At 50.1% G+C, this 57,671-nt stretch carries 32 protein-coding genes and 1 tRNA gene (2 of these 33 cut by a window edge); 13 read left to right on the forward strand and 20 right to left on the reverse strand.

Annotated features, from left to right (window positions below):
- The 13 genes from DW896_RS08265 to DW896_RS08320 all read left to right on the forward strand — a co-directional run.
- On the forward strand, nucleotides 1-331 hold the final stretch of the coding sequence (locus tag DW896_RS08265) for a long-chain fatty acid--CoA ligase (RefSeq protein ID WP_057256311.1). 1,475 nt of this gene lie to the left of the window's left edge; only the last 331 of its 1,806 coding nucleotides appear in the window; its start codon lies beyond the left edge, outside the window; it ends in the stop codon at nucleotides 329-331.
- Between the two features lie 947 nt (nucleotides 332-1,278).
- Nucleotides 1,279-4,368, forward strand: a complete 3,090-nt coding sequence (locus tag DW896_RS08270; protein WP_119993110.1) for a SusC/RagA family TonB-linked outer membrane protein — start codon at nucleotides 1,279-1,281, stop codon at nucleotides 4,366-4,368.
- Nucleotides 4,369-4,383: 15 nt separating this feature from the next.
- Nucleotides 4,384-5,985, forward strand: coding sequence for a SusD/RagB family nutrient-binding outer membrane lipoprotein (locus DW896_RS08275; protein WP_005834583.1), 1,602 nt, complete (start codon nucleotides 4,384-4,386; stop codon nucleotides 5,983-5,985).
- A gap of 128 nt (nucleotides 5,986-6,113) precedes the next feature.
- Entirely contained in the window at nucleotides 6,114-7,199 is a 1,086-nt protein-coding gene (locus tag DW896_RS08280; protein WP_227186670.1) for a M57 family metalloprotease, read from the forward strand.
- Between the two features lie 85 nt (nucleotides 7,200-7,284).
- Nucleotides 7,285-9,735, forward strand: coding sequence for a glycoside hydrolase family 9 protein (locus DW896_RS08285; protein WP_119993135.1), 2,451 nt, complete (start codon nucleotides 7,285-7,287; stop codon nucleotides 9,733-9,735).
- A gap of 11 nt (nucleotides 9,736-9,746) precedes the next feature.
- A complete protein-coding gene (locus tag DW896_RS08290; RefSeq protein WP_008662716.1) occupies nucleotides 9,747-10,973 on the forward strand; it encodes a DUF5009 domain-containing protein in 1,227 nt (408 codons plus the stop codon).
- A gap of 5 nt (nucleotides 10,974-10,978) precedes the next feature.
- A complete protein-coding gene (locus DW896_RS08295) occupies nucleotides 10,979-12,379 on the forward strand; it encodes a family 10 glycosylhydrolase (protein WP_119993112.1) in 1,401 nt (466 codons plus the stop codon).
- Nucleotides 12,376-13,128: a carbohydrate-binding family 9-like protein gene (locus DW896_RS08300; RefSeq protein WP_119993114.1), complete on the forward strand. Its 753-nt coding sequence runs from the start codon at nucleotides 12,376-12,378 to the stop codon at nucleotides 13,126-13,128. Before DW896_RS08295 ends, DW896_RS08300 begins: the two co-directional genes overlap by 4 nt.
- 114 nt (nucleotides 13,129-13,242) lie before the next feature.
- Nucleotides 13,243-14,358, forward strand: coding sequence for a peptide chain release factor 2 (prfB, locus tag DW896_RS08305; protein ID WP_117713767.1), 1,116 nt, complete (start codon nucleotides 13,243-13,245; stop codon nucleotides 14,356-14,358).
- Between the two features lie 80 nt (nucleotides 14,359-14,438).
- A complete protein-coding gene (locus DW896_RS21815) occupies nucleotides 14,439-14,573 on the forward strand; it encodes a hypothetical protein (protein ID WP_005830349.1) in 135 nt (44 codons plus the stop codon).
- Nucleotides 14,574-14,592: 19 nt separating this feature from the next.
- Complete coding sequence (locus tag DW896_RS08310; protein WP_025831621.1) at nucleotides 14,593-15,060, forward strand: CYTH domain-containing protein; 468 nt, start codon at nucleotides 14,593-14,595, stop codon at nucleotides 15,058-15,060.
- A 34-nt stretch (nucleotides 15,061-15,094) separates the two neighbouring features.
- Nucleotides 15,095-16,390 carry a DUF4010 domain-containing protein gene (locus DW896_RS08315; protein ID WP_005830344.1) on the forward strand — a complete coding sequence of 432 codons (1,296 nt, stop codon included), beginning with the start codon at nucleotides 15,095-15,097 and terminating at the stop codon, nucleotides 16,388-16,390.
- Between the two features lie 150 nt (nucleotides 16,391-16,540).
- On the forward strand, nucleotides 16,541-19,072 hold the full coding sequence (locus DW896_RS08320) for a TonB-dependent receptor domain-containing protein (protein WP_119993116.1): 2,532 nt from the start codon (nucleotides 16,541-16,543) through the stop codon (nucleotides 19,070-19,072).
- Between the two features lie 87 nt (nucleotides 19,073-19,159).
- Here DW896_RS08320 and DW896_RS08325 read toward each other — a convergent pair whose 3' ends face one another.
- The 20 genes from DW896_RS08325 to DW896_RS08420 form a co-directional block, all read right to left on the reverse strand.
- Nucleotides 19,160-20,494 (reverse strand): glucoamylase family protein, encoded by a 1,335-nt coding sequence (locus DW896_RS08325; RefSeq protein WP_119993118.1) that lies wholly within the window; start codon nucleotides 20,492-20,494, stop codon nucleotides 19,160-19,162.
- A 44-nt stretch (nucleotides 20,495-20,538) separates the two neighbouring features.
- A complete protein-coding gene (locus DW896_RS08330; RefSeq protein WP_117680920.1) occupies nucleotides 20,539-21,402 on the reverse strand; it encodes an endonuclease/exonuclease/phosphatase family protein in 864 nt (287 codons plus the stop codon).
- A 39-nt stretch (nucleotides 21,403-21,441) separates the two neighbouring features.
- On the reverse strand, nucleotides 21,442-23,772 hold the full coding sequence (gene bglX, locus DW896_RS08335) for a beta-glucosidase BglX (RefSeq protein WP_118067054.1): 2,331 nt from the start codon (nucleotides 23,770-23,772) through the stop codon (nucleotides 21,442-21,444).
- Nucleotides 23,773-24,087: 315 nt separating this feature from the next.
- Complete coding sequence (locus DW896_RS08340; protein ID WP_119993120.1) at nucleotides 24,088-25,608, reverse strand: RagB/SusD family nutrient uptake outer membrane protein; 1,521 nt, start codon at nucleotides 25,606-25,608, stop codon at nucleotides 24,088-24,090.
- A gap of 83 nt (nucleotides 25,609-25,691) precedes the next feature.
- A complete protein-coding gene (locus DW896_RS08345) occupies nucleotides 25,692-28,727 on the reverse strand; it encodes a TonB-dependent receptor (protein WP_119993122.1) in 3,036 nt (1,011 codons plus the stop codon).
- 137 nt (nucleotides 28,728-28,864) lie between these two features.
- Nucleotides 28,865-31,156, reverse strand: a complete 2,292-nt coding sequence (gene bglX, locus DW896_RS08350; protein ID WP_005830329.1) for a beta-glucosidase BglX — start codon at nucleotides 31,154-31,156, stop codon at nucleotides 28,865-28,867.
- Between the two features lie 119 nt (nucleotides 31,157-31,275).
- The gene (locus DW896_RS08355; protein WP_034529406.1) at nucleotides 31,276-32,667 is read right to left on the reverse strand and encodes a glucoamylase family protein; all 1,392 of its coding nucleotides are present in this window, start codon (nucleotides 32,665-32,667) and stop codon (nucleotides 31,276-31,278) included.
- A gap of 17 nt (nucleotides 32,668-32,684) precedes the next feature.
- On the reverse strand, nucleotides 32,685-34,784 hold the full coding sequence (locus tag DW896_RS08360) for a family 43 glycosylhydrolase (protein ID WP_009037724.1): 2,100 nt from the start codon (nucleotides 34,782-34,784) through the stop codon (nucleotides 32,685-32,687).
- Between the two features lie 12 nt (nucleotides 34,785-34,796).
- Nucleotides 34,797-36,347, reverse strand: a complete 1,551-nt coding sequence (locus DW896_RS08365; protein WP_034529274.1) for a RagB/SusD family nutrient uptake outer membrane protein — start codon at nucleotides 36,345-36,347, stop codon at nucleotides 34,797-34,799.
- 18 nt (nucleotides 36,348-36,365) lie between these two features.
- Nucleotides 36,366-39,389, reverse strand: a complete 3,024-nt coding sequence (locus tag DW896_RS08370) for a TonB-dependent receptor (protein ID WP_005830322.1) — start codon at nucleotides 39,387-39,389, stop codon at nucleotides 36,366-36,368.
- Nucleotides 39,390-39,567: 178 nt separating this feature from the next.
- Nucleotides 39,568-42,432, reverse strand: a complete 2,865-nt coding sequence (locus DW896_RS08375) for a hypothetical protein (RefSeq protein WP_005830320.1) — start codon at nucleotides 42,430-42,432, stop codon at nucleotides 39,568-39,570.
- A 168-nt stretch (nucleotides 42,433-42,600) separates the two neighbouring features.
- Nucleotides 42,601-42,682 (reverse strand) — tRNA-Leu (locus DW896_RS08380).
- A 76-nt stretch (nucleotides 42,683-42,758) separates the two neighbouring features.
- Nucleotides 42,759-43,775: a S41 family peptidase gene (locus DW896_RS08385; RefSeq protein ID WP_085939557.1), complete on the reverse strand. Its 1,017-nt coding sequence runs from the start codon at nucleotides 43,773-43,775 to the stop codon at nucleotides 42,759-42,761.
- Between the two features lie 44 nt (nucleotides 43,776-43,819).
- Nucleotides 43,820-44,674, reverse strand: coding sequence for a DUF3316 domain-containing protein (locus tag DW896_RS08390; RefSeq protein WP_005830316.1), 855 nt, complete (start codon nucleotides 44,672-44,674; stop codon nucleotides 43,820-43,822).
- Nucleotides 44,675-44,735: 61 nt separating this feature from the next.
- Nucleotides 44,736-47,417: a DNA gyrase/topoisomerase IV subunit A gene (locus DW896_RS08395; protein WP_119993124.1), complete on the reverse strand. Its 2,682-nt coding sequence runs from the start codon at nucleotides 47,415-47,417 to the stop codon at nucleotides 44,736-44,738.
- A gap of 137 nt (nucleotides 47,418-47,554) precedes the next feature.
- Nucleotides 47,555-47,680, reverse strand: a complete 126-nt coding sequence (locus tag DW896_RS21820; RefSeq protein WP_255342453.1) for a hypothetical protein — start codon at nucleotides 47,678-47,680, stop codon at nucleotides 47,555-47,557.
- 158 nt (nucleotides 47,681-47,838) lie between these two features.
- Nucleotides 47,839-50,679, reverse strand: a complete 2,841-nt coding sequence (locus DW896_RS08405; protein ID WP_016272467.1) for a family 43 glycosylhydrolase — start codon at nucleotides 50,677-50,679, stop codon at nucleotides 47,839-47,841.
- A gap of 49 nt (nucleotides 50,680-50,728) precedes the next feature.
- Nucleotides 50,729-53,119, reverse strand: coding sequence for a TIM-barrel domain-containing protein (locus DW896_RS08410; RefSeq protein WP_009037730.1), 2,391 nt, complete (start codon nucleotides 53,117-53,119; stop codon nucleotides 50,729-50,731).
- A gap of 14 nt (nucleotides 53,120-53,133) precedes the next feature.
- Nucleotides 53,134-54,750, reverse strand: a complete 1,617-nt coding sequence (locus DW896_RS08415) for an alpha-L-fucosidase (RefSeq protein ID WP_119993126.1) — start codon at nucleotides 54,748-54,750, stop codon at nucleotides 53,134-53,136.
- Between the two features lie 57 nt (nucleotides 54,751-54,807).
- Nucleotides 54,808-57,671 carry the 3' portion of a glycoside hydrolase family 2 TIM barrel-domain containing protein gene (locus DW896_RS08420; RefSeq protein WP_057256299.1) on the reverse strand. 244 nt of this gene lie beyond the right edge of the window, so only the last 2,864 of its 3,108 coding nucleotides appear in the window; the start codon falls outside the window, past its right edge; it ends in the stop codon at nucleotides 54,808-54,810.

Below are 57,671 nucleotides of genomic sequence, written 5' to 3' on the forward strand. Positions count from 1 at the left end.
CCAGATTGCTGTCATTGCCGATGAGCGTAAGTTTGTTTCCGCTTTGATAGTTCCCGTTTATGGCTTTGTGAAGGATTATGCCAAGGAGAAAGGCATTGCATACAGCAATATGGATGAGTTACTGCAACATCCCAAGATACAGGCGTTGTTCCGTGCCCGTATCGATACCTTGCAGCAGCAATTTGCCCATTATGAGCAAGTGAAGCGCTTCACGCTCCTGACCGAACCGTTCAGCATGGAGCGTGGCGAGCTGACGAACACGCTGAAGCTGAAACGCTCTGTAGTGGCAAAGAACTACAAGGGGCTGATTGACAAGATGTACGAGGAATAGATTTCCATTTGTTTGTTTTTGAACCGTCCGACTTGGAGTGAATTATTTTCATTCCGGGCCGGACGGTTTGTTTTATGTATGGACTTGCCCTTGGCAGATAGGACTCTCGAGTATGTGCACGTTAGTTAGGCTTAAAAAACAGCCTGGTAGATAAATGGGGATTTATCATTTCAAAACAGCTTCTTCAAAGATAAAGGGGAAGAACCGTCTGTCATCTGTCACGGGATTCAAGCACGTAGTCCGGAACGCTCCCCTTGTTCAGTCCGTCTTTCCCCGTTGCTTTATCCCTCAAACGCTTGGTGTCTGTCCCCGAAACAGCCTTTGTTCATTGTCGGCTCACTCGGGTGAACAAATCAGCTCACTATGGTGAACAACTCCATTCACTATAGTGAACGAGTCAGACCACTATAGTGAGCCGCTCAGAAACTCAAAGCCTCTATAAGACAAAGAAGCGGACACAACAAGAGAAAGAAGGGGACGAGACAAGAGAAAGCAAGGGAACGGGACAGACCGAACACCGGTGAGGGCAAAATTTGCCCTCACCCTTTTTATTTGCCCTCACTCACCCATGTAATGCCGATGAACAGGGCGGTTCGGGAAGTGAGTGAGGGCGGTGAGGGCAACATTAAGAAAATCGTATTAGTTTTTCCTTCTTCTTCCGAACCCGATTAACTTTTATTAGCAAAGAAACTTCTGTTTCTCGATAGGGTTGCGGTTCTCTACCCGGTTTTATATACGAAGCTTAAAAAGAAATCTGCAGAATAAGAGACATTTTAATAAGCTCGAGTATTAACCGTAACATTCTAATAGCCTATGTAGCATACAAAAAGAAACAAATGAGATTGACATTCAACCCTGCTTGTCAATCGGAAAGACAGACCCCATCAGAATCTGTTTATTAACTTAACACACATTTAATCTAATATTTATTTTCCGAAAAACAGCTTATGAAAAAAAGAATTATGCTGACCTTGGTTTGCCTGCTGGCAGCCATCGGTTGGGTAGCAGCCCAAAATTCCCCCATTACCGGTATCGTTATTTCAGCTGAGGACAATGAACCGATTATCGGAGCTTCCGTATTGGTAAAAGGAAGCACTACCGGAGCCGTAACGGATTTAGACGGCAAATTCACTATTACAGATGCGCCCGCAGGTGCGAAAATCCTGCAAGTGTCTTTCGTAGGTATGATAACACAAGAAGTTCCCATCACTCCGGGGACGATAAGAGTCACATTAAAGAATGATGCCAAGCTGCTGGATGAAGTGGTGGTAACGGCATTGGGTATCGCAAAGAAAGAAAAATCACTGACTTACTCTACTCAGGTAGTAAACGGTGATGAATTGGCACGCGTGAAAGACCCCAATATGATGAACGCATTGGCCGGTAAGACGGCAGGTGTGCAGATTAATAAGAGTTCTTCCGGTTTGGGAGGTTCTTCTAAAGTGATTATTCGTGGTAACCGTTCTGTAAGCGGAAGTAACCAGCCGTTGTATGTGATAGACGGTGTACCGTTCGGTTCATCTACCAACGAAAATACCTCAACTACTATCGGCGGAGACAACGACAGTGGTAACTACGACCGTGGCGACGGTATTTCCAATCTGAATCCCGATGATATTGAGAGCATGAACATATTGAAAGGCCCTGCCGCAGCTGCACTTTACGGTAGTTCGGCTGCCAATGGTGTGGTGATTATTACCACTAAGAAGGGCAAGGAAGGACGCGCCAGTATCAGTTTCAATACCAGCACCACTTTCGATATAGCTGCATACGGTATTCCCGAATTCCAGAATCACTATACGGGTGTGTCAACCAGTTGGGGCAGTGATATCAAAGGTAGTCCCGACTATACAGACGATTTCTTCAAAACAGGTGTCACTACTATCAACTCGCTCTCGTTGAGCATGGGTTCGCAAGCTATGCAAACTTACTTTTCCTATGCTAATACTTACGGCAAGGGCGTGGTGGAAGGTAATAGCTTGGTGAAGCATAATTTCAATTTTCGCGAAACTGCCAACTTCCTCAATAACAAACTGACTGTTGATGCCAATATCAATGCGATGTATCAAAGGGGGAACAACCGTACTACTTCGGGAGGTTATTACATGAATCCTTTGGTAGGTCTTTATCACTTCCCGCGTGGTGGTGTTGAAGGTGGAAAGGACTTTAACTACTACAAAGATAATTATCAGATTCTTAATGCCGGTCGTAACATAATGGACCAGAACTGGTATAAATCTCAAGGTACTGATATGGAGCAGAATCCCTATTGGTTGATTAATAAGGTTCCGAATGAGGATACCCGTTATCGTACATTGTTGAATCTGAGTGTGAAGTATAAGTTCAATGACCTGTTCAGTATACAGGCTCGTGGTAGTGCCGACTATGTTGTAGACAAGAACAATACACGTATGTATGCAGGTACCAGCCCGGTGTTGTGTGGTATGAATCCGGCTGGAACAGGAACTAACGGTCGTTACATCTACGGTGAATCAAGTAGCCTTTCTTCTTATGGGGATGTTTTGTTTACTTATCAACAGCAATTCACTAACTTCAGTGTCAATGCTTCGGTAGGTGCCAGCATCAACGATTATACAGGAAACGGTACAGGTTTCGATTCCTATCCGGGTATACTCTCTGTGCCCAACGTATTCACTATGCAGAACTGCTCCTTGAACAAGGGCTCATTGACCGATTGGAAAACCCATACTCAAAGCCAGAGTGTGTTCTTCACCGGTCAGGTAGGCTTCAAAGATCAGATTTATGTGGACGTGACAGCACGTAACGACTGGACTTCAACATTGGCATTTACCAAATACAAAAACAAAGGCTTTTTCTATCCGTCAGTAGGTGTGACATGGTTGCTGAACGAAACATTGAAATTACCTTCTTGGATTGATTTAGGTAAGATTCGCGGTGCATGGTCGAAGGTGGGTAACGGTTTGAATACTTATACTTCAAATCCTCTCAACTCCATTACAAAGAGTGGTAGCATCAATTTCAACAGTACAGCTCCGTTTGCAGAACTGAAACCGGAAATGACTACTTCCATTGAGTTTGGTACTGAGTGGCGCTTTTTCAATAGCCGCTTGGAGTTCGACTTCACTTATTATAAGACTAATACAAAGAATCAACTCTTTACGTTGGATGCTCCGTCAGGTTCACAATACGCCCGATATTACATCAATGCCGGTGATATTCAGAATACCGGTGTCGAAGTTATGTTGAATGGAACTCTTGTCATGACTAAGGATTTCCGCTGGAAAACCGGTGTTAACTTTGCAACCAATAAGAACGAAGCAAAGGCACTGGCTGGTGATGACTTTGGTTATTTTACATTTAGCGGTGGCGAAAGTAACAATGTATGGAGTCGTTTAGAAGTAGGTGGTTCGTTTGGTGACATTTACGGTACTACTTTTGTACGTGACGAAAAAGGCAATATTCAGTATGAACCTGCAAAAGAAGGACAAAAAGATAGTGATAGACTTCCATTGGTGGACAAGACAAATCCGGTGAAACTGGGTAATTCTACTCCTGATTTTAACTTGGGGTGGAGCAATACAATCACGTGGAAGGACTTCTCTCTTTACTTCTTGATTGATGGACGTTTTGGAGGTGAAGTGATGTCTTTGACGGAAGCCGACCTCGATCAGCAGGGAGTAAGCAAGGCAACGGGTGATGCTCGTGACCGTGGTTACGTGATGCTGGAAGGCCGTCAAATTACAGATGTGGAAGGCTTCTATAATCAGGTTGGTGGCCGTGCGGGTGTGACCGAGCATTATATGTACAGTGCTACCAACATACGTTTGCGCGAACTTTCCATTGGCTATAGTCTGCCTCAGGCTTGGTTGGCAAAGACTGGTGTCATTAAGAACGCACAGGTTTCACTTGTAGGCCGCAACCTGTTCTTCTTCAAGAACAATGCTCCATATGATCCTGATGGCATGCTTTCTACCAGCAACCGTCTGCAAGGAGTTGATGTGTTTGGTATGCCTACCAACCGTTCGATTGGGTTCAACTTGAAAGTTAATTTTTAAACAGTAGATATGATTATGAAAAATATATTTAGACTTACAGCTGTAGCGCTGCTGGCAGCTACCTTATTCTCGGCATGTACGGGAGCGTTCGAGGATATGAACACTAATCCGAAGGGAGTGAGCGATGAAGAACTAAAACAAGATAACAACTACATTGGTATGCACTTCATTCCCATGATGCAGTCTATCTATTATAATAAAAATGCAGGTGTCAATGTATGGGAATATCAGCTTATTCAAAATTTGAATGCCGATTTGTGGTCAGGCTATATCAGTACGGCTACTGCATTTGCCGGCAATGTAAGTAATGTGACCTATGCCATGAATGCAGGATGGAATGACAACTGTTGGGATTATGCTTATAGAAACGTAATGGTGGAAAGCTTGAAAATCACCAACAAGTGCAAAGACGATATGGAGACGTATGCCCATTTCGAGGCTATCAATACCATCTGCCGCGTAATAGCTATGTCGCGTCTTGCCGACCAATACGGATGTATTATCTATTCTCACTATGGCGAATCGGCTACTGGTGGTGAGTATGATTCAGGACAGGATGCTTATAAAAAATTCTTTGAAGAATTGAAAGAAGCTGCAGACGTGCTGCGTACTGCTAAAGAAAAGGATGTGGCTTCGTTTATGATGTTTGATTATGCCTATGGAGGTAACTTGAACAAATGGGCGCAGTTGTGTAACACCATTCGTTTGCGTTTGGCCATGCGTATTGTGAAGTATGATGCTGCTTGGGCAAAAAGTGAGGCGGAAGCTGCCATGAACGATAGTAATGGATTGATTGAAACCAATGATGCTAATTTCGGCATTGCAGGAAACGGTTATGTCAATCCGCTTTACGGTATTGCATTCAACTATGGAGATGGTGTTTTAGGCGCTAATATTCCTTCTATCTTGTCTGGTATGGGCGATGCGCGTCTTGATAAGTATGCTACACAGAACAGCAAGAGTGAATATTTTGGTATTCGTCTTGGTATTAAAGGACTGGAAGAAGAAGGGTTTTCGGATGCCTATAAGGCGATTGTAAGTCGACCCAACTTGACAGAAACCTCTCCTGCTATTTTGGCAACTGCTGCCGAAACCATTTTGTTGGAAGCCGAAGCTGCTTTGCGTGGTTGGGATGTAAATGGTAAGGGCACCGCTCAGAGCTTGTATGAAAAGGGTATACGGACATCGTTCGAACAATGGGGAGCCGCTGTGGGCGATTATTTAAGCAGTACGACTACTGCTGCAGCGTATGTAGACCCCGTTATTCCCGCTGCCAGCATTGAAGGCCAGAGCAAGGTGACTGCTAAATGGGACGAGTCTTTGAGTAACGAGGAAAAATTTGCTAAGATTGCCACACAACGCTGGATTGCTATTTATCCTGAAGGTATGAATGGCTGGGCTGAGATACGTCGCACTGGTTATCCCAAATTATTCCCGGTAATGGTGAACTACAGTCAAGGTGAGATTGATACAGATCTTGGCCCACGCCGTTTACCCTTCACCATCAATGAAAAAGGCAATAATCCTACCGGTTATGCCAAAGCCGTCGAAATGTTGGGCGGACCGGACAATGGCGGTACTCGCATCTTCTGGGATGTAGATAAACCGAACTTCTAATCCGCATTATTATCATAGAGATTAAGTGATGAGGACTTTTTGAAGCATGTTTTTTTAAGGGGAAGTATGAAAAACATATTTCATATTTCCCTTTATGTATTTTTTGTTTAATATAATAATTGATTATTATGAATTCAAAATATCTCGTGAATGGCTTGTTTATATTATGCTATTCTATGTTTTTAATGTTTATGAGCGCTTGTTATAATGAGTTGGAAACTGTTGACTTTGAAGAACAAGAAGAACAGCAAAGCGTTTCAATAGAAGATGGTATGTGTATAATCCAATCACTTGGATTCGATACTTTAGATGTGGTAGAGTTGAAGTCAGGTTATCTTATTCAAGGTGATATATACCTTGAAAAAAGTAAACTTGTCACTTATAGTCAACCACAAACAAGGCAGGCTTATCATACTACCGGTTTAATTGGTCACCCCAAACAAAGAGCAATTACCGTTGGTGTTGATAGCTCGATACCTGCATCAGGTGTGGATGATTGGCGAGATGAAATACAGGAAGCCATCAATCTGTGGAATCCTCTTAGTAACCTTAAAATGACTTATACTACAGCTGCCAATCCGGATATACTCATCCGTAGTGATGCTAGCACTCCTTTACCGAACAATACTATTGCGGCAGGCTCTTGGCCTATGAATGGAAAACCAGGTTCCTCTATTTGGATAAATTTGGATTATGATTATAACAAAACCATTCCAAGACTTCAGAAGATATATAATATGGTACATGAGTTGGGACATTGCTTCGGACTAAGGCATACAAATTGGAAATCATTGGGTGAATCTGTGGCCAATGGTATTACTGGAACTTTTGATTCAGATCCCTATTCTGTGATGAATGGAGGAACTGCCGAATATCAATGGTCTGGGTTTAGTGAGGGAGATAAATCAGCGATAAGTTATTTGTATCCTCGATTTTTTGAAGGAGATTTTGTTAATTACCCAACAGAGGTAAAGCGCTTTGGAGTTGACGTGTATATGGTACGTGTTGTCGGCAATCACCCTATTCTGAAATATGAATGGGGGACTACAGGCATGTTTTTGCTTGCTTCCGAAGGAGATGCTGCTAAAGTTATTTTTGGTAGTCCTGTAACTTCTGAACTTAGGGCATATGTTACTACTGTATATGGAGAAACTTATTGTATTAGTAGAGAGTATGCCACTCAAACAACTATTCAAAGACTTGTTGAAAATTGAGATTAGGCATAGTTCCTCATATATTTGTACTAATTTTCTTCTCCTTTATGCTTTAATCACCTTATAACTTAATAATTATAATATGATGAAGAATGTAATAAAACTTATCTTTTTGCTTTTTGATTTAGTTATCGGTTGCTGCGTTTTGCTTCATGCCCAGGTAGATGAAAAGTTGAAAGCCGACATCGTCAGCACGGGCTACGTGCACAGTCCGTTACCGCTCGACGAGACAAAGGCTTTCGAAACATTCGGCTTGAAAAAGAAAGTGTTGGAAACCGTGATGCTGTGTGATATGGAGGATTTCTCCAAATGGTCGCATAAGGGCATCGGTAAGATTGGTTTGACTGACGAACGGAGCAAGTCCGGCAAGCACAGTCTGCGTCTGGAAGCTCCCGCCCATCCGGAGAAGATTCTTGGCTGGGGTTTGGGACGCGGCACTTGCATGGCCTCTTATGATATAGGAGGTGTGAACTGGGAAGGTTACAACCGCCTGAAGTTCTATATCTATCCCACGTGCGAAGGAGCACGCAGCATCTACCTCAACCTTTATGTGGAGAATGACGGAGAAATAAAAGTACCCGACATTTACGGTCGGGAAGGCTACCACGAAATCAATCTGAAAAATAACCAATGGAACGAATGCTTCGTCGAGATGTCCGGACTGGCGCGCGACAAGGTAACCAAGATTTCATTTGCCATCGAAGTGTTCGGCAAAGAACGTACTATGGGCGACTTCCTTCGCTTCGATGTAGATGCCGTGGAACTTCAGAAGGTGGAGAACCCGGAAACCGTGAAAGGCTGGATGCCTGCACAGAATCGCATCATCTTCTCTACTACCGGTTATAGTATAGAGAGCCCCAAAAGCGCCATTGTCAATGTGGAAAAGCACGGCGGACAGTTCCAGTTGAAGGATGCCGCTACGCAGGCCATTGTTTATACCGGTCCCGTTCGTAAGGAAAAGACCGGCCTGGGAGAGTTCGAGACAATAGACTTCTCGGACTTCAAGACACAAGGCCGTTACGTCATTCAGGTAGGGGATGTCACCACCTTGCCTTTCTATATCCATCAGGATGTGTGGGATGATTCTGCCTGGCGTATGGTGAACTTCCTGTTCTGCGAGCGTTGCGGTTATCCCGTTCCCGGAAAGCACGGGGCTTGTCATAATGACCTGCATGCCACTTACAACGGACATATCATTCCTATAAACGGAGGATGGCACGATGCCGCCGATATGTCCCAACAGACCTTACAGACGGGAGAGATAGCCTATTCCTTGCTCTTGATGGCCGAACGTGCCAAAGAAAAAGGCAATATAGACTTGTACAACCGCCTGATGGAAGAGGCTTTGTGGGGAATGGACTATGTGATGAAGACCCGTCTGGGCGATGGCTACCGTGCACAGACATGGGGCACCAACCTATGGACCGACGGTAAGGTGGGCACCGACGATGATGCCGGTCGCCGCGAACTGCTTGTCCATAACGGAGCTTTGGAGAATTTCCTGCTTGCAGGAATTGAAGCGTATGCCTCCATGAGGATTGAAAATGACGAGTCGCTTAAGGGTAATCTGAAGAAGATTGCAAAGGAAGACTTCGGCTATGCCATGAAGCGCTTCAACGAACTTGGCTTTGCCGAGCTGATAAAGAAGGGTGGGGGACATGCCGCCATGGCATCCGAGAGCCAGTATCACGCCAACATCTCATGGGCGGCCAGCATGCTCTATAAGCTGACCGGCGAACAGCAGTATGCCGATGAGGCTGTAAAAGCCATCCGCTACACCTTGCAGTGCCAGCGCACCGAACCGTTGAAAGACAAAGACAAGACCTGCGGCTTCTTCTATCGCGATTTGGCAAAGAAGTCCATTGTACACTATACTCATCAGTCTCGCGATTATGCCTACATGGAAGCCCTTGCCGCCCTCTGCGAAACGCAGCCCCGTCATGCCGAGTATGAGCAGTGGATTCGTGCCATGAAACTCTATGGCGGTTATCTGAAGAACATCATGAAGTATGTATATCCTTATGGAATGGTGCCCAGCGGCATCTATCACAAGGATGAAGTGAAGGACTCCGTCAACTTCTACGCCGTCCAGGTAGGCATTCGCAGTGGTGCTGCGAAGGATTTCAAAGAACAGCTCGAGAACGGTATCCGTCTGGATAAGGAGCATTACTTGCGTATATTCCCCGTCTGGTTCTCGTTCAAAGGAAATATTGCCGTACATTTGTCTACCGGAAAAGCCGCAGCCATTTGCGCCAGAGTGTTGAAGGACAAGGAACTGAAAGACATTGCCGAACAGCAGCTCTTCTGGGTTGTAGGCAGGAATCCTTTCGGACAGTCCATGATTTATGGGGAGGGCAGCAACTATCCGCAGCTCTATACGGCACTGCCCGGAGAAACGGTAGGAGAGATACCCGTAGGTATGCAGTCTTATTTCAATGAAGATGCTCCCTACTGGTCGCAGTTCAATACGGCTACTTATAAGGAAGTCTGGGGCTCTTCGGCTGCCAGATGGCTGATGTTGGTTTCCGAATTCTAAAGCAAGATGATATGAGTGACAAGACTGTTTATTCACGGCGCAATCCGGCCATTGACATGCTGAGGGCGTTGACCATGTTCACCATGATTTTCGTCAATGACTTCTGGAAAGTGCATGACGTACCCCATTGGCTGGAACATGCCGTTTATGGTGAAGACTTTATGGGACTGGCGGATATTGTATTCCCCTGCTTCTTGTTTGCAGTGGGAATGTCCATACCATACGCCATCGAACGCAGATATGCCAAAGGCTTTTCGGCAGAATCCACCTTAGGACATATCCTTTCCCGCACCTTTGCTTTGCTGGTGATGGGGGCATTCATCACAAACTCGGAGTTCCGGCTTTCACCGGAAGCTCCCTATCCGATAGGGGTATACTGGTTCTTGATGGCCATAGGCTTTATCGGCGTGTGGAACCAATATCCGAAACCGGCTTCCGGTACTCAGAAGAACCTTTTCCGTGCTTTCAAGATAATCGGCGTATTGGTTCTTCTCTACCTTGCCTTTACCTTCCGCAATCCGCAGGAAGGTGTATTCGGGGCTTATTGGGGAATATTGGGATCCATCGGCTGGACTTATCTGGTATGTGCCGTGATTTATTTCTTCAGCCGTGACCGGTTGAAGTATCTGCTGCCCATCTGGGGAGTCTTCATTCTGATATGTCTGTTGGGCACGCCTTTGCGCGAAAGCTTTGGCGGCGAGGCCATTCTTACCTTTCCCGAACGTAACTTCTATCAAGGTATGCTGGGCATCCTGCACATCGGCAACGGAGCTTTGCCCGCATTTACAATGGGAGGTATCATCCTTTCCATTCTCAGTGCCCGCTATGCCGACAAGGGTGACGGTTGGAAACTTCGCAACGGGCTGACGGCTGCTGTCCTGCTTCTGTTGGCCGGGATAGGGGCGCATCATTTTTGGATTGTAGCCAAGATAGGCGGCACTCCTCCCTGGGTGTTCTATGTAACTGCCATTTCCGTGGCACTCTATACGGTGCTTGGCTGCTTGGTCAGTCATCAGGTCACGGGCTGGTTCAATCTGATACGCCCTGCCGGAACGGCTACGCTGACTACCTATCTGGTGCCTTATGTCTTTTATGGATTCGCCGATGTGACCGGTGTTATCCTGCCGGACTGGTTTACGCATGGATTCATGGGACTGGTCAATTGCCTCTGCTTTGCCTTTGTGGTAATCGGCGTTACCTGGGTGATGGAAAAACTGCACGTTAAACTTAAAATTTAGATAGAATGAAAAAGAACTTTTTACCTGCATTCTTATTGCTGTTCCTGGCGCTGGGCCTGTTTTCGTGCCAGCAGGGAACTAAAGAGACAAACAAAGAATATCCCATGTTCTGGACGTGGCTGGACTATCGTCCCGGTATGAACTTCGACTCCATTTGCCAAGTGATGAACGACATCGGCATGGACGGAATCATGCTGAATGCACCGACTCCCGACGATTACCGGGTAGCCATACCGATTGCCCATAAACACGGAATCGAAGTGTATGCCTGGCTATGGACCATGAATCTGGAACACGACCGTGACAAAATATTGAAAGAACATCCCGAATGGTTCAGTGTGAACCGTAACGGCAAGAGCCTGGCAGACACTACCGCCTACGTAGGCTATTACAAATTCCTTTGCCCGGCACTGCCCGAAGTCCGTGAGTTCATCAAGGAGAAAATCAAGACCTATTGCGAAGTGGAAGGTTTGAACGGCATTGCCATCGACTACCACCGTTTTGTGGATGTGGTGCTTCCTACTACCTTGTGGCCTCGCTACGGCATTGTGCAGGACCGTGAATACGCTGCATGGGATTACGGCTATCATCCGGAAATGCTCAAGAAGTTCAAGGAGCAGCATGGTTATGACCCTCGCGAACAGGAAGACCCTTCGCTTGATGTGAAGTGGCGTCAGTTCCGTTGCGACCAGATAACCGAAGTGGCCAATATGATTGCCGAAGTGGTACACTCCTACGGCAAGACAATGGCTGCCTCTCCGTTCCCTACTCCGAAGATGTCCTCGCGCATGGTACGTCAGGACTGGGGCAAATGGAATCTTGACATTGTATTCCCGATGGTTTACCATACTTTCTATACGGGCGATGCCAGCTTCATTTCCGACTGTACGGTGGAGAATGCACGCGACAAGAACGACATGACGACGCTGTATTGTGGCATGACCGCCACGGACGGGCCGATGATGTTTGAGTGCATGGATGCCGCCTTGAACAACGGCGCCCAGGGAATTGCCGTGTTTACGATGCTCGGTCTGCGTTCTCCGGAGGTGAAGAAGCAGTTCAAGGCTTATACGGACAGTGTCAGAGCCGTGCGTGCCGCCAACGGTGGAGTGATAAAGGCAACCTATCCTAAGGTGGCCGAACCGGATCCGTTCAAACACGAAGGCATTATGAAACTGATGCAGGAACGCATGCAGCAAATCATAGCCACGGCTGCCGGTAAGGAAGAGCCGGCTCCGCTGGCATTGGGCGAGTACAAGGAGGTGGATTCCTACGACGCAACGCGCTGTTATCAGGTGGTAGACAATAATAGCAAGACTACTTTTGACGTGACGTTCTATCTTTACGGCGATGTCGTTTCCGGATGGGATGTGACAGTGGCAGACAAGGATTCTTCTAAGAAATGAAAGGACGTTTTATGATAGTGAGAGATTACGGGAGCAAACTCTTTCTGCTCTTTGTGTTTTCGATGGTAGGCATGGTTTATTGCAATGCTCAGAGTGGAAAGAGTTTGCCCGTAAGGAAAGTAATGTGTACGGCTTCACCGGAAGGTGGGGCTGTGCCGTCCTTGCTGGACGGGAACGGGATAGAGTTTCAGCCCCTTGATGTGGTCAACTGGAAAGATTACCCCTATAAGCCGGAAGTGAGTTTCCGCATAGCCCATACGGGGCGCGAAATCCTGCTCCACTACAAAGTGAAGGAAGCCAGTGTGCGTGCAGTGGCTTCCGGAGACAATGGCCGGGTATGGGAGGATGCTTGTGTGGAATTCTTCGTATCTCCCGAAGGTGATGACCGCTATTACAATTTCGAATGTAACTGCGTCGGCAGACTACTGATTCAGGGAGGTGCAGTCAATGAGCGCCGTCCCACGGCGAGTCAGGAGGTGCTGGGCATGGTGAAACGTTGGAGTTCGTTGGGCGGCGAACCTTTCGAGGAACGTTTGGGCGAGTGCAGCTGGGAACTGGTCATGGTTATTCCCGTTTCTGCTTTCTTCCAGCATTCCGTCGGTTCTCTGGATGGGAAAACAATGAGAGGGAATTTCTACAAGTGTGGTGACAAGCTCCAGACTCCCCATTTCCTTTCTTGGAGTCCTATCCGGCTGGAACACCCCATGTTTCACTGTCCGGCCTTTTTCGGCACCTTGTTTTTTGAATAAATCTTTAGGGTGTTCTGGTGAAATCATTTGCTGTTAGTATTACTTATTGGATTGACAATTGCGGAATTATGTGTTTTTTTATACCTTTGCACTTCCTAAATTGTAAATGCATATATGATTACCGCAGAACAACTGAAAGATATCAAAGAACGTACCGAGGCGTTGAACCGCTATCTGGACATTGAAGGAAAGAAGATACAAGTGGAAGAAGAGCAGCTCCGCACCCAGGCTCCCGGTTTCTGGGACGACCAGAAGGCTGCCGAGGCTCAGATGAAGAAAGTGAAAGGCTTGCAGCAATGGATTTCCGGCTACAATGAGGTAAAGACCTTGGCCGATGAGGTACAACTGGCTTTCGACTTTTACAAAGACGAACTGGTGACTGAAGAGGAAGTGGACGATGCCTATGTCAAGGCAATCACTGCTGTCGAGGCTCTCGAACTCAAGAATATGCTTCGAGAGGAAGCCGACCAGATGGACTGTGTGCTGAAAATCAACTCAGGTGCCGGTGGTACGGAGAGCCAGGACTGGGCAAGCATGCTGATGCGTATGTATCTGCGCTATGCCGAGACTCACGGCTATAAGGCCACCATCGCCAACCTTCAGGAAGGAGATGAGGCAGGTATCAAGACTTGTACCATCGAGATTTCCGGCGATTATGCCTACGGCTACCTAAAAGGTGAGAACGGTGTACACCGCTTGGTGCGTGTTTCGCCCTACAATGCCCAAGGCAAGCGCATGACTTCTTTTGCATCCGTGTTTGTCACTCCCTTGGTAGATGATACCATCGAGGTGAACATCGAACCTGCCCGCATGTCATGGGATACCTTCCGAAGTGGTGGTGCCGGTGGACAGAACGTCAATAAGGTAGAGTCCGGTGTCCGTCTGCGCTATCAGTATAAGGACCCATATACGGGCGAAGAGGAAGAAATCCTGATTGAAAATACCGAGACGCGAGACCAGCCCAAGAACCGCGAGAACGCTCTCCGTCTTCTCCGTTCCATGCTTTACGACAAGGAACTCCAGCACCGCATGGCCGAGCAGGCAAAGGTGGAAGCCGGTAAGAAGAAAATCGAATGGGGTAGCCAGATTCGTAGCTACGTCTTCGACGACCGCCGCGTGAAGGACCACCGTACCAACTTCCAGACCAGTGATGTGAATGGCGTGATGGATGGAAAGATAGACGGCTTTATCAAAGCTTACCTGATGGAGTTTGCAGGAAGCGGCGAATAAATTTTCTCCCTTTCATTTGCATTCTTCCCGAATTTCTTCTTACTTTGTTCATCGTTGAACTTTAAACTATAAAACACACCATGGGAAAAAGTAAAAAGAAAGCAATGCATAGCCAGAAGGAAGAGCAACAAGCCAAGAAAGTGATGATGACGATGGGAGTAATAGCCATTGTATTGGTCATCGCCATGTTTGTGGCTTACTCTTACTGGGGCTGATAAAATCACTGGAAACGACATGCCGCAGGAGATAGAACGGAAATTCCTCGTGACGGGAGAATACAAGCCACAAGCGTATGCACACAGCCGTATCGTACAAGGATACATCAGCAGTGCACGTGGACGGACAGTACGGGTGCGCATCCGCGATGAACGGGGATTTCTCACCATCAAGGGTGCATCCAATGAATCGGGAACGAGCCGCTACGAGTGGGAAAAGGAAATTCCGCTGTGCGAAGCGCGGGAATTGCTGAAACTGTGCGAACCGGGTGTCATCGACAAGACCCGTTACCTGGTGCGCAGCGGACAGCACGTCTTTGAGGTGGATGAATTCTATGGCGAGAACGAAGGGCTGACTGTGGCTGAGGTGGAACTCTCCTCGGAAGACGAGCCTTTCGTGAAACCTGCATTCATCGGACGGGAGGTGACGGGAGACGTCCGCTACTATAACTCGCAACTGATGAAACACCCTTTCACCACGTGGTAGCAAACCAATTGTATGCCGTACTTGTTTAATCGTCATGGAGAAACTTTACGACTACCTGCCAAGAGAACTGGTCACCTTCCTTTTGGTCACCGTATTCTCTTTACTCATCGGGCTTTCACAGCGTAAAATCAGCTTGAAGCGCGAAGGGGAAACTACGCTTTTCGGTACCGACCGCACCTTCACTTTTATAGGCATTCTGGGCTATCTGCTCTATATCCTCGACCCTACGGGCTATCGTCTGTTCATGGGAGGAGGAGCCATTCTGGGACTGCTGCTCGGACTGAACTATTATGTGAAGCAGTCACAGTACCATGTGTTCGGAGTAACCACCATCATTATTGCACTCATCACCTACTGCATTGCTCCCATTGTGGCCACGCAGCCGTCGTGGTTCTACGTCATGGTCATAGTGACCGTCCTGCTCTTCACCGAGCTGAAACACACCTTCACGGAACTGGCCCAGCGCATGAAGAACGACGAGATGATTACGCTTGCCAAGTTCCTTGCCATCAGCGGCATTATCCTGCCGATGCTGCCCAATGAGAATCTTATTCCCGGCATCAACCTGACGCCATACAGTATTTGGCTGGCCACGGTGGTTGTATCGGGCATTTCCTACCTTTCTTATCTGTTGAAGCGTTACGTTTTCCATGAGTCGGGCATTCTGGTTTCGGGCATCGTGGGAGGCTTGTACAGCAGCACGGCTACCATTTCCGTACTGGCGCGAAAGAGCCGTAAGGCTTCTGTGCAGGATGCTCCCGAATATGTGGCAGCCATGTTGTTGGCGGTCAGCATGATGTTCCTCCGTTTCTTGATATTGATAGGTATTTTCAGCCGGGAGACGCTACTGGCCATTTATCCCTACCTGCTGATAATGTCGGTGGTAACGGCAGCCGTGGCATGGTATCTGCATTCCAAGCGGAAACGGGTGGACGACGGCACGCAGACCACGGAGGACGAGGACAGCAGTAATCCGTTGGAGTTCAAGGTAGCGCTGATTTTTGCCATGCTGTTTGTGGTGTTCACTATCTTGACCCACTATACGCTGGTGTATGCCGGCACGGGTGGACTGAACTTGCTCTCTTTCATTTCGGGGTTCAGTGACATTACTCCTTTCATCCTGAACCTGCTTCAAGGAACGGGCAGTGTGGCGGTGCTGGTGATTACGGCTTGCAGCATGCAGGCTATTGTCAGCAATATAGCGGTAAACATGTGCTACGCGTTATTCTTTGCCGGTGGAAAAAGCCCTTTGCGGCCGTGGATATTGGGGGGATTCGGCTCTGTTATTGCCGCAAATATCTGTCTGTTACTTTTCTTCTATTTTCTCTAAATTGCTTTCTTTTTGCTTTTTTAACTCCGAAAGTCTCGTAAATGCATGAAAAAGGGGCTATTTTTGCCGAATTCATTGTGACAAAACTCGAACGGGAAACGTCTAATACCAAGACAATAAACATGAATAGTCACTAAATATAAAAACGCAATGAGAACAAAATGGACTGTGCTGCTATGGATGCTGATGATTTCGGGACTGCTTGCAGCGCAAAACACGGCAAACACTTCTTTCCAGGTTAAAGGAATTTTGCTCGACTCACTCACCCAGGAGGGTGAACCTTATGCTACCATTAAAATCGTGAAGAAAGAGGCCCCTGCAAAGGCGCTGAAAATGCTGGTAACGGACATGAAAGGCCAGTTCCAGGAGAAAGTACCCGGTACGGGCAACTTCGTGATGACCATCACTTCCGTGGGACGTACTCCCATCGTGAAGGACTTTTCTGTGAAGGCAGGGGAGAAGCTGGTGGACTTCGGCACGCTGTATATCGTAGATGCCTCCAATGAGCTGGGGCAGGTGGAAATAGTGGCACAGAAGCCTCTGGTGAAGGCAGATATCGACAAGATAGAGTACAATGTGCAGGATGACCCTGACGCCCAGTCGAACTCCGTGCTGGAAATGCTTCGCAAGGTACCGTTGGTAACGGTGGATGGCGAGGACAATATTCAGGTGAACGGGAGTAGCAGCTTTAAGGTATATGTCAACGGAAAGCCCAACAACATGATGAGCAACAACCCGACGGAAGTGCTGAAAAGTATGCCTGCAAACAGTATCAAGCATATTGAAGTGATAACCAATCCCGGCCCCAAGTATGACGCCGAGGGTGTGGGCGGTATTCTGAACATCGTCACCGTGGGCAGCGGACTCGAAGGCTATACGGCTACGTTCAGTGCCAACGTCAGCAACCGCGGTGCAGGCGGCGGGGCATTCGGTACCATAAAGAGCGGAAAGCTGACCGTCAGCGCCCGCTACAATTACAATTACAACGACCAGCCCCGCAACTACAGCAGTGGTAGCCAGCATGTGACACCGGAAGCTGTTACGGAGAATTCTTCCAATCTGGACTATGATGGCAGCAACAAGGGACACGGTTCTTTCCAGTCGGGCAGCATGGAGGCCAGCTACGAAATAGATACATTACGCCTGGTCACCATGTCTTTCGGACTTTGGGGCGGCGGGAACAAGAGTAACGGCTCTACGGACTACATCGCTACTTTTCCGGAGAACATAAACGCTGCTCCCATTTACAGCTACTCTGCCTTCAACCGCAGCAAGTCTTCCTGGTATTCCATCGACGGAGGTATCGACTACCAGCGTCTGTTCAAGGTCAAGGACCGCATGCTGACGTTCTCCTACAAGATAAACACCCGTCCGCAAACGTCGGATTCCTATACGGAATATGAAATAGACAATGGCTATAACCCCGATTGGGCAGACTATCTGAACCGTTTGAAGAACCAGCATAACGACGGTGAGCAGAATACCACGGAGCATACGTTCCAGGCCGACTATACCACGCCTATCGGCAAGCTGCATACATTGGAGGCAGGTGCCAAGTACATTCTGCGCAACAACTCCTCCGAAGACGACCGTTTTGATGCGGACGATACCGGAAAGTATGAATACAACAAGGACCAGAGCTCACGCTACAAGCATTTGAACGATATTATCGCCGCCTATCTGGGATATGGACTGAAGGTGAAGAGACTTTCGGGCCGTTTGGGATTACGCTACGAGCATACCATCCAAGATGTGAAGTATCTGGTGGGCCGCGGTGAGGATTTCACAAAGAACTTTGACGACGTAGTGCCTTCCGCTTCCATCGGCTACAAGCTGACGGATATGTCCAATCTGCGTTTAGGATACAACATGCGTATCTATCGTCCGGGAATCTGGTCTCTGAATCCTTATCTGAATGATACGGACCCCTCCTACATCAGCCAGGGTAATCCGGAGCTGGACAGCGAGAAGAGCCATGCTTTCAACTTGAGTTACAGTAACTTCACACAGAAGTTCAACATCAATATCTCGGCCCGTTACTCGTTTACCAACAACAGTATTGAGAATGTGACAAGGCTCATGCCCGATACGGAGATTGAGGGATTGAAGAATCCCACGGGCAAGGATGTGCTTTATTCTACCTATGCCAACATCGGCAAGACCCGTTATGCCAGTGTGAACGGCTACGTCAACTGGAATGCCACTCCACGTACACGTATCTACATGAACATGAGCGGCAATTACTCTTATCTGGAGGGCAGTGAAGGCATGCGTAACGATGGCTGGAGCCTCTTTGCCTACGGCGGTGCACAGCAGACGCTGCCCCATGACTGGCGCATCAGTCTGAATGTCTTCGGACAGACGCCGTGGATTATGCTGCAAGGTAAGGGCAGCAGCTTCTTTGATTATGGCTTGAGCGTCAACAAGTCCTTCCTGGACAAGCGCCTCACCTTGTCTGCCTTTGCCAGCAACTTCTTCAAGAAGTATATGGACCAAAGCTCCACCACCGAAGGCAGCGGTTTTATACGGGAAAGCAATTATAAGTACAGCCGCCAACGCTTCGGCATAAGCGTCAGCTACCGTATCGGTGAGTTGAAGGCAAGCGTGAAAAAGGCTGCGCGCACTATCAGCAATGATGATGTGAAGAGCGGTGGCAGTGGTTCCGGTGGCGGCGGTGAATAGGTTGTAAATACATCCCCTTCTGAAACTTGTACCTCGCTATTCATCAGAGAATACAAGTTTCAGAAGGGGATTTTTTATGATAGTAAGTTACTTGCTGACTGTTGAGAACCCCAACTCCTTCAACCCTTTCTGCACATCCGGATGACTCATGAAGAGCTTCCACAGCAGTCCCGACCGATAATTCTCGAGCATGACGGCTATCGGGCCCTGGTCAATGGCGAGGTAGCGCTGCGGATACCAGTTGTCCGTTTCGCTGAAAGCATCGTAGAAGCCATAGGGGCCGAAGACCTTATCTCCCATCTCGTAGAGGTGACGCATCACTTGCAACGACTGTTCCGGGGTATAGACGATGGATGACAAGGCGGCAGTTGGAGAGATGACTCCCTGGTCGTCGCGTTCGTTGGGAGCGTGGGCGGCATATCCGTTGACGGAGTAGCTGGCTGTCAGTCCCCAGCAGTCGGGCCCGAAACCTTTGTAGTGCTTGGGGTTGCGGACACAGTAGGCACGGTTCACAAGCGTCAGGTTACGCATCTCGTCGAAGTAGTTGGCGCAGTATTCATCCTTCAGCCCGATGGGGTCGAGGCCGAGAAACGAGTATTGTGCCCAGAAGAGCGGTCCGGCTTCTGTGCCTTGATAGCGCAGATGCAACTCGATATTCTCCACTTTATGAGGGTCTACAATGGCCCCGTTCTGCGCCCAGCCCTCGTGATAGACTGCTGCAGGCACGCCGTGGGTAGGCGAGGCGGCGGCAAGGATATACATGATGAGGCATTCGTTGTAACCGTGTACGGGAAAGTTCATTTCCCAACCGTATTCCGGACTCCAGTGCCAATAGAGCACGTTCTGGCCGTTCTGGCGGTAGAAGTTCCAGTCCACTTCGCGCCACAGCTTGTCGATGCGGGCGGCGAGGGCTTGCTCGGCGGGCGAACCGTCGATGTAGTACTGGTGGACGGAGAGCAGCGCCTGCATGATGAAGGCTGTTTCTACCAGGTCGCCGCCATTGTCTTTCTGCCCGAAGGGTTTCACCTTGCCCGTATCGCCATACCACCAGTGCGGGTAGGCACCGTGGAAACGGTCGGCGGTTTCGAGGAAGGAGACGATTTTCTCCATTCGTTCCAGCCCTTCCTGGCGGGTGACATAGCCGCGGTCTATACCGGCAAGTATGGCCATGATGCCGAAGCCGCTTCCGCCGGACGTGATTACGTTCTGGTCGTTCTCCGGATAGACACCGTCCATGTGGATGCGTTCGCGTGCCAGTCCGCTGTTGGGCTCGGCACCTTCCCAGAAGTAGTTGAAGGTACGGCGCTGTACGGTGTCCATCAGGGCATCGTCGCTCAGCCGGTCTTCTTTGGCGGCGGGGCTTTTGCATTGCGTGAAACCGAGCAACAGCAGGAACAATAATAAACAGTATTGTATTCTCATTGTACCAATGCTTACTTGTTTTTTTATCATTTACTTATCTATATTCATTGCACGGTCAATTCAACAAGTATAGGACAGTGGTCGGAAAGGTAGCTGTTCTCCGGTTTGTCTTGGATAACGCGGTAGCGGTCTATCTTTGCGCCTTTGGTCACGAAGACATAGTCCAGCAGTACGCGTTCCTCCACCGGCAGGCGGCCGAAGTCATGGAAAGACCAGGACGGGCCGTAGGTGACGGCAGCTGTCTTTGCAGCATTTTCCATTCCTCCCTTTTCCAGCGTTTGCAGAGGTTCTTCACCGGGCGTACAGTTAAAGTCACCGGTGATGATGGCGGGCATGTCCGGTGCTATCTCCTTGATTTTGTCGAGAATGAGTTGCACGCCCTCTTTGCGGGCTGTCTTTCCGTCGTTGTCCAGATGGGTGTTGAAATATACAAACTTTTGTCCGTTGTTCTTTTCCTGCAGTATCGCCCAGGTGGTGACACGGTTGTAGGAAGCGTCCCAGCCCTTGATGCCGATAGTTTCGGGTTGCTCGCTGAGGGAGAAATTGCCGTATTCCACCAGTGTAAACCGGTTGGTCCGGAAGAATATCGGGCAGTATTCGCCTGCTTCCTTGCCGTCGTCGCGCCCCACACCGAGTGCTGTGTATTGCGGCAGCCCGCGTTTTAGGTCTTCCATTTGGTTGTGAAGCACTTCCTGCATGCCCAGCAAGTCGGGGCTGTAGTAGGCTATCATACGGCAGGCGTCACCCTTGCGGTAATTCCAGTTGTTTACACTGTCCGAAGGAATATCCAGGCGGACATTGAACGTCATCACTTCCAGCGGCTGTCCGTTCTGTGCGGAGGGCTGGCTCTTGCAGCTGCCAAGGAGCAGAATGCTGCAAAAACAAAGGAGTAAAGTAGTATATCTCATGTTTTCTTGTTTTTAGAGTGCAATATTAAATATTTTATTTTATTTCAGTGTCAGTCGGGCTGTCTTTTCTGCCTGGCTGCTGCCACCTATCATCACATCGAAATCTCCCGGCTCGGCCACGTGGTTGAGGTCGTAGTCGTAGAAGCGGAGCAGCTCAGGGGTAATCTTGAAGGATACGGTCTTGCTTTCGCCCGCTTTCAGGAACACCTTTTCAAAGCCTTTCAGCTCGCGTACGGGGCGGGTAATGCTGCCTACGAGGTCGCGGATATAGAGCTGCACGACTTCTGCGCCGTCACGCTTACCGGTATTGGTCACGGTGACTACGGCAGTGGTGGAGCCATTTTGTCCCATGACCGGGGTACTGAGGGCGATGTCGCTGTACTGGAAAGTGGTGTATGAGAGTCCGTATCCGAAGGGATACAGCGGTTCATTGTCCACATCCAGATAGTTGCTGCGGAACTTCTCGAACCAATTGCCGGCAGCCAGCGGGCGACCGGTATTCTTGTGGTTATAGAATAAAGGTATCTGCCCCACGTTCTTCGGGAAAGTCATGGTCAGCTTACCGCTTGGGTTCACGTCGCCGAACAGTACGTCGCCGATGGCGTATGCCGCTTCACTGCCACCGAACCATACGTTCAAGATAGCGGGCACATGTTCCTGCTCCCAGGTGAGCGTCAGCGGCCGGCCGGTGAAGAGGGTTAGTACAACGGGCTTTCCGGTCTTCAGCAAGGCTTCCAGCAGGGTGCGTTGCACGTCGGGGATATCGAGGTCGGTACGGCTGGAGCTTTCACCGCTCATTTCGGAAGACTCGCCCAGGGCGGCTACAATCACGTCGGCACCGGAGGCCACCTTCAAAGCTTCGTCCAGCAGTTCCTTATCCGTACGGTTGTCCCGGCTCAGCGATCGGCCGAATAGGGTGGCGCGTTCCTCGTAGGCTACATCACCGATGAGGTTGCTGCCTTTGGCGTAGGTGATGTTCACCCGGCCGGCTGTCATTTCTTTCAATCCTTCGTACAGAGAGGGATAGTCGTCCAGGCGTGCGGCAACACTCCAGGTACCGGGCATGTTGCTGCGGGTATTGCCCAGGGGGCCGATGACGGCGACGGTGCCTTGCTTCTCCAAAGGAAGGACGGGACGAGAAGACTTCTTGCCTTGTCCCTCAAAAGGTTCGTTTTTCAGCAGCACAAAGCTTTCGGCGGCAATCCGGCGTGCGGCGTCGCGGTGCTCGCGCGTGAAGATGTCGCGTGCGGGACGGCTGAGGTCGCAGTATTTGTAAGGGTCATCGAACAGCCCTAACTTGTATTTCGCTTCAAGGATGCGGCGGCAGGCTGCATCCAGCGTCTTCATGGTTATTTTGCCTTCGGTGAGCGACTTTTTCAACGTGCCCACGAAACCTTCGCTCACCATATCCATGTCCACACCGGCGTTGAGCGCACGGGCGGAAACGGTCTGCAGGTCACCGATGCCGTGCTCCACCATTTCGGAGATACCGGTAAAGTCGGTCACCACAAAACCGTTGAAGCCCCATTGTTTGCGCAGCACGTCTGTCATCAGCCAGCGGTTGGCGGTGGCGGGCACACCGTCCACTTCGTTGAAAGAGGCCATTACACTGCCCACTCCGGCATGGACGGCTGCTTCATAGGGGTACATGTATTCGTTGAACATGCGGTTGCGGCTCATGTCTACGGTGTTGTAGTCGCGTCCGGCTTCTCCGGCACCGTACAGTGCGAAGTGCTTGACGCATGCCATGATTTCGTCGTTCCGTTTCAGTTGGTCGTTCAGGTCTTTTCCCTGATACCCCAACACCATGGCGCGGGCGATGGCACCTCCGAGGAACGGGTCTTCGCCCGAACCCTCGGATACACGTCCCCAGCGTGGGTCACGGCTGATGTCTACCATCGGACTGAATGTCCATGAGATACCGTCGGCACTGGCTTCGATGGCGGCGATGCGGGCAGACTGCCCGATGGCTGCCATGTCCCACGTGCAGGAGAGGCCGAGGGGGATGGGGAAGATGGTCTCATAGCCATGTATCACATCCATGCCGAACAGCAGGGGGATGCCCAGGCGGGAGTTCTCTACGGCCAGTTTCTGTACGTCGCGTATCTTGGCCACTCCTTTCAGATTGAAAAGCCCTCCCACGAGCCCCTGCTCAATCTTCTTGGCCACGTCGCTGCTCTTTGCCTGACCGGTGGTGATTTCTCCGGTCACGGGCAGGTTGAGCTGGCCGATTTTCTCTTCCACAGTCATCCGGCGCATCAGTGCGTCGATGAAGCGGTCCATGTCCTGCGGAGACTTCTGCGCCTGCACGGTGACGCCTATTAAAGCGGTCGCGAGCAGCAGACTTGTTCTCTTGAAAATTTTCTTCATATTCATATTGAATTAATTGTTTGTAAGTATGTTCCTTTCATTGTTTTTAGATTGCCGTCACTCTATTGCAGTGGCGCTATGACTTCTTTGCAACGGTGCTGCAATTTCTCTGCAGTGATACTGCAAACGATTTGCAGCGCTACTGCAACTGCTTTGCAGCGACACTGCAACTGTTGTGCAGTGCTACTGCAACACTTTTGCAGTGCCACTGCAAAAAGTTTGCAGCTCTTTGCAGTAGCAATGCTTTGATTGAAAGCAAGTTATGAAATAGACCTTTTGCCATTGATTGGGTCGGCTGTTTCCTTTGGCCGGGTATCAATAGTCGGGGTTCTGTACCAGTACTCCGTTCGATTTGTCTATCTCTGTCTGGGGCAGAGGCAGTAGTGCATTCTTGTCCTGGTAATTCTTTCCGGCAGCTTGCAGCACTTCTTTGGCAATGCCCCAGCGCACGAGGTCGTAGAAGCGGTCGGGTTCCAATGCCAGCTCTACGCGGCGTTCGTGGCGAATGGCGTCACGCAGCACGGACTGGCTGGCAGATTCTACCTTCGGAAGCACGTTTGCCAGTGTGCCGCGGGCATGGGCGCGTACTTGTTCCAGATACCCGGCGGCTTCGCCCGTCAGCCCTTTCTCGTTGGCGGCTTCGGCAGCCATCAGCAGCACGTCCGGATAGCGGATGAGGCGGATGTTTACCCAGAAACCCATACGGCTGTACTTGCGGCGCAGTGTCGGGTCCGTGTAGGCCTTCTTGTTGAAGTAGGCACCCATGGCGGTGGATACGGGTGACTCGCCATAAGGCTGGTTGGTATTCTCCGGTGTGATGGGCTCGTCCGTGCTGCGGCGGAAGTAGAGCAATGTGGCGTTCCGGCGCGGGTCGCCCGGCTCAAAGGCTTCTCCCATCAGTTTGGTGACCATGTGCCAGCCCCATCCCAGGTCCCACTCGCCGGCTCCGCGCACCCCTTGCACCTGGCAGAACTGGCTGCCGATGCTGGCATCCTCTTTCATGGCATCGGTGGCTTCGCATTGCAGTTCGAAGATGCTCTCGCCGCAGTTTTCCCCTTCTACGGTGAAGACTTTGTCGACCGGTGTATTCAGGTTGTAGATGCCCGACTTTATCACTTCGGTGGAGGCTGTGTACATATTGTCCCAATCGTTCCGCATCATATAGGTGCGTGCGTGCAGGGAGCGTGCGGCGCCCCAGGTCAGCCGTCCCGTATAGTCGCTGTCCCACCGCAGGGGCAGGCATTCTTCGGCTTCGGTCAGGTCTTTGTCAATCTGTTCGTATATCTTTTCCGCCGTGGTCTTGGGCACGTTGGCATCGGAGGCTTCCACTACCTTGATGGTGACCAGCGGCACTTCGCCAAAGGCGCGTACCAGGTTGAAGTAGCACCAGGCACGGAAGAAGAGCGCTTCGCCGCGGTTGCGGATGGCTTCGGTGTCGTCCTTGTGTCCGCTCTTCTCAATGTCGTCCAGGATTTCGTTGCACTGGTAGATGATTTTGTAGTTCTGTCCCCAATAGGCACTCAGAGGGCCGTTGGAGGCAGTGTATTCGAAGTCGTCCCACATGGCGGCCTCGTTGCTGCCGTCGCCGGCATCACTGCCTTTCTCGGAGTCCTCGCTGCGCACCATGTGCACCATAAAAGCAGGAATACCGGCAGTGATATCGTACGAGCGCATCAGGTAGTAGACGTTGAATATCTTTCCGCCTACAAGGGCGTTAGGAGAGTCATCTTCCGTGAACTGCCCCAGCGGGTCGCGGTCCAGGAAGTCGTTGCAGGATGTCAGTGAGAGGGCTGTTGCACCCACCAGCAATGTAAATATGTATTTTATCAGTTTCATAAATTTATATTTTTCATTCCCCGTTTCCTTTGAAGGGGGCGGGGGAGGTTTGAAGTTACTCTTTCTTATTTAGGGGAGGGCTTTTAGAACGTCAGATTAAATCCGAACGTATAAATCGCCGGCATCGGATAACTGCCGTCGTCCACCCCGAAAGCGATGGCCGAGCCGCCCAGTTCCGGGGTATATCCGGTGTTGTGCTTCCAGGTCTTCAGGTTCTGTATGTTCACGTAGAGCTTCAGTGCCTGCATGCCTATCTTCGAAATCAGCGCCTTGTCGAAGTTGTACGCCAGCGACACGTTGCGGATGCGGAAGAAGGAGCCGTCCTCTATGTAATACTCGGAGTTCAGATTGTTGATGGTATGCTTGGTGTTCAGCAGTGGCTGGGTGTTGCTGGTCCCTTCGCCGTGCCAGCGGTCCATGCGTTGCTCCATGAAGTTGAACTGGCTCCAGTTGTAGTTGTCCCACGTGCGGTAAATCTGATTGCCGCCCTGCCCCATCATGTCAACGGCAAGCTCCCAGTTCTTGTAACCCAGTCCGAGCGTGAAGCCGTAGGTGATGTCGGGGGTGGGGTTACCAATCATCGTACGGTCTGCCGTGGTGATTTCTCCGTCACCGTTCACGTCGCGGAATTTCAGGTCGCCCGGGGTGACGGTTGCCAGTGTGTTCTTGGGAGAGTGCTCAATCTCCTCCTGGGTCTGGTAGACGCCTTCCACCTTGTAGCCGTAGAAGTAGCCGATGGGGTATCCTGCCATTGTGTAGCTCTGCTGCTTGTCTCCGGCTATGATGGAGTAGCCTTCCTGCACGAGGCTCAGTACCTTGTTCTTGATGGTGGCAAGGTTCATACCGATGTTGTAGTTCCAGTCGCCTATCCGGTCGCGCCAGCTCAAGGCAAGCTCCACGCCCGAATTCTCGATGGAGCCGAGGTTGCCGATGCCCGGTACGGTGCCCGAGATGCCCGGCACTTCGGCGAGCAGGTCTTTGGTCTTCTTCTTGTAGTACACCCCTTCAAAGTGCAGGCGGTTGCGGAGGAAGTTGGCTTCTGCACCGGCTTCCCAGGCTTCCACCTTCTCCCAGCGCAGGTTGGGGTTGGGCAGGTAGGCAAGCTGGTAGCCCGGGTAGATGGCGGACGGGGTGCCGAACACGGCGGAGTAGGCATTCGTCAGCAACGGTTCGGCGGGATAGGCGCGGTCCAGGTTCTGGTTGCCCAGTGTGCCCCACGAGCCTTTCAGTTTCAGCATGTCCAGCCAGGTGATGTCCTTCATCCATGCTTCCTCGCTCATCAGCCAGCCCAGGCCGACGGAGTAGAAGTTCTGCCACTGGTTGCCGGTGTAGGAGAAGGCGGAAGAACCGTCGCGGCGGTAGGAGCCGTTGAACAGGTACTTGCCCTTGTAGTTGTAGAGCACGCGTGCCAGCACGGACACGGTGGAGCGCTCCCACTGCGTACTGCCGTTGGTGGCGGTGGCTGCGTCGCCGATACTTACGTACCATTTGTCGGGATTGTCCGGAATGACCAGGCCTACCCCTTGGGTACGGGCGCCGTTCAGATTCTCGAGCTTGTTGTAGTAGGTGGTGAAACCGGCTGTGGCCGTCACGCTGTGGTCTCCCCAGGAGTTGGTGTAGGTCAGCAGATAGTCGCTCTGTACCTTCATTTCCGTTTCTTTGGCTTGGGACACTCCGGTCTTGCCGTTGCCCAGCGTGGCTATGTCTCCCTCGACGCTTGCGTCATATACCTGGATAACCGGGGTGTATGTCCGTATGCTGTTCGAGGCATAGTCCAGGGAGAACATGGCCTTGAACTGGAAGTGTTTCAGGAAATCCCATTGCCCGTACACGTTGCCCGAGCCACGGTAGTTCTCGGCTTTCGTGGTATTCGCCTTCAGGTCTACGTCCACCATCGGGTTGTTCATCTGTGCCTTCTGGAATCCGGGCAGTGAGGTGTAGAGGCCGTACTCGGAGTTGAATACATGCGCCACCGGAGCTGCGCGCAGGGCAGTGGCAACGCTCTTCGTGTCGGCGGGCAGCATGCGTGCCCCGTTGAATTGGAAACCTACCTTGAGGTTGTCCGTCACTTTATAGTCGTTGCTGATGTTCAGCGTGATTTTGCTGTACTTCTCGTGCTTGATGTTGCCTTGCTCGTAAGCATAGCCCGCACCGAGATAGAAGCTGTTCTTGTCCGAGGCACCCGTGATGCTGATGTTGTTGTTGGTGATGAACCCAGTCTGGAAGATTTCATCCTGCCAGTTGGTGTTTCCCGTCCAGTCCGAGAAGTTGTATTCCGGGTTGCCCTCGTTCCTCAACTGTTCGTTGTACAGCAGTTTGAAGCCTTCGGCATCCGTCAGTGCAATTTTGTCGGTGATGGACTTGAAACCGAACGAGCCGTTGATATTGACGCGTGTCTGTCCCTCTTTCGCCTTCTTGGTGGTGATGATAATCACGCCGTTGGCACCGCGCACACCGAAGATGGCGAGCGACGACGGGTCTTTCAGTATCTCCATGGATTCGATGTCCTGCGGATTCAGGAAGTTGATGTTGTCGTTGAACAGTCCGTCCACCACATAGAGTGGCTTGTAGCCGTTGATGGAGTTTGTTCCGCGTACACGGATTTCCGGGTCGGAGCCTGCCTTGCCGGAGTTTATCACCTGCACGCCGGCAATCTTTCCTTGCAGTGCGGATACGGGGTTGACCACCGGCTTGTTGGCGATTTCGTCGCCTTTAATGTTGGTGATGGAGCCCGTAAGGTCTCGCTTCTTGGCGCTGCCATAACCGATGACAACGGTTTCGGCCAGCATCTGCGAGTCGTCTTTCATCTGGACGTTGATTACCGACTGGCTGCCTACCTTGACAGCTTGCTTCACCATGCCTACATAGGAAAAATCCAATGTGTTCTCCGGGGTGGCCTGGATGGAGTACCGGCCGTCTATGTCGGTAATCACGCCATTGGAGGTTCCCTGCACCAATACGGTGGCACCAATCAGCGGGTCACCCAGGGCATCGGTCACGGTACCGGTTACTGTTTTCTCCTGCGCCGATGCAGCGACACTTGCCAGCAGGCACACCGTCAGAAATAGGTTTCTCAGTCTTCCGGTTTTCTTCTTGGGAAGGTTTAGGTTCTTCTTCATTACATTGATTTTTTAGTGGATAAATCATTCAGTTTCTCCTCTGAACAATCAAAATGCAAAAAAGATTTGGTGACGGTGTTAAAAAAGGGCAGCCCGGTTTTCGCGGACTGCCCTCTTACCTAAAAGCAAAACTATACCTATTTCAACTCAAAACTCGTAGTCTTTACATCGCGGCTGTTGGGTCCAATCATTACATGGAACTCGCCGGGTTCGTATACATACTGTATGTCGTAGTTGTAGAACTTCAGCAATTCGGGGGTAATGGTGAAGGTCACCTGCTTGCTTTCGCCTTTTTTCAGGTGGATGCGCTCGAAGCCTTTCAGCTCTTTCACGGGGCGGGTAATGCTGCCCACCAAGTCGCGGATATAGAGCTGTACGATTTCATCTGCATCGTAGTTACCCGTATTGGTTACGGTTACGGAAGCGGTCAGCTTGCCGTCCGCATTCAGTTGCTTGGAGCTGAGCGTGATGTCACTGTACTGGAAGGTGGTGTAGCTCAAGCCATAGCCGAAAGGATACAGCGGGTCGTTGCTCACATCCAGGTAGTTGCTGCGGAACTTCTCGAACCATTTGCCTTCTTTCAGAGGACGGCCGGTATTCTTGTGGTTGTATGCCATAGGCAACTGGCCCACATTCTGCGGGAAAGTGGTGGTCAGCTTACCGCTGGGGCAAACGTCTCCGAACACTACGTCGGCAATGGCGTCTGCAGCTTCACTACCTCCGAACCATACATTCAGGATGGCAGGAACATTTTCATTCTCCCAAGTCAGCACTACGGGACGTCCGGAGAACAATACCAATACTACGGGTTTGCCCGTTTTCAGCAATGCTTCCAGCAGGTGGCGCTGTGCGTCCGGCATTTCCAGTTCGGAACGGCTACTGCTCTCACCACTCATCTCGGAGGACTCGCCGAGGGCGGCTACAATGACATCGGCTTGTGCGGCTACTTTCAGGGCTTCGTCCAGCAGTTCTTGGTCATTGCCACGGGGCAGTTCACGGCCGAACATCGTGGCGCGTGTCTGGTAGTCGGCATCGTACATCAGGTTGCTGCCTTGTGCATAGAGAATGTTGGCCTTGGAGCCGACAGAATTCTTGAAACCTTCCAGCAGGGTGCTGTATTTGTCTGCTGTGGCTGCCACACTCCAAGTGCCCGGCATGTTGGCACGGGTGTTGGCAAGCGGGCCAATCAAGGCGATATTGCCTTTGCGTTGCAAGGGCAGCAGATTGTCCTGGTTCTTCAGCAGTACGAATGTCTCTGTGGCAATCTGGCGGGCGATGGAACGGTGTTCGGGAGTGAACACTTCTTTTTCGGCACGCTTCACGTCGCAGTATTTATACGGATTGGCAAACAGTCCCAGCTTGTATTTGGCTTCTAGGATGCGTCGGCAGGCTTTGTCAATGTCGGCCTCAGTCACTTTGCCTTCTTTCAGGGATTTTTCCAGTGTGCCGATAAATCCGTCGGCTACCATGTCCATGTCTGTTCCGGCGGTCAAGGCACGTGCGGATACTTCCTGCAGGTCGCCGATTCCGTGGTCTATCATTTCGGAGATGGCTGTATAGTCTGTCACCACGAAGCCGTCGAAGCCCCATTGGTTGCGCAGTACGTCGGTCAGCAGCCAGTGGTTGGCAGTGGCGGGTACTCCGTCAATTTCATTGAAGGAGGTCATTGCGCTACCCACACCGGCTTCTACGGCAGCCTTGTAGGGAGGGAAGTATTCGTTGAACATACGGTTGCGGCTCATATCCACCGTGTTGTAGTCGCGGCCGGCTTCTCCGGCACCATACAGTGCGAAGTGCTTTACGCAAGCCATTATCTCGTTGTTGGCACTCATATCCTTGCCCTGATAACCGCGAATCATGGCTTGTGCAATGGCTGAACCCAGGAAGGGGTCTTCACCGTTGCCTTCTGATACACGTCCCCAACGGGCATCGCGGCAGATGTCCACCATCGGGCTGAACGTCCAGCAGATACCGTCTGCACTCGACTCAATGGCGGCGATACGGGCCGATTTCTCTATAGCCTCCATGTCCCAACTGCACGAGAGTGCCAAGGGGATGGGGAATACCGTTTCGTAACCGTGAATCACGTCCATACCGAACAGCAAGGGGATGCCCAGGCGGCTGTTCTCTACGGCAAGTTTCTGCACTTCGCGGATGTTCTTCACGCCTTTCAGGTTGAACAGACCTCCGACTTCACCGTTGCGGATTTTACCGGCAACGTCGCTGCTCTTGGCTTGTCCGGTGACGATGTTTCCCGTTACCGGCAGGTTGAGCTGACCGATTTTCTCGTGCAGCGTCATTTTGCCCATCAGCTCCGTAATGAATTTATCCATCTCCTGCGGATTGCCTTGGGATGTGTTTTCTTTGGGCGTTGCCGTCACGGTGAGGGCAGAGAAAGCCAAGGCTGCTAATAATGTGTATTTCTTCATATGATATAATTTTGATTATCCCCTCCGGCCCCCTGAAGGGGGAGGGGAATAGTGATATAGAAATTCAACTTAAGCTTAGCTGCTCCATCATGTCGCATACTAACTTCAATCGTAAATCCCTAAGCCTTAAATCCCAGCTTCTGCAATCCTTCCTGAACCTCGGGACAGCTCATGAAGAGTTTCCACAACAAGCCGGAACGATAGTTCTCAATCATCGGGGCAATGGTGCATTGGTCGATGGCAAGATAGCGGGGTACCGTCCAGTCACTTCCCTCGGAGAAGGCATCGTAGAATCCGTACTTGCCCCAAATCCAGTCGCCTTTGGAATAGAAATACTTCAGTGCACGCATGGATTCCTCCGGTGTGTAGGGAAAACTGGACAAGGCTGCTGTCGGTGTGATGACACCATGGTCGTTGTCGCCCGGGCAGTGGGCTGCATAGCCTTTGGTAGAGTAGCTGGCGGTCAGTCCCCAGCAGTCCTCGCCGTAACCTTTGTATTGTTTGGGATTCTCCACGCAGTAGCGGTAGTTGGAGAGGGCATGGTTGCGCACCACGTTCCAGTAGTTGGCATAGCGGTCGCTCAGGTTGCGCGGGTCCAGACCGATGTGCGAGTATTGTGCCCAGAACAAGGGACCGCCCAGTTTCTCGGCTCCGTTGTGTTTCAATTCCAAAGGCAGGCCGTAGGGGGCAGAGTCGGACTTGATGCCGCCGCCGCGTGCCCAGCCGTTGTGGTAGGCTGAAGCCGGAACGGGATAAGTGGGGGAGGAGGCTGCGAGCACATACACAATCAATGCTTCGTTGTAGCCTTCCAGCGGGAAGTTCATTTCCCAGTTGTATTCGGGAGACCAGTGCCAGTAGATGACATCCTTGCCATTCTGATACCAGCTGAACTCCATCTCTTTCCACAATTGGTCAATCTTCTCTACCAGCGCCTTTTCCTGCTCGTTGCCGTCGCGGAAGTATTGGCGTACGCAAAGCAAGCTTTGCATCAGGAAGCAGCTTTCCACCAAGTCTCCGCCGTTATCTTTTTGTCCGAAAGGTTTCACCTTGCCGGTAGGGCCGTACAACCAATGGGGCCATACGCCGTGGAAGCGGTCGGCGCGTTTCAGGTAATCGGCAATCTTGGTCAGGCGCTTCACGCCTTCTTCCCTGGGGATGAAGCCGCGTTCGATGCCTACCAGCAGTCCGGCTATACCAAATCCGCTGCCGCCGGTGGTGACAACATTCTGGTCCTTTTCGGGATAATCCCCATCCAGGTGGATGCGTTCGCGTGCCAGTCCGGAGGTCGGTTCCGCACCGTCCCACATGTAGTTCAAATGTACCTTCTGGATGTAATCAAGCATTTCGTCATCCGAAGCGAATGATTCGGGACGTACTTCCTCTGTGTCGGGCTTTTCCTCTTTTCCGTTCTCTTTCCCGTTTTCCTTCAAGTCGGAAGAGCAGGATGCACAGCCCGCCAATGTGGAAATCAGGAACAAAGCCAGCACATGTATCATTATTGGTTTTTTCATATCTTTATTTCTTGTGTTTAATTTTTTGTCATCTTGCACAATGGCGAACGGCCGTTTTCGTTCAGCGCCTCGATAGTGAAGTAATAGTCCGTGTCCGCATCCAGTCCGCGGAAGTCATATTCCGTCTGTCCCAGTACCGTGATGGCATTGTACATCTTGCCTTCGGCGGTGCCGTAGTAGATGTTGTAGCCATAGGCGCTTGCTTCGGGTTGCCAGGAGATAAGGGCATTCCGGCGGTCTTTCCTGTCACGTTTCACAGTCAGTCCTTTCACGGCTTGCGGGACATCGCCGTCACCGTTCCCGAAGACGCGGAAGCCGGACAAGGCGACATTTCCCGTAGGCATGTGCACATTCTCGTATTTCAGATAACGGGCACGCAACGGCTCGTTGAGCTCGATGTAGTCGTGCGGACAATCCTTGTCACTGTCGCTCTTGTCTATGACCAATGTCCATTCTTTTCCGTCTTCGGAAGCAAAAATACGGTATTGGTGATAAATATCCATGGCACGGTTGTATTGAACCGCTTTATGGTCGTAGAAGTTCAACTGCACGGCACGTACATTCTTTGTACTGCCCAGGTCTATCCCGGCCCATTCGCCGGGGTTGCCGGAACGGGCTGCCCAGTAGGTGCGCATACTTTCGTCCGTCAGGTTGGAAGCTGCATGGATGCTATCCGTAGATGATACCTCCACCGGTTTGCCGTAGGACAGAAGCATCCATCCCGTGAAACGCTCTGCAGGGTTCTTTACGTCCATCGGTTCTGCCCAGTTGGGATAATCGCCGAAGGCAGTAGACGAATACATGACACCATCCTTGTCGAAAGCCACCGGATAAAGACCGATGCGGCGTTCGAACTTGTACTTCAGGGAGAGCATGCAGGTGGCCACGTGCCAGTAATTGCCTTTCACGTCGCAGAACGTGCCTCCATGACCGGCACCTTGCACATAACCGCCCGGCTTGTAGCACATCGGGTTATGCTTCTGGTAGACAAACGGGCCCAGCGGGGAATCCGAAACATATACGCCATCGGCATAGACTTTGAATTCAGTGCCCGGAGCACCATATTGGAAATAATATTTGCCATTGTGTTTGGTCATGTAAGCGCCCTCTGTGAATGGGCGGAGCGTCACCTCGTCATCGTTGTTCATTCCGAAACGTTCCCAGCCGTGTTCTTCCGGGCGGAGCATCATCACGTCGTGAATCTTGCTGATGGGATAGAAATCATTCCGGTCCAGTTCCACCGCCTTTAGCGGATATTCATTGCTGGAGCCATAATACATATACAGTCTGCCGTCATCGTCCAGAAACATGCAGGGGTCCCATGTGGGAAGCACATTCTTTTCGATGGCACGTTTGAAACGTCCCGTTTTGGGGTGTGTGCTGTACCACACGGCAAGGCCTTCGTAGGTGGAGCCGGTATAGAACAGCGTGTCACCGCTTACATAGGCTGCCGGCGCGCACTGGTCGTCGTCCGTAGGCTTGCGTTGGAAGCCGGCAGGAACGAAATCCCAATCCACCAGGTTCCTGGAATAGTGAAAACCGCCCTGGTTGGTGGAGAACAGAAAGTATTCTCCCTTGTATTCCACCGCCATCGGGTCGGCAGAGGAACGGAACGAACCGTTGGGACGCACATTGTTGTTGAAAGGCTCGAAGTTATAACTGATGTTCATCGGATTGCAGAAGGTGCGCGACAGAGGCGCCTGCGGGTCATACCACCGGGTCGCCTGGGCGGGACGGCGGATTGCGGTTGCCTTGTGTACCTCTTCTTCCATCACTACCTCAATATCGGTTTCATCCAGTGCCAGGATTCTGTTCACTATCTTTTTCCCGGGATAGTAGACATACAGGTGCACGTCGTTCTTCGCTCCTTTGATGGCAAAGCTGCCGTCGTGGGCAGTGGTATTGTGCATGGGACTTGCGAAGAACATGACTGTGGCGCCTGCGAGTGGCTGGCGGTTGGTGTCCAGTACGTGTCCTTTTACGATACGGTCTTGGGTTACAGTGATGTAATAGTCACTGACTTGCCCCTTCACCACTTTGATGGAATCGTCAGGGGTTGCCTTTGCCGCCAGAGCGGCAAAGGCTATTCCACAACTGATTAGGAATCTTTTTACCATATTGGAGCGGATTTATTCGGCAATTCCGTCAATGGGTTCCAGCTTCAGGTCGGGAAGGTCGTCCAACTGGTTGGCCGGTATGGGCCAATAAGTCTTTTCTGCTGTCCATCCTTTGGGACCGAGTACGGTGGCGGCATCGCCGGTACGCACCAAGTCCACATAACGGGCACACCATTCGCCGCAAAGCTCCATCCGGCGTTCGTCCATCACGTCTTTCAGGGTAACACCGGTTTTGGTGCTCATGCCTGCACGCCGGCGCACTTCGTTGTAGCCTGCGTCTCCATCCTTGCCCAGTCTGACTTTGGCTTCGGAGTTCATCAGCAGCACTTCGGCATAGCGGATGATACGCACATTGTTGTTGGCTCCGTAGGTCGTACGTGGAAGAGTCATCTGATTGTAGGGAAGGTAACCTTTGCCGTTCCAACAGTCGGTCTTGGTGGCCGATGTGGGACCTACCTGCCAACCCTCGCGTGTCTTGCTCAGGGCTTTCAGGAAAGAAGTCTCGGCACGCACACCTTCGCCACGGGCTTCGGCCCATGCCACGAACTCGGGTTCGTAGCCGATGAAGTTCCAGCCGCCTATGGACTTGGCTCCTTCGGCCTGCTTGTAGCTGATGGTGCCATCTGCGTTCACTACTTCAACATACTTCTCTGCCATGTTCGGACCCTGGAAGTTGAACCACTGGTCTACGCCCAGATAATCGCCCGAACCATTGCCGTAGTCCGTCACCTGGCATTCGAACAAAGACTCGTCACACAACTTTCCGGGAATCTTGAACAGTTGGTAGAAGTCATCGTAGAGACGGAATCCGCCATTCTTGATGATGTCGTCGGTCAGAGTCTCCACTTGGGCATAGTCTCCTTTCAGCAGATAGACGCGGGCGGCAAGTGCTTGGGCGGTGAAGGCTGTCACGGCTCCCTTGTGCTCCATCTGGTTGGGACGCATGCGGGGCAGTTTTCCGATGGCATAGTTCAAATCTTCCAGCATATAATTATATACGGCGTCTACGGTAGAACGGCGGAAATCGGTCTGCAGGTTGTCACGGTAGATGACGGTGGGGCCGAAGTTGGTCACCAGGCAGTAGTAGGCCCATGCGCGGATGGTACGCACTTCGCCGCAATAGGATTCGTAGGTCTTGTAGTCTTCGCTTCCTGCTGCAAGGTGTTCGGCATAGCTGTCGAGGCTTTGCAGGGCGGCATTGGTGATGCGGATGATGTCGTAGAAGTTCATCCATACCTGGTTCAGCGCCCAGAAGGAGTTGTTATAGTTGAACTTGCGTCCGAAGGTCACGGCATCGCCCTGGTCGTCGGTACGGCCCGACCACACGTCACCGTCGCGGGTGAACATCAATAGTGCGTTGCACCAGTGCATGCCCTGTGTGCGTACTTTGGAGTAGGCACCCACTACGGGTTGGTACATATTGTTCTTGTTGGTAAAGTCTACGCCTTGTTCGGGAACTTTGTTCTCCGGATCGATTTCTATGAAATCGGTGCAAGCGGTGGCTCCTCCCAGCACCATCATGGCGGGAAGTATATATGCGAATGTTTTCTTTAAGAATTTCATTGTTTTACGTTTTAGGGTTTAGAAATCTATTTGCACTCCGAAAGTATAGGTTGAAGTCAGAGGGTATACTTCGGTATCCCAACCTTCGGCATCCGACACTTCAGGTGTGAAGCTGTTGGCCTTGAAGGTAGTGAAGGGGCGGTCGGCCGTCAATGAGAGGCGGAGTCCCGGCATCACGTAGCTGCCTATCTTCAAGTTCTTGAACGAGTAGCCCAGCGTGATGTTCTGGATGCGGAAGTAATCGGAGCTTTCTACGAAATAGGAAGCGTTGTTACTGTCTGATTTGTTCCAGGTTTTGAGAAGAGCCTTGGCCGACGGATGTTCGTTGGTAGAGCCTGCACCCGTCCAGCGGTTCTCATACTGTGCGCGGTCAAAGTTATAGTAGTCGGCTGCATAGCGCAGGGCACGCTTACGGTTCCACAGTTCGCCGCCTGCTTGTCCGTAGGTAGTGAGGCTGAAGTCGAAGTTCTTATAAGAGAATCCGGCATTGAAGCCATAAGTAAAGCTGGGCACGTATGAGCCCAACACCTGCTTGTCGTTTCCGTCTATCACATGGTCGCCGTTCACGTCCTCGTAGATGAAGTCGCCGGGTTCCAGTCCGTTGGCCACGGCGATGGGGTCGGCAGCACATTGTTCAGGAGTCTGGTAGATGCCGATGACCTTGTAGCCATAGAATGAGTTCATCGTCTCGCCCACCATATTCACGGTCTTTCCGCCTTTGATGATTTTCATGTTTCCTTTTAGGCTTTTCACTTCGTTATGCAGATAAGAGAGATTGACGCCGATGTTGTAATTGAAGTCCTGGCCAATCTTGTCGTTCCAGTTCAAGGAGAGGTCGATACCGGTATTCAGAATCTGTCCGTTGTTGCCGGCCAGCAGCTCGCCACTCATCGGGAGCTTGGGTGAAATCACGGCGTTGTCAGTCAGACGGTAGTACCAGTCGATGTCGGCGTTCAAGCGGTTCTTCAGTGTACTGAAGTTGACGCCCACGTTGGTTTCGTTCACTACTTCCCAACCCAGCCAGCTGAAGTTGGTGGTGTTGATGAATCCGTCGATGGCGGTATTGGGACCGAATACGGACTGTACGTTCTGTATGCTTGCGAAGCCTGCACTGGCAGCAATCTTGTCGTTACCCAGCTTACCCCAGCTGGCACGCAGCTTCATGTAGTCGAAGATATTCTGGTTCTTCATAAACGGTTCTTGGGAGATGACCCATGCGGCACCGATGGAGGGGAAGTAGCCCCATTTGTCGTTGTACTTGGACGAGCCGTCGGCACGGAAGGTGAACATCAACATGTACTTGTCGTTGTAGTTGTAATTCAGTCGGGTGAAATAGGAGAGACCGCGGTATTTCCAGCCGTCGTCTTTCACCGTAGCGCCTTCCTTGTTGCCCAGTGCGATGTATTTCCACACGTCCTCACCTTCGGGCACGTTGGTGGCGGTACCTTCGAGCAGGCGGTATTGCTCTTGACGCATGGATGCACCCAGCATACCGGTAAAGGAGTGTTTGCCCCACTTGTCAGTATAAGTGGCCACGTTGTCCCATATATATTTGTAGTAGTTAGTGTTCTTTTTAGTGAGTTCGGTAACCTCTTTCTTCTGGTTGGTGCCTACATAGTAGGTAGGAGTGAACTCAGAACCGCGAATCATTGAGTAGTCGTAGCTGTAGCTACTGCGTATATTCAGCTTGTCGGGGATGAGGTTGAGCTGTGCATAGAAGTTGGTCAGCACTTGGTAGGTCTCGTTCCGGTTGTCGTAATAGTTGGCAGTGGCTACCGGATTGTTGAAGTTGTTGGTCAGGCCCACCTGCTCGGGCGATGTGTACTTCTTAGGGAACACGGCATCGTCGCGGCGGTCATCATACACCGGGATGATAGACGGTGTGTTGTATGCCTGTTGCCATGCGGCATTCTTGGGAAGCTGCTGCTGCGAGTTGCTGAATACGCCGTTGAAGCCTACTTTCAGCCATTTGCGGGCTTCGTAGTCAAGGGCGGCACGGAAGTTCAAGCGGCGGTAGTAGTTTTCCACGTCCATGATACCGTCTTGTGCCAGATAGCTCATGCCGGCAGAGTAGGTCGCTTTTTCCGTACCACCGGAGATATTCAAGCTGTGATTGGTCATCATGGCTGTGCGCAACAGTTCGTCATACCAGTTGGTATCGGCATTGAATTGCAGGTTTTCCATATTGCCTCCGAATTCGGCTACTGACTTTTCGAAAATCGACCGGTAAGCTTCCGGGTTGGCTTCCAACATCATGGTGGCATACTCGTGAGAGTTACACATCTCCAGCAGGTTGGTGGCTTTCTGAATACCTACATAACCGTTATAGGTAATCTTGGCATCCTGGTTGCGGCTTCCTTTCTTGGTGGTGATGATTACAACACCGTTGGCGGCGCGTACACCGTAGATGGCAGATGCGGATGCGTCTTTCAAGATGGTCATGTCCTGAATGTCGGAATTGTTCAGGAAGTTGATGTTGTCGTAGAACATTCCGTCCACTACATAGAGAGGAGAAGTGTCACCGAAGGAACCCATACCACGGATGGTCACTTTAGGACCTTCGCCCGGCGTTCCCGAATTGATGATGTTAACACCCGGTACCTTTCCCTGCAATGCTGCCATCGGGGAGGAGGTAGGAACATTGATAAGTTCTTTCTCTTTGACAACGTCAATCGGGGCCGTCAGGTCTTTCGCCTTGGCCGAACCGTAACCGATAACAACAACTTCTTCCAGTAGTTGTGCATCTTCACGTAGCTTTACATTAATGACGGATTGTCCCGCAGCGCTTATTTCCTGCGGCAACATGCCCAAATAGTTGAATACGAGAGTTGCGTCTTCGGGGACGCCGTTCAGTACATAGTTACCGTCGAGGTCGGTAGCTGCTCCAATAGTAGAGCCTTTTACTACAACCGTGGCTCCAATAATCGGTTCGTTGTTCTGATCAACAACAGTTCCTTTAACTGTCTTTGTTCCTTGTGCCAAAACTGTCAGTGGCAATGAGAACAAAATCATGAATAGAAGAAATAAAGTTTGCCTTCTCATAAACTAAATTTAAGAGTTAATAATTCTGCCGGCAAAGGAAGTAATTACGGTAAGTAAGGCAAAAAAAAACACTACCACGATAATACGTTTAGGGTAAAAATGGGTACCGTTTTACTACGTTTTCGTGTTACTTGTTTCTAATAATCAGTTTGTTATGATTGAATGATTTGTAGCCGCTTTATTTCAAGTCGATGAGAAAATCCACTAATCCCGTTCCGTCGGGGATATCCAGTTTCTTGCGCAAACGGTAGCGTGCTGCCTCTACTCCCCGGATAGTGAGGTTGGTCATTTGCGCAATGTCTTTCGTAGAAAGATTCAGGCGCAGCAGCGCACAAAAACGGAGGTCGGTAGCGGTAAGACTGGGATAACGTTCGCGCAAATTACGGAAGAATTTCTCATGAATCAGGTCGAAATTGTTCTGGAATACATCCCAAAATTCCTGTGTCTCGATGTTTTCGTTGATGAGCTTCAGCAGAGATTCGAGGTTCTTGCGTCCATATTGCCCTTTCACCAGGGACTCTTGTACGACAGTACGAAGTTTCTCCAGGACCTCGTTCTTGGCAAATACACCCAGTGCCATGCTGGCAAGGTCTTTACTCTTTGCCGACAACTCGGCTTCCAGCAATTGCTGTTGCTGCAGAGTTATCAGATGCTCCTGCTCGCGCATCTTGATGTTCTGCTGCACCTGCTCTGCCTCATACTCCTTCCGTTTCTTTTCCATGGCACGGTTGGCGCGCCACTTGGAGAAAAAGTAGACAAGCGCTGTGAGAACTATGAGATAGAGCGCAAAGGCATAATAGGAGAGGTAGAAAGGGCGGGCTATGGCAAAATGATATTCCACCTCACCGATTTTCTGTCCCAAATCATTATAGGCTTCTGCCTGGAATGTGTATTCTCCGTAATCCAGGCTACCGTAGCGGATTTCGGGCTCTTTCAGGTCCGATGTCAGCGCCATGCCTTGTCCTCCTTGCAGGACATAATGGAAATGTACGGACAATTTATTGTAATGCGGCAGGCTTACTGAGAACAGCAAATCCCGGTAATTGCTTTCCAGTTCGACATTTCCAGACAGAGGCAGGCGTTTCTCCTTTTTATCGGAAGAGGAAGCAGTGACCGAGCTCAGTGAGAGGGCGGACTCCAGAGTAGGACTGAGGCTGTCTGTGTTTTTGCTGTAACTGGCGATTCCGTTGTTCAGATTAAAATAGACAACGTCATTGTCGACGAACACATTGTTGTAGTTCTCTATGCATGGAGAATCAAACAGTTCGATGAGGATGCGCTGCTTCACGATGTACTCTCCTTCTGCGTACTCTACCAGTACGTACTCATGTGAACCGGACAGCCAGAAGCGGTCGTTCGTGACGGATACCACAGAATGAGCATTCCTGATATAGGGCAGAATGGCATTCAGCTTTTGGAAGGGGATAATCTGCCGGGTGATGTCGTCATAGGTATAGAAGCCGTTGGGACTGGAAAAGACGATACGTCCTCGCATTTTCATTACTTGGATAGGGCCGATGATATATTCCGAGCCTAAATGGGAGATGTGCCGTACGCTTTTTACAGCCGACAAGTCATCGCTCAAGACTATTTTATAGACTCCCTGATACATGTGTGAAGCCCAGATGACACCGCTTTGGTCCACCTCCAAGTGCATGACCGGTGCAATGAAGCCGTCTATGACATGCGAAAAGGTCCATTGCCCGTTCTTCTTTTTATAGATACGCAAATTGGCGTAGGATGATTCCAACAGTATCTCTTCGCCATAGAGGGTGCACTTTATCAGACACGTACTGCTGTTGGTATTGCTTATGACGGAAACATTCCCTTTTTCGCCTATTAATAAGGTATGGGCATTGTTGCCTGCAAAGAGTTGCCCGTCAATGTCCTTCACATACCAGTTCTGTCCTTCAGTATGGGGAAGCAGGCGCAGATTCTCGGTAACCTGGTGGTATTCGTACAAGCCCTGGTTGGTGGCCAGATAGAAACAGTCGCCCCGGTGGGCTATGTCGTACACCATGCCCAGTTTGGTTTCATGGTTGGCAGGAGTCAGCAGCATGACGGGTGAGTTGTGGTGGATGTATGCGATGCCGTCGTCCAATGCTGCCCATACGTTGTTGTCTTTGTCACAGAACAAGCCCAGGACTGTGTTGTTGTCCAGACGGTTATCCAGATTGAAGTGCCAGAGGCAATGTCCTTTGCGGTCGATGGCGTATATGCCATTCAAGACTGTACCTATCATGAATATGGAATCATTGGTCATGACGGCGCGGTTCACCCGCTGTTTCTTCAGCTCTGCATCAATGTCTGTTTTCCAGGGGGTGATGTCACCGTTGTAGCGGAACAATCCGTTATTCTCTGTGACCATCAGGAAGCTGTCGTCCCCGTCGGGCAGTAATGCCACTACATTGTCATCGTTCACTTGGCTGCGGGGGAAGAGATGAAGGAAATCCTTGCCGTCGAATTCATAGAAGTCCTCATCAATCATCTGTGTGTAGATATGTCCGTTTTGGGTGTAGAAGTAGAGCGGCTGTTGCTGTCTGTTGCGGAAAGCGTGTACCATCTTCCCGTCGTAGGAGAACCAGGCGCTGAACGACTGGAAGTAGATGCGACCGTCCAGCTCTACAATGTTCCATATCTCGTTGTTCTCCATGGGGAAATTTTTCAGGAATTTGCTCAAAGAATGGTACCGGAGAGTGCCTGCCTCCGAATACTTGAAATAGCCGAATTCCTCGAATGCCCCCACATAGATACGGTCTTCTTTCACATACACCGAACGGACAATATGGTTCCCCGGCACTTTGTGGAGAGTCCAGCGATAACCGTCATATACCAGGAGCCCCTGGCTGTTGCCGAAATACATTTCGCCGTTGCTGCCTTGCGCACATGCCCAGTTCTGATAACCGGCTTCATAGTCTTTGGCAAGATAGTTGGTGACGGCGGGCATGAAGGAAGAAGCCCTGGCCTGGATGAAGAGGATGAACAATAGAAGGCACACTACCCAATACTTGAAAAGCATCGGTCTTATCGTATTTTGTTTCATTTTTTCAGGTTAATCGAAGTGTTTCTTGGAAGCAAAGATACAATAAGTATTCTAAATATTGTGTTTTGATGAGATAAAAAAGGTACTTGAAGCGGTTAGGGAGGATGCTTCTTAATGAATATCCTCCCCTCTTAGTTGTTTGTCTTTTGAAATTTATTATAGGGATTGTGCGGATGATAGGACTCGAACCTACACGCCTCACGGCACCAGATCCTAAGTCTGGCGCGGCTGCCAATTACGCCACATCCGCGGAATAATTCCGATTAGCGGGAGCAAAGATAGAAAGAATTTTCGTTTTGGCAAATTGTTTTGTAGATAAAGTCGTTTTAGAAAGTCACTTTCAGTATTTTTCTTGCTTCCTCAATGATGGTGTCCAAGTCATTGTTCTCATCTTCTTTGCTCATATCCACTTTCTTGTCCGGGTCGATGCCGAACTCGATATGCTGTTTTTGGGCATCGAGGTGCGGGCTGGCAGAAAAGCGTACCCCCCATCCGTTGGGCAGTTCCGAAGAGAATGGCAGGCCCGACCCGCCGCCGGTTTTGTCACCAACCAGGGTGACATTGGGAAAACAGCGCATGGAGTTGACAAAATCATTGGTTGCACTATAGGAATGACGGTTGGTCAGGACAATTACCTTTTTTTGCCAGCGGATACTGTTGGAAGGTTCCACATAAATGGGAGTCGGATCTGAAAAATCGCTATGGCCTTTGCCGGTCTTGTGCTGAATATATCCCGTCAGTACTTTTTCATTCGTGAAGCGTTGTGCCATTCGGGTGGCGTTTGTCAGGTTGCCGCCACCATTGTTGCGCACGTCGATAATCAGGCCGTTACAAGCGGAAAGGTATAACAGAATCTCATCCAGGTTGCCGTTTCCGATGCCGCTGGAGAAATCACCGTAATAGATATATCCTATGTTGTCCTCCAATATGGTATATTTGGCGCCTCCAGCAATGCGGTAGTCTCTTCCCAGGTACTTTTCAATGATACTTTCGTTGAAGTTACGAGGATAATCCAGATACCAGTCCCAGTAGCGCGCCATGTTGGAAGAAGAGTACAAGTTGACATGTCCGTCTTTTAACTCGGCAAGCATGTTACCTAATATTTCAAATAGACCGTCGTTGCTCATTCCCGGGGTAATGAGTGGCTGGTACTTGTCATGGATGGCATCCCAGTCTATTTGCTTGTAGTCCAGGAAGCAGTACTGTTCGTCTATTATTTCCCACAAGGCTTCGAAATTGCCTTGTGGGGTATTGTCGAACTCTTCCTCACGAATACATCCGTTCAATAGGGGCAATAACGTGAGTAGGATACTCCAAATTATTAAAATATATCTTCTTTTCATGCACATTATCCTTATCATCTTATCGTTTATCACCTTGTCACTTTTTACTTTCTCTTGTTAGGAAACAGATAGAGTTCCTTTACGAACCCCACCATGAATACATGCGAGTAAGTATGTGTCTTTATTTCATTTACTTTGGACTGTTGTGCGTCCCATATGTAAGCGAAACGCATCCGGGCACGTCCCACCGGAAAGTCTGCGGTCAGCATTTGTCTCAGAGAGGGCTGGTTGTGCAGGGAGGTGAAGTTCACTACTCCGTCCCAATGTCCTAACGTAAATATCTCGTAGTAGGACTGTCCATAGTTGGGCATGAACATGATACCTGCCAAGGGAAGATTTACCTGATAGCGTAGTGTGATGGGACGGTTCTTGATGCGCAAGTCCCAAATAGCCATTCCCGATGCGGCAAGGTTGATATAGGCACGTGCTTGGGCGGGGTTGTTTCCGTTGCGCAGATTATAGACAAAGCCACCGTTGAAGTCGCCGACTCCTCCGGCAAGCAGTTTGAAATTGCCCGTGATTGGAAAATTATAATGCAGGCCGTAGTTCCAGTTGGCCAGTCCGGAGAATGTATTGTTATTGTCTACTTTGTTGTGTGTATATCCCAAGTCTGCCTGGAAGAAAGTTTGCAGAGACACGTTGCCGTCCATCAACCGTGTCATCCGCATGCTTTCGCGGGAGATACGGAAATCGATTCCCTTATACTCCTGAGGTGAAAGATAAGTGTCGAACACGTTGGTGAAGCCGACACCATACATGGTGGCACGGGTGATAATACGGTTACGGTTGGTGGAGTCAGCCCGTAGCTTCCGGTCGATGCTGCATTGTGCTTCTTGTGCTTTCAGTCCGACACTTCCCAAGAGCAGTCCGCATAGGATTATTATCTTGTATATGTACATATTAAATTATCAATTACAAATTAGTAATCGTTAGCCACTAATACTTCATTTCCGTCCTTCATCAAAAGAGTTTCATCTGTCCTGTCATCTCGTCCAGTATGTCCCCTTCGCTTTTACCGTGGTCGGGGTCCAGAATTTCCGGTTCTTCATCCGTTTCCTGCTCTTCGGTTTTCTGCGAGGGTTCAGGTTGGCGGGTAGGCTCTAATTCGTTGATGGTTTCTATAGTATAGGTGGTCAGGCGCTTACCTTTTGCTTTGAAGCCTTTCACGGCGATGAATTCGTCGGCTTCCACCACCATCGGCTCTCGGAAATTGTCGTGGCCGCCAAACACCACCTCTAAACGCGGGTAGCACTCGTCTGTCAGCAGAATGAGGCTGCTGTTCTTGTTTTCTCCCAAGTAGTTTTGCTTGCGGGCGGTTGCCTCGAAGCAGAAACGCTTGATGTAAGGATAGTTCTGCTGGTCGGCATCGTAGAGTACGGCGGTCCATACTTTGTTCGGATCGTATTTCTCCAATACGCGTATGCCATCGTCATAGTGATTGTTCAAGTCGAAGTTGGTGGCATAGAACTCTCCGCTGTTCTGTACGACAAGGATGGTGTCTTCGCTCTGGAATTCTCCGAGATATTCTCCGCGCCCGTCGTAGTTGAGACGTAGCACATCACGGTCGAACCAGACTTTCCGTCCACCCAGCGTGGAGCCTCCACGTTGTTTCAAGGCTATCTTGTGTACGGGGAGTTTCGTGAGTATATTTCCCATGGCCTGCCGTCCCTTGATATTGATGTTGCTGAAATCCTCCTCGAAGATAATACGGCGTACACGGGGATTGGGTTTCAGGGTTACCTTGATGATTTCAGCTTCTCCATTGGGATTGGCGGTGAAGTAGGTGATACGGGAGTCGGGAGTACCTTGCGTCACATCGTATTCGCGGTCACGCACCACGGAAGTGACGGCAAAACGCTTGATATAGCTTGTCCCCTCCTTGCCGTCACGGTAGCAGACATTGTAGATGGTACGTTTGTCGTTCTTCTTAAAAATGTTGGCATAAAGTATATTCTTGCCCACGAACTTCTTGTCGGCCACCGGTGTGATGATATATTTTCCATCGCGGAAGAAGATAATCACGTCATCTATGGGCGAGCAGTTGCCTATGAATTCGTCTTTCTTCAATCCAGTTCCGATGAACCCCTCTTCGCGGTTGATGTACAGCTTTTCGTTGGCTTCGATGACTTTGGTTGCTTCGATGGTGTCGAAGTTACGCAGTTCCGTGCGGCGGGGGAAGGCTTTGCCGTACTTGTCCTTCAACATACGGAACCAGTCGACGGTATATTCCACGATGTTTGCCAGATGGCAGTCTATCTCCTCTATGTCCTTTAGCATGCGTGCTATCAGTTCCTCTGCCTTGTCGGAGTTGAATTTGAGGATACGTGCCATCTTTATCTCCATCAGCCGGAGGATGTCTTCCTTGGTCACTTCGCGGATAAAAGTCGGGTAGTAGGGAGTCAGGCGCTCATCGATATGTTCGCAGGCGGCATCCATGTTTTTGGCTTGTTCAAACTCCTTATCCTTGTAAATACGTTCTTCAATGAATATCTTTTCGAGTGAAGCGAAATGCAGGCTTTCCAGTATCTCTCCCTTACGGATTTCCAGTTCCTGGCGTAGCAGTGCCAATGTGTTGTCGACTGATTTGCGCAATACATCACTCACGGTGAGGAAGTGGGGCTTTTGGTCGTCGATGACACAGCAGTTGGGAGAGATGCTCACTTCACAGTCGGTGAAGGCATAGAGGGCATCGATGGTCTTGTCGGATGATACACCCGGGGCTAGATGCACTAATATTTCCACACTGCCGGATGTTAGGTCCTCTACCTTACGTATCTTGATTTTTCCTTTTTCGCTGGCCTTTACGATGGAGTCGCATACACTGGCCACCGTTTTCCCGTAAGGAATTTCCTTAATGGCAAGTGTCTTGTTGTCTATCTTTTCTATTTTGGAGCGCACGCGTATCGCACCGCCACGTTCACCGTCGTTGTATTTGGATACATCGATACTGCCTCCCGTCTGGAAGTCGGGGTACAGCTTGAATTCTTCGTTGTGCAGATAGCTGATGGAAGCATCGCACAGCTCATTGAAGTTATGTGGTAATATTTTGGATGACAGGCCTACGGCAATACCTTCCACACCTTGTGCAAGCAGCAGTGGGAATTTTACCGGTAGTGTAACCGGTTCTTTGTTTCGCCCGTCATAAGAGAGTTTCCATTCGGTGGTCTTGGGGTTGAATACCACGTCCAGTGCAAACTTGGAGAGACGTGCTTCGATATAACGGGGGGCAGCGGCGCTGTCACCCGTCAGAATGTTACCCCAGTTTCCCTGGCAATCCACGAGCAAGTCCTTTTGTCCCAGCTGTACCAGAGCATCGCCGATAGAAGCATCACCGTGCGGATGGAACTGCATGGTATGTCCTACGATGTTCGCCACCTTGTTGTAGCGCCCGTCTTCCATGCGGCGCATGGAGTGGAGGATACGCCGCTGTACGGGTTTCAGACCATCCATGATATGGGGTACGGCACGTTCCAATATAACGTATGAGGCGTAGTCCAGAAACCAATTCTGGTACATGCCGCTCAGTTGGTGCTTTATATTGGCATCCTTTGCGTCCGCAGGTTTGTAATCCGAGTGTTCTTCGCTCCCGGCCGGGAGTTCCTTGTCCAAATCATCTTTCGGTGCTTCAAAATCTTCGCTCATATTTGTTCGGGAATTGTCTATTCTATGATATTACTGATTTTTCAGTCGCAGGCAAAAATACAATTTTTGTTCGATAAATGAGAATTTGCGCGGAACTATTGTGCCAAATCCTTCCCATTTTTTAAAACTTCTGCCCGTTAATGGAACCAATCTGTCTCTTTCCCGTTAGCGGAATTATATTGAGGACGTGCTTCCGCCTCTTTGCGGACAGCGATGTTGCTTTTGTCTTTCTTGCCGACAAGTTGGCAAGGTTTTGCCACCACATTGGCAAAGCTTTGCCAAAGGCATGGCAAAACTTTGCCAATATGGTGGCAAAACGCTGGCAAAGTAACTTGCTAGCTTGTTGTGTGTTGGCTCGAATTGTGCAGCGATATCATCACAAGGGTGAAGAGATACTGGGCAGATTCTGCCGACGGATTCATTATTTTGTGAATTTCCATTCGTCAAATAAGAACTTTCCGTTCCCGAATACGAAGTAAATGTCGTGTTTGCCTTTTATCTGTTTGTCCAACGGCTTTGTCAATGTTTGCCACGTATCGGTATCAAAGGTCAAGGTGGATAGGAGCGGACCGTCTGGACTGTCCATGTGTATTTCGATGGAGCCTTTCCCTTTTATCTTCATCTGTATGGCTTGAGGTGATTGCGGGAATTCCGCACCGCGGACACAGATGGCCTGTCCGCTCTTGTTTCCTACGGCAGACATGTTGCCTGTCTGTCCGGTCGGTTCAAAGGCAACGCCGCGTGTGGCGGCTGTGGTCTCGGCCTGTTGCTGCGCAAACGGGTCGAGAGGCTTGATTTGTGAAACGCCCTTGGCTGTGGCTGTGCCCATGTGGATAGTGAGGTCCTTTTCGTCCACCTCTATTTCTTCCACGCAGATACTGCGGACACCCACTTTGAGGTCGCGGCTGTCCTGCAAGCCCAGTGAGTGGTAGAAGAGATAGTACTTCCCTTGAAATTTTACCAGATGTGTATGGTTGTTGCTGTCGGACATGCCATAGTCGCCGGGATTTTTGAAGTAGTTGTCCCGATAGGTCCAGCTGTCTGTCTCAAGTGGCGTGCGACTCGTCATGTAGCTCATGCAGCACCGGCTCGGCTTGTCTATATCCTTGTGGGGCCATGCATCCCGGTTCTTCCAGTTGGTGTTGTAGGTGTAAATCCAAGTGCCGTTCAGATAGTTCAGTTCGTTTGCTTCAAAGTGGTATGGCGCTTTTATTTCAACTATTTCGCTGTCCAGCGTCTTCATGTCATTTGCCAGCCGCACGATGCGTGCGTCTCCGGGAATGTAGTCGTCGCTGTCGCCCCCGCCAAAGGAGAGCCAGCCGATGCCCTTGTCGTCGATGACTACTCCCGGATCGAAGGGAGCTTTACACTTGCCGAGTCCTGGAGTATTACCGTCTACCACACATTTGCCCAATGGGTCTGTCCAGGGCCCCACGGGGGAAGTGGCAGTCAGCATACCTACACCGGAACCGCTGTTGGAGTAGTACAGATAGAAGTGGGTTTTGCCGTCGGCCTCCTTGCGCGAAGCGATGGAAGGTGCCCACGAAGCCATTCCCCAGGGAGCCAGAGCCTTTACATTGATTACTCCGTGATAAGTCCAGTTCACCATGTCGTCAGAAGAGACCATCGTCAGCGAATGGATGTGCTGATAGGTGTTTTTCCCGTTACGGCCCACTACATCATATTGCTGGTGGTCGTTAGTGCCGTACACATAAATGCGGCCGTCGTGCACCACTGCTGTGGGGTCGGCCATGTATTGGAAGTCGAGAAGGGGATTGGCATTGCCGGTAGAGAACTTGGGCGAGAATTCAAAAGATTCTTCCAAAGCGCTGTCTGTAGAAACCGGAATGTTTTCAGAAGAGGCAATGCTGTCTGCCCGGAAGGGGGCTAAGGGGATGCCTTCCGTTGAAAAAAGGTTGCCTTGAGCAGCGTCACTGAAGCAGTAGCGAATGGAAACCGGGCTTTCGATTCCTTTTACCGGGACAATCAGCTTTCCCCCGTCTATCCTGGCCCGGGCCTCTTGCCATTCCTGGCCGGCTGCGGCCATCATCAGCCCCTCTATCCTTTTCCCGTGTACGGCCAGTCCGTTCTTTATGTCTTTGAAAGAGATTGTCACATGGTTGCCTTTGCGGCAGGCGCTTTCAAAGACCGGGCTTTTATAGGGGCCTGCATATATATGGTATGTATCGTCCAGTGCAAGATTGGCGAGACGTTTGCCTACGCTTCTTTTGTCACGTGGATGGATGTCCTGCACATTGTCCACCAAATCTGACACGGTAATCATCTTGACCTTGTCCAGCATTTCGGGCAACATGGCCTGCTGCTCGCGTAGCAGTGCCGGTCCGTTGTCTTTGGAGTGGTATTGGAAGGGGGCTATCTGGACCAGATAGAATGGGAATTCCTTGTTAAATCCGGTACGCCACGAGCCTATCAGCCGCTGCATCACCCGGGCGTAGGAGCTGGCACGGCCTTGGTTGGCTTCTCCCTGATACCAGATGCATCCGGCAATGCCGTAGGGCATCACGGGATAAATCATGCTGTTGTACAACGTGCCTGTTTCAGCCGGAAACCAAGGATTGGATTCATACGGATAGTCGCACAAGACCGGGTCGCTCATTACGCATTCGCGGGGCGTCCATGTCTCGGCGGTGGTTCCGCCCCATGCGGCTACGATGATTCCTACCGGCACGTCCAGCTCTTCCTGGATGTTGCGGCCGAAGAAGTAGGCCAGGGCACTCGTGCTGCGCATCGTTTCGGGCGTGCACTGTGTCCATTGCGAGAAACAGTTTTCTTGAGGGAACGGGGCGGCTATTCTGGCCACGTGAAAAATTCGGAGATTGGGACAATGGGCATTTGCCGTTTCCTCGTCTCCGTTCTTTATGCCGTGGTTGGCGCTCCATTCCATATTGGATTGTCCGCTGCACAGCCAAACTTCGCCTAGCATGACATCGGTCAAGGTTACTTCTGACGAGCCGCTGAAACGAATCTCATAAGGTCCGCCGGCTTCGCCGGAAGGTACACGGGCTGACCATTTCCCCGTATTATTGACTTGGGTTTTGATTATTTCTCCTTTCATCCATTCGGGGGCGATGGAAATTGTTTCTCCCGGAATACCCCATCCCCAGAAAGTAAGTTCTGAGTTACGTTGTAGCACCATATGGTTGGAAAATATGGCAGGGAGTTGTATCGCTGCTTGCAATTTCAGGATGCCGAGCAGCATAAATAAACTTAAAAGGGTAAGATAATGATGATATTTTTTCATACGAGTATTTATTTCCATAATGCAAATTAATAGCTGTTTTTAGAAACCATTACATTTTAACCGTTACTTTTTTCCCATTATAAGCCACTGCCTTTTTTGCGCCATCAGCAGTTACTATGTTGAATTTCCGTTCTTTCAACATACCGGAAAACTCTCCTTTCCGATTTTCAATAGTGAGCATGCGAGTACGGTCATTCCATTTCATCGTAATGGTGCTGTACATTCCTTTTTCATAATTGTAGTTGTCATTCTCGTCTTCGTAAAGTGTGAATTCGCCGTTACAACCGGGATACACTTTTATCTCCAAGTTGTCCCATGATTTTTCGGTGCTATACTGCACTTCGGGACCTATTGGCAGGATGGAACCTGCTTTCACATAAAGTGGTAAAATGTCAATAGGGGTATCTTTCACGATATATTGTCCGCCGGAGTGTTTCTGATTGGTCCAAAAATCATACCATTCCGTATTTTTAGGCAGATATATTCGCATAGACTTAACGGTACTGAAATCTTCTACACGGATGGTGTCCGAAACTGTTTGGGTATACATGGGTTGGGTTACAGGGCATACCAATAGGGATTTGCCAAACATATACTGATTGTGGATGTTCCACACGTTGCGATCGTGGGCAAAATCCATTGCCAAGGCACGCATGAAGCTGGACTGATTGGCAGTTACCTCCCAGGCAGTTGTGTAGATGTATGGTAACAAACTGTAGCGTAACCGAATGTATTTCTCAATCGCATCGTATATTGGCTCGCCTTTTTTGCCGAATTGATAGATTTCTCTGGGAGCACCTTCCCCATGTGATCGCATCATGGGACAGAATGTACCGAACTGTATCCAACGGGCATAAAGCTCGCGATAATCCGGGTCATCCAGCATCAAGGGATATTGCCATAGGAAGAATCCGCCGATATCGCTGTTCCAATGGGGAATGCCGCATAGTGAGAAGTTTAATCCCGCAGGTATTTGCTTCTCCAAAACTTCCCATGATGCTGTGATATCTCCTGTCCATGTATTGGCACCATAACGTTGCTGGCCGGCAAAGGCTGAGCGGGTAAGGATAAATACGCGTTTATCCGAAGTTACGGCACGCTGGTGGTCGTACACTCCACCTACACTCATTAAAGGGTAGGCATTGCGTACTTTACGGAATGACCCCAAATAGGTGGGCGTGTCAAAATCTTCAGGAATGGGGTGAAAATGGTCGGGTTCGGTAGAGTCCATCCACCAGCCGTCTATACCCACAGAACGTAGGTTCTCGTTCAGGTACTTCCAATAGATGTCGCGTGCTTGCGGATGGTAGGCATCGTACACGCGGGCACCGGATGGATAGTCCATATTGGGAGGCCACTTCTCGGAACCGGATTCGGGCCATGTGCGGAAGTTGAAGAGCATGTTCCCTTTATCCAACTCGTGATAGGGTTTGGTATGTGGTCCGAAAGCTGACCAAATGGAGATGATAATGTGGGCATTCATTCCGTGTATGTCTTCCATCATTTTTTTGGGGTCGGAGAATTCTTCGTTCAAAAAATCCATTGCGTTCCACAGGTAGTTGCTTCCCCAGTATCTCCAATCCTGGATAATTCCATCGAGGGGCACACCCAGTTCGCGGTATTTTTGCACTACGCCAACAATCTCTTTTTGGCTTTTGTAGCGTTCACGGCTTTGCCAGAATCCATATGTCCATAATGGAAACATGGGCACTTGTCCTGTGAGGTAGCGCATCTGGGCAACTACTCCATCGGCATTTTCGCCGTACATGAAATAGTAGTCAATGCAGTCGCCGACTTCAGAAAGGAAGGATGTCTCTTCTTGATTGTCTTTGAAGATGGTTGGCGAATAGTTGTCCCAAAAGAGACCGTAGCCTTTGACGGACTGGAAGAAGGGAATCACATCCTCAAGATTGTCTTGGATAAGGCGTTTGGTCTGGTTACGTTGCGACATTTTGCCGTTTTGCAATTGTCCCAATCCATAAATAGCTTCGTCTTTCTCTAAGGTGAACGATTGATAAACGCTGAAGGTTTTTGTGCCGGCATCGTTGAAATCATCAAAACGTGCGCCTTTATTTTGTTCCTGCAACAGCGATTTTCCATCGGAAGAGGCAAAAGTTATTTGTCCGGTCTCTTCGTTGAGATGGACTGTAAGCTGATGGCTTTTGATAGTCAATATGCCCCCTTTCGAAGAGACGGATAGTTTTACTTTTTCCGGTTGCCCGATGACCGACAAACTTTCTTTGGTATACTTCCAGCCGTCAGGCGATTTTAAGATTCTCACTGTGACAGGAGAGAAGAAGCTAATATCTATATTTATACCTTGCACAGTGCTTTTTATGCCTTGTGAGGTGCGTTGGTAGGTTTGTGCTCTGCCTTGTTCTGCTATGAAAAATGTCAGCATCAGCAGGACAAATAGTCTTAAAAAAAATCCCTTTTTCATACAATATCAGCAGTTTAACGGTTAGTGATTTTCAGTACCAAAGAAATAGGATTGGGTGTCTTGTCTTTGGGAAGGTCAATAAGCAAGCCTTTGGAAGTTCTTCTGAACTTTGCCTTTCCACCTCCTAATAATTCTACCTTTTCGATTTCTCCTTTGCAGTAGGGACTGCCGGTAGCCAGTGATTTTATCTGTATTTTTCCGTCTGAGGGCCATTTCATGATATGGGCATACAAGTATTTCCCTTTTTTCACAAACCGGATGTCGGCAGAAGTGTAGGGTGCGTTCTTGCCTTCGTTGAATCCTGCTCCGTCCAAAGGTATTGCTGTTTCTGTGGAGGGACCTTCACCATAAATACACCAGGGACGTGTGTCGAATATTCCTTCTCCGTTCACCTCCATCCAGGCGGCTATGTCTTCCAGAATTTTTTCTTCCTTGTCGTCGATGGTGCCGTTTCCTTTCATTGGTACGCTTAGTAATAGGTTGCCATTTTTACTGACGATGTCAATGAGCATGTGGATGACGGTCTCGGCTGATTTATACCAGTTGTCTTCGTAAGCAGAGCGGTTATAGTGCCAAGTACCGAGGCAACTACAGGTTTGCCACGCCTTGTCCTGGCATTCCGATGGAACCCCTTTTTCTACATCCCATACGATGGCCTCTTTATGTTTAGCTTCCAGCTTCTTTCCGAAGACTACGGCATTGAGATTGCCCTTGTGAAGCTTCATGTTTTGGTTATAGTAGTGCGACACGACTTTCAGCCCCGTATCGTTGATGGGCCAGAAGGGGAGTACGCTGTCGTCGAAATAGACCAGGTCGGGATGATATTTGTTTATCATGTCCACTGTGCGGTCGAAGAAGTTGTCGTAGTAGCTCTGTGGGGGGACAGAGGTTCCTTCGGGCCAGTCCCATGCAGCCCAAGCATGTCCGCTCAGGGCATGATTCTGTACGTATAGCTCTTGCGGGTCGTAGCCTTCCCACCATTTTCCCTTGCCGTCTTCCTTAGTCACTACGCGGGCATCGTAGGAGATTCCTGCGTATGGGCCTTTCTTGTCGGCTCCTTGTGCAGTTTCATACCATGTCCAAGCATGGGAGGAGTGGATGCTGACACCGAAGGGAAGTTTGTTTTTGCGGGCCGCTTTCTCCCATTCGCCCAGTACGTTTCGCTTGGAGCCCATGTTGACGGAGTTCCATGATTGGTATTTACTGTCCCACAAGTCCATGTTGTCGTGATGGTTGCCCATAGCAAAGAAATATCGGGCACCGGTTTTCTTGAAAAGGGCTACCAGCCTCTCCGGATTCCATTTTTCGGCTTTCCATTCGTTGATTACATCCTTGAAGCCGAATTCCGAAGGATGTCCGTAATGCTCCAAGTGCCACTTGTAGGCAGCACCGCCCTCTTCGTACATGCCACGACCGTACCAGTCGCCGGCTTCGGGTTGGCATTGCGGACCCCAGTGTGCCCATATGCCGAATTTGGCGTTGCGGAACCATTCGGGCACTTCGTATTGGGACAATGACTCCCAGGTAGGTGAGAACTTGCCCGGTTCTGCTTTCTCTTGTTGTGCCAATGCACTGCCCCCTTGCAGGATGCAGGCGGATAGGAGAATTGTTTTAAAGATGTTTCTTTTCATACCTTTATTGTTGTTTACAAAATGTTTATTCCCTTTTTGAATGCATTGATGAACGGATTATTCTGTTTTGTCCATATACTCCATGATAAACCCATACCGGTAGGAGCGATTGCCGTCAATGGTGTATGGCTTCATGGTCTGTGCGCCCCATCCGTCGTTTCCACCTACTCCGTGTATGTTGGAGTCGATATTCAGGTTGATGAAGTCGCGTTCGGGCAGTTCGTGCGCATGCTCTTTCCCTTCCAGGTCTTCTTCCCCGTAGGGCCATATACGGAAACATAGGGGTTGCAAGCCTTTGACTTGTATTTTCCATCGCTCACTGTCTCCCAGCATGAACCAGCGTGTATCGCACCGGTTGGCATTGTCTTGCGGTACGATGTAGTTCGTGATAAATTCGTGTATGCCACACTCGTAGACTCCCAGGAAAGCGGCGCTCTTGCGGTCGGGATAGTTCTCGAACTTGCCGCGTCCGTACCAGGCTATCCGGTTCAGCGCCGAGGGCATTCTCATGCGCATACCGAATTTGGGCATCAGCGGAATATCTTCCTTTTCAGGCTGATAGGTTGCTTCTACTTGTATGCGGCCTTTGCCGTCCACAGTGTAGCGGAGATGGTAACCGGCTCCTATCCGGGGGAGGGAGAGACTGGCATCCACTATCACCATACCATCGTTTACGGTTGCTTGGTATGCCTTTACGATACGTTTTTGCTCTGCATTTTTCCAAGCGCTCAAACGTTCATTGTAGCCGTTGCGGACCTGAATGTCATTTGCCGGTTTCCAAAAATAGGGTTCCAAGGCACTGTGCAACAACTCTTCTCCCTTGACTCGCCAACTCACCAAAGCACCGGTACCTTTTTCTATGGTGAACAAGGCATCGGCGGCTATAATTTCCACCGCTTCGGGTGTCTCCTTAAACGTGGCCTTCCCGCCGTCATCCTTCAATTGTGGGAATTCATAGTCATGATACGTAAGTTGTTCCTTGGCAACTTTGAAGCCCTTCTCTGCCCACGTCGTGGATTCCTTCAACGTGGCATATACATTGAGGCAAAGTTCCCCACACTTATCCGGTCTTGAAGGTACCTCCAGCAGATTCCCTTCGGACAAGTGGAGGTCGCCGTTGCGTACAGCCTTTCCGTTGCATATCCACTCATAGCTGTAATCGAATTCATCCAAATCGGAAAACGCATACCCGTTGGTCAATTTGATTTGCTGTGTTCCCTTCTTTTCAAACTTGATGTATTGATATACTTTTTGTACTTCATAGTAATGGGGGTGAGGCACCCGGTCGGGAGATACCAGCCCGTTAATGCCGGTGGGACCGTCGTTGGGATAGTCCCCGAAATCTCCTCCATACGCCCAGAATTCATCGGGCAGTAATGGGAGTGACGAGGGGCTCTCGCCGAAACTTAACGGTGCACCGTTAAGCTTTTTAGGAATGCCTTGGTCTACCCAGCACCAAATGGCAGCTCCGATAATACTTTCGTCCTTTTCAATCACATCCCAATACTCCTTGAGGTTGCCGATGGAATTTCCCATGGCGTAGGCATACTCTCTCATGAATACGGGGCGGTCGGTTATTTTCTCGCCAAGTTCCTTCAAAGCGTCGGGATGCAGATAAGCTTCGTCATAGACATCGGATACGGTGCGGTCTGTATCGTCGTATATCGGTCTGGTGGGGTCTAAGGCACGGATTGTGTCTGCCATAGCTCGCAAATTGGCACCGCTTCCACCCTCGTTGCCCAATGACCAGAATAGGATGCACGGATGGTTCTTGTCCCTTTCCACCACGGCTACTGCCCGGTCCACATGGGCCAGTGTCCATTGAGGGTTGTCTCCTAATACTTTGTTCCCCAAACCGTAGGCATGACTTTCGTGGTTCGCTTCGTCCATTACGTAGATTCCATACTTGTCACATAGCTCGTACAGCAATGGCAGATGTGGATAGTGGGACGTGCGTATCATGTTGATGTTGGCTTGTTTAATCAGCCGGATATCTCTCTCCATCGTCCGGCTGTCGACAAAGAATCCCATACGGGGATGGAAGTCGTGACGGTTCACTCCTTTCAGCTTGACGGCTTTCCCGTTGACTTTGAAGACGTCTCCCGCGATTTCTATTTTCCGTATGCCCCAATGGTATTCGAACGATTCCAAAAGTTCATTCTTCCTGCGAAGCTTGATGTGGATGTCATATAGATGCGGTTTTTCGGCAGACCATAGTTGAGGCTCCCGGAGCATTTCGGACAGTGTGACGCTCGTTTCAGAAAAGGCCTGAATAGTACCTACGGGAGCCACCATTTTTTTGTCGAGTTTATTTCCTCTGTTGTCTTTCCCCACCAGGTTTATTTCTACGGTCAGGTCTTTTACTTTGCGGTCGGTCTGGTTTCTTATCCAAATTTCGGTTCCGAATGTAGCTGAACGCATGTCGTCCGACAAGTCGCTGCTGAACCTATAGTCCCGGATATTTGTCCGGGGACGTACCCATAGCTCTACCGGCCTGAGTATTCCACTAAGCCGCCACATGTCCTGGTCTTCCAGATAACTGCCGTCCGACCACCGATACACTTCCACTGCCAGACGATTGGCTCCGTTCTTCACAAATTCGGTTATGTCAAACTCGGCAGGCGACATCGAATTCTGGCTGTAGCCTACCCGCTCTCCGTTTACCCAGACATACATGGCCGATTTTACTCCTTCAAAGTGAAGGTATAGGCACTTGTCTTTCATATCGGGCGTCACTTCGAACGTGGTGACATAAGAGCCTGTGGGATTTCTGTGCCCGTAACTGTAATATTCGGCGGGAGGCTCGCTTGTCACTCTGGGTGCATCCTTCTGGAAGGGATAGTTTACGTTGGAATAGATAGGTTTCCCATAACCTTGCAATTGCCATGCTCCCGGCACTGTGATGGTATCCCATGTGTCGG

The organism is Bacteroides sp. AM41-16 (assembly GCF_003603495.1).
In the GTDB taxonomy this organism is placed as follows: domain Bacteria; phylum Bacteroidota; class Bacteroidia; order Bacteroidales; family Bacteroidaceae; genus Bacteroides; species Bacteroides uniformis.

What these genes read in the sequence shown, in the direction of transcription:
- bglX (WP_005830329.1), bottom strand. Translation starts at nt 31,156, where the DNA reads ATGAAGAAATACACATTATTAGCAGCCTTGGCTTTCTCTGCCCTCACC.
- DW896_RS08340 (WP_119993120.1), bottom strand. Translation starts at nt 25,608, where the DNA reads ATGAAACTGATAAAATACATATTTACATTGCTGGTGGGTGCAACAGCC.
- DW896_RS08310 (WP_025831621.1), top strand. Translation starts at nt 14,593, where the DNA reads ATGCCGCAGGAGATAGAACGGAAATTCCTCGTGACGGGAGAATACAAG.
- DW896_RS08375 (WP_005830320.1), bottom strand. Translation starts at nt 42,432, where the DNA reads ATGAAACAAAATACGATAAGACCGATGCTTTTCAAGTATTGGGTAGTG.
- DW896_RS08385 (WP_085939557.1), bottom strand. Translation starts at nt 43,775, where the DNA reads ATGAAAAGAAGATATATTTTAATAATTTGGAGTATCCTACTCACGTTA.
- DW896_RS08360 (WP_009037724.1), bottom strand. Translation starts at nt 34,784, where the DNA reads ATGGTAAAAAGATTCCTAATCAGTTGTGGAATAGCCTTTGCCGCTCTG.
- DW896_RS08370 (WP_005830322.1), bottom strand. Translation starts at nt 39,389, where the DNA reads ATGAGAAGGCAAACTTTATTTCTTCTATTCATGATTTTGTTCTCATTG.
- DW896_RS08280 (WP_227186670.1), top strand. Translation starts at nt 6,114, where the DNA reads ATGAATTCAAAATATCTCGTGAATGGCTTGTTTATATTATGCTATTCT.
- DW896_RS08315 (WP_005830344.1), top strand. Translation starts at nt 15,095, where the DNA reads ATGGAGAAACTTTACGACTACCTGCCAAGAGAACTGGTCACCTTCCTT.
- DW896_RS08330 (WP_117680920.1), bottom strand. Translation starts at nt 21,402, where the DNA reads ATGAGATATACTACTTTACTCCTTTGTTTTTGCAGCATTCTGCTCCTT.
- bglX (WP_118067054.1), bottom strand. Translation starts at nt 23,772, where the DNA reads ATGAAGAAAATTTTCAAGAGAACAAGTCTGCTGCTCGCGACCGCTTTA.
- DW896_RS08405 (WP_016272467.1), bottom strand. Translation starts at nt 50,679, where the DNA reads ATGAAAAAATATCATCATTATCTTACCCTTTTAAGTTTATTTATGCTG.
- DW896_RS08345 (WP_119993122.1), bottom strand. Translation starts at nt 28,727, where the DNA reads ATGAAGAAGAACCTAAACCTTCCCAAGAAGAAAACCGGAAGACTGAGA.
- DW896_RS08290 (WP_008662716.1), top strand. Translation starts at nt 9,747, where the DNA reads ATGAGTGACAAGACTGTTTATTCACGGCGCAATCCGGCCATTGACATG.
- DW896_RS08325 (WP_119993118.1), bottom strand. Translation starts at nt 20,494, where the DNA reads ATGAGAATACAATACTGTTTATTATTGTTCCTGCTGTTGCTCGGTTTC.
- prfB (WP_117713767.1), top strand. Translation starts at nt 13,243, where the DNA reads ATGATTACCGCAGAACAACTGAAAGATATCAAAGAACGTACCGAGGCG.
- DW896_RS08295 (WP_119993112.1), top strand. Translation starts at nt 10,979, where the DNA reads ATGAAAAAGAACTTTTTACCTGCATTCTTATTGCTGTTCCTGGCGCTG.
- DW896_RS08395 (WP_119993124.1), bottom strand. Translation starts at nt 47,417, where the DNA reads ATGAGCGAAGATTTTGAAGCACCGAAAGATGATTTGGACAAGGAACTC.
- DW896_RS08390 (WP_005830316.1), bottom strand. Translation starts at nt 44,674, where the DNA reads ATGTACATATACAAGATAATAATCCTATGCGGACTGCTCTTGGGAAGT.
- DW896_RS08270 (WP_119993110.1), top strand. Translation starts at nt 1,279, where the DNA reads ATGAAAAAAAGAATTATGCTGACCTTGGTTTGCCTGCTGGCAGCCATC.
- DW896_RS08285 (WP_119993135.1), top strand. Translation starts at nt 7,285, where the DNA reads ATGAAGAATGTAATAAAACTTATCTTTTTGCTTTTTGATTTAGTTATC.
- DW896_RS21815 (WP_005830349.1), top strand. Translation starts at nt 14,439, where the DNA reads ATGGGAAAAAGTAAAAAGAAAGCAATGCATAGCCAGAAGGAAGAGCAA.
- DW896_RS08300 (WP_119993114.1), top strand. Translation starts at nt 12,376, where the DNA reads ATGAAAGGACGTTTTATGATAGTGAGAGATTACGGGAGCAAACTCTTT.
- DW896_RS08415 (WP_119993126.1), bottom strand. Translation starts at nt 54,750, where the DNA reads ATGAAAAGAAACATCTTTAAAACAATTCTCCTATCCGCCTGCATCCTG.
- DW896_RS08355 (WP_034529406.1), bottom strand. Translation starts at nt 32,667, where the DNA reads ATGAAAAAACCAATAATGATACATGTGCTGGCTTTGTTCCTGATTTCC.
- DW896_RS08365 (WP_034529274.1), bottom strand. Translation starts at nt 36,347, where the DNA reads ATGAAATTCTTAAAGAAAACATTCGCATATATACTTCCCGCCATGATG.
- DW896_RS08275 (WP_005834583.1), top strand. Translation starts at nt 4,384, where the DNA reads ATGAAAAATATATTTAGACTTACAGCTGTAGCGCTGCTGGCAGCTACC.
- DW896_RS08320 (WP_119993116.1), top strand. Translation starts at nt 16,541, where the DNA reads ATGAGAACAAAATGGACTGTGCTGCTATGGATGCTGATGATTTCGGGA.
- DW896_RS08410 (WP_009037730.1), bottom strand. Translation starts at nt 53,119, where the DNA reads ATGAAAAAGGGATTTTTTTTAAGACTATTTGTCCTGCTGATGCTGACA.